Origin of the sequence: Rhodococcus xishaensis, assembly GCF_004011825.1 — a bacterium.
Classification (GTDB): Bacteria; Actinomycetota; Actinomycetes; order Mycobacteriales; family Mycobacteriaceae; genus Prescottella; species Prescottella xishaensis.
The window spans coordinates 346030-401750 of record NZ_RKLO01000003.1 but is presented as its reverse complement, the minus strand read 5'-3'; the positions used below and the strand labels follow the sequence as shown (position 1 = coordinate 401750).

Below are 55721 nucleotides of genomic sequence, written 5' to 3'. Positions count from 1 at the left end.
GATCGACGAAGCTGCCTGCGCCAGTGTCGAGTCCAACTACAAGGTGGTGGCCAAGGCAAGGGAGATCGATCAGTGCCCGTCGGACGTCGACCAGATTTACTCCGAGAGCATGTGGGGCAAGGAGACCGGTGTGCTGTGTCTCGATGTCGATTGGGTCGTCGGCGGGTGCATGAGCCTGCCCGCGAGCAACGATGAGGATCCGCAGCGCGTGGAGTGCGACGACCCGAACGCGACCAGCGTCGAGCGGGTCACGGAGGTCCTCGAGGGTGTCGCCGACGGCGACCAGTGCCCGGAGGGAGGATTCGTCTACGACGAACGACTGTTCACGGTGTGTGCCGAAACGGTTAGCACGTAGCAGCCAACATCCGTAGCAGCGAACGACGAGAAGGCCCGGAGGGGATGGCGCTCGCCCTCCGGGCCTTCAGCTGTCGCGCGGTTCTATGACGACGGGCTGAATCGTCGCAGTCGCAGGCTGTTGCTGACGACGAACACGCTCGAGAACGCCATCGCCGCGCCCGCGAGCATCGGGTTCAGCAGGCCTGCCGCCGCTAGCGGAATCGCCGACACGTTGTAAGCGAACGCCCAGAACAGATTGCCCTTGATCGTGCGAAGGGTTCTGCGGGACAACTCGATCGCGTCGGCGGCCACGCGCAGGTCACCGCGGACCAGGGTGATGTCGGCGGCCTCGATCGCGACGTCGGTGCCGGTACCCATCGCCAGGCCCAGGTCGGCCTGCGCGAGTGCGGCCGCGTCGTTGACGCCGTCACCGACCATCGCGACCGCCTTCCCCTCAGCCTGCAGGCGCTTGACCGCATCGACCTTGTCGCCGGGCAAGACCTCGGCGATGACGGTGTCGATGCCGACCTGGGCTGCGACACTGCGGGCGACGATTTCGTTGTCGCCAGTCAGTAGCACCGGGGTGAGGCCGAGTGCCCTGAAGCGGCGCACCGCTTCGGCACTGGTCTCCTTGATGGCGTCGGCGACCACGAACACCGCTCGTGCTCGGCCGTCCCAGCCGGCCGCGATCGCGGTCCTGCCCAGCATCTCTGCGTCCTGCTTGGCGCGGGCGAGGTCGTCCGGCAGGTGCAGCGACCAGTCGGCCAGTAGCGTCTCCCGCCCGGCGACGACGGCGTGGCCGTCGACCACACCCTGCACACCCTTGCCCTCGACGTTGGCGAAGTTCTCCACCGCGGGCAGAGGTCCGACGTCGGCGGCGGCGCCGGTGGCTACGGCCTGCGCGATCGGGTGTTCGGATGCGTTCTCGAGGGCGCCAACCAGTCGCAGCGCCTCGCCACGGTCGACGCCATCGGTGGTGATCACGTCAACGAGGGTCATCTTGCCGGTGGTCACTGTGCCGGTCTTGTCGAGCACGATGGTGTCGACGCCCCGCGTGGTCTCGAGTACCTCCGGACCCTTGATCAGCACACCCAACTGGGCTCCGCGGCCGGTGCCGACGAGCAGCGCCGTCGGGGTTGCCAGACCCAGTGCGCACGGGCACGCGATGATCAGCACCGCGACCGCCGCGGTGAATGCCGCCTGCACCGGGCTGCCGGTGGCGATCCAGTACCCCAGCGCGGCAACCGAAATCACGATCACGATGGGCACGAACACCCCGGAGATCCGGTCGGCGAGACGCTGGACCTCGGCCTTGCCGTTCTGGGCGTCCTCGACGAGCGCCGCCATCTGCGCCAGTTGCGTGTCGCTGCCGACCCGACGTGCCTCGACGACGAGTCGTCCGCCGGCGTTGACGGTGGCGCCCACGACCGCGTCGCCCACGCCCACCTCGGCAGGCACCGATTCACCGGTCAGCATGCTCATGTCGACCGCGGAGCTACCTTCGACGACGACGCCGTCGGTGGCTACCTTCTCTCCGGGGCGCACGATGAACAGGTCGCCCACCCGCAACTGGTCTGCGGGGATTCGTGATTCGACGCCGCCGCGCAGAACCGAGACCTCCTTGGCTCCGAGTTCGAGCAGCGCGCGCAGTGCCGCGCCGGCGGTTCGCTTCGACTTGGCCTCGAAGTACCGTCCCGCGAGCACGAAGGTGATGACGCCGGCTGCGACCTCGAGGTAGATGTTCGCGGAACCGTCCATCCTGTTGATGGTGAGCTCGAACGCGTGCCTGAGGCCGGGGGTGCCGGCTGTGCCGAAGAACAGGGCGTACACCGACCACGCGAATGCCGCGGTCGTGCCCAGCGAGATGAGGGTGTCCATGGTCGCGGTGCGGTGGCGCAGGTTGGTCCACGCCGCGCGGTGGAACGGCAGACCGCCCCATACGATCACCGGTGCGGCTAGCGTCAGGGAGAGCCACTGCCAGTTCGTGAACTGCAACGGGGGAATCATCGCCATTGCGATCACGGGAACCGAAAGCACGGCGGAGACGATCAGGCGGGTTCGCAGCGCCCCGAGTTCGCGGTCTTGCGAGTCCTCGGCGGCGCCGGGTTCGTCGACGGCCGGGGGCGTCGGCAGAGTGGCGGTGTAGCCGGCACTCTCGACCGCCGCGACCAGGTCATCAGTGCTGACCGTGTCGCCGTACGCGACCTTCGCCTTCTCGGTGGCGTAGTTGACAGTGGCGGTGACACCGTCGAGCTTGTTCAGCTTCTTCTCGACGCGCGCCGCGCACGAGGCGCACGTCATTCCGCCGATCGAGAGCTCGATGGTGTCGCTACGGCTGGCAGCGAGATCGCTGACGGGCATCAGAATCCTCCTTACTGACTATCGTTACTGACTATCGCCGGAGCCCGCGCCGGGGCTCGCGTCGAAGACGATCGCGAGCCCCTTGGCGTCAAAGCTGAGTGCGATGGTCGTTCGCATCGGTTTGCTCAGATCGGCTGGGCCGTGTATCCCGCTTCCCTGACGGCGGCGGTGACGGCGGACTCGGGGAGCGGGGCAGCGGACGCGATGGTCAAGCGGCCCGAGGACAGGTCGACGGCCACGTCCGTGACGCCGGCGATCGCTCCGACCTCTTCCTTCACCGAAGCGACGCAGTGTCCGCAGGTCATGCCAGTGACGGTGTATTCGGCTGTGCTCATTCTGGTCTCCTTATTCGTTGGTACCACTACCCCGTGCAGGTATCAAAGTACCCCCCGGGGGTATCGAATGGCAAGAACTGAGAAGAGATGATCATCACGTCTCGCGGAGCTTAGGTAGGTGCGCCGCGAGGGCCCGAACTGCGCTGTGGTTCACTTGTCCACGGTCGTAGTTTTTGTGTTTGTGTTAGTCCACGCTCGCAAATCCTGAAGTTGCGGGCGGACGGATCTCCACTCCGGGATTCGAGCAAGCCGCCGTGTGACACCGGCCCGGGGCCCCGACCGGGGTTCTCGAGTTCGCACTCGAACAAGGTGAGAAAGAAACATGGCAGAAGGCACCGTCAAGTGGTTCAACGCTGAGAAGGGCTTCGGCTTCATCGCGCCCGACGACGGCAGCGCCGACGTCTTCGTCCACTACTCGGCGATTCAGACCTCCGGCTTCCGCACGCTCGAGGAGAACCAGCGTGTGCGCTTCGAGATCGGCCAGGGGAACAAGGGCCCGCAGGCCACGGACGTCACCACTATCTGACATCCATCCGCATCTTGCGATGTGAACGGGGCGCTGCTCGCAGAGCGGCGCCCCGTTTCCCGTATCCGGGAGTGGTGTCCCGATTCGTCTCCCGGCAGCGCCTCTCGGCGTTAGTGTTCGGCAACACCCGAAGAGAGGGAAGGGGCTGATGTGACGCCCGAAGAACTCAGCGACCGCGCCGAGATCAGCGATGTCCTACTCCGCTACTTCCGGGGCGTTGACCGGCGAGACTGGGCGCTGGTGCGGCGCTGCTTCCACGCCGATGCGCAGACCAACTATGCGCCGTTCTATGAGGGTGGCGTCGACAATTTCATGCAGTTCCTCACGGACCCGGCAGGCTTCGGGGTGTTCGACCGCACTTTCCACTTTGCCGGGAACCAGCTGATCGAGTTGGCCGGGGACACCGCCGAGACCGAGACCTACGCAATGGCGCAGCACACCAATGCGGCCGACGCGGGCAACCCAACTCGCAGCTTCCTCACCGTCTGGCTTCGCTACCTCGACCGGTTCGAGCGTCGTGACGGGCGGTGGGCGATAGCCGACCGGCGGCTCGAGGTCGAGTGGATCCGCCACGACGTCGGCGAAAGCTGGCTGGACGTCCCGGGCCGGAACCCGCCATAGCGAGACGAACGGGGTGGGAGTGGCCGCTGAGGTGCGTACTCATCGCCTCGGCTCGAACGCCTATTGTTGGAACTCGTGCTCTCCGTTGTTCCACGTTCCGTCACCGCGCGGGCGCCGTCCAAGGTCAACCTGCACCTGGCTGTCGGTGACCTCCGGGAGGACGGCTACCACGAACTGACGACGGTCTTCCAGGCGCTTTCGCTCACCGATGACGTGTCCGTCTCTCCCGCCGAGACACTTGCGGTTCGAGTGCGCGGGGAGGGAGCCGCCTCGGTGCCCACGGATCACACCAATCTCGTGTGGAGGGCCGCCGAGATGCTCGCTGCTGAGGCGGGCATCGACCCCGACGTGGAGATCTCGATCGTCAAGGGAATCCCGGTCGCCGGTGGTATGGCCGGCGGCAGCGCCGACGCCGCGGCCGCGCTGGTGGCGCTGAACGAGCTTTGGCGGCTGGGTCTGGACAGGCCCGCCCTCGACCGGTTCGCGGCTCGGCTCGGCAGCGACGTCACCTTCAGCCTCCACGGTGGCACCGCCGTCGGAACCGGGCGCGGGGAGAAACTGTTGCCCGTCCTGTCTCGCAGCACCTTCCACTGGGCACTCGCCCTGGCGAAGGGGGGACTGTCGACGCCTACGGTGTTCCAGGAACTCGACAAGTTGCGGGCCGACGGCCAACCGCCGCGCGTCGGCGATGCCGAGGACCTGATGCACGCCCTCGCGTCCGGCGACGCCACCGCGCTGGCTCCGTTGCTCGGCAACGACCTCCAACCGGCGGCGCTCTCGCTCGCGCCGGAACTGCGGCGCACACTCCGGGCCGGTGTGTCCGCCGGTGCCCTGGCCGGCATCGTGTCGGGCTCCGGCCCGACGTGCGCGTTCCTGTGCGCAGACGCGGAGTCGGCGGTGACGGTGGGGGCAGAACTCTCGGGTGCGGGAGTGTGCCGCACCGTACGCGTCGCGAGTGGGCCCGTGTCAGGAGCGCGTGTGATCGACCCAGAGCGGGAAGGCAGCCACTGATGGCGAATTTGATCAATCTCGAGCAGGTTTCCAAATCCTTCGGCATCAAGCCGCTGCTCGACTCCGTCTCGCTGGGCGTGCAGGAGGGGGAACGCATCGGAGTCGTCGGACTTAACGGCGGCGGCAAGACCACGATGCTCGAGGTGCTCGCAGGGATCGAGGAACCTGATTCCGGCCGGGTCAGCCGTGTCGGTGGGCTGCGCATGGCAGTGGTCACCCAACGCGGCGTGCTGCCGCCGGGTTCGACGGTCGGCGAAGTGGTTCTCGGCCCACTCGACGTCGCGGACCACGAGTGGGCAGGTGACGCCCGCATCCGGGGCATCCTCGGGGGCATCGGCATCGACAACCTCGGCCTCGACGCCAACGTCGACGAGCTCTCCGGTGGGGAGCGTCGCCGGGTGGCTCTGGCCGCCGCACTCGTGCAGGACCTGGACCTGCTGGTGCTCGATGAGCCCACCAACCACCTCGACGTCGAGGGCGTGCAGTGGCTGGCCGAGCACCTCGTGTCGCGGCGATCCGCCCTTGTCGTCGTCACCCACGATCGCTGGTTCCTCGACACGGTCGCTACCCGCACGTGGGAGGTGGTGCACGGCAGTGTCGAGAGCTATGACGGTGGCTACAACGATTGGATCTTCGCTCGTGCCGAGCGGGCCCGTCAGGCCGACGCGGCAGAGGAGCGCCGCCGGAACCTCGCGCGGAAGGAACTCGCATGGCTGCGCCGCGGACCGCAGGCCCGCACCTCCAAGCCGCGGTACCGGGTCGAGGCCGCCGAGGCGCTCATCGCCGACGTCCCGCCGCCACGTGACTCGATAGCGCTCGCGTCGTTCGCCAAACGCCGGCTGGGGCGTGTAGTCGTCGAACTCGAGCACGTGCAGCTGGTCACGCCGGACGGTCGGGAGTTGGTCCACGACCTGACGTGGCGTCTTGCGCCCGGTGAACGCGTCGGTCTGGTCGGGGTGAACGGCTCCGGCAAGACGACGCTGCTGCGGACCCTGGCCGGGGAACTGGTACCGGCAGAGGGCAAGCGTATTCAGGGCCAGACCGTCAAGATCGGATGGCTCCGCCAAGAACTTGATGATCTGCCGACGGAGATGCGGGTGCTCGAGGCAGTCAGGGACGTCGCCGAGCGGATCACTCTCGGCGACAAGGAGATCTCGGCTGGTCAGCTCGCCGAACGGTTGGGATTCTCGCCGGCGCGTCAGCGGACGCCGGTCGCGGATCTGTCCGGTGGCGAGCGTCGTCGGCTGCAGTTGACGCGGATGCTGATGAGCGAACCGAACGTGCTGTTGCTCGACGAGCCCACCAACGATCTTGACATCGATACCCTCCAACAGCTCGAGGACCTGCTCGACGGTTGGGCTGGCACGCTGGTGGTGATTTCCCACGACCGCTACCTCATCGAGCGGATCTGCGACTCCACGTGGGCGCTGTTCGGAGATGGCAAGCTCACTAATCTTCCAGGCGGCATCGAGGAATACCTCCGCAAACGCGCGATCCTCGCGGAAAGGTCACAGGCGACGACTCCTTCGGTGGCGTCGAACGCTGGGACGGCTGCATCGAAGCCCACTCGGAACGGTGCCGCCGACCGGGCGGCCCGCAAGGAACTCGCACGGCTCGAACGGGCGGTGTCCAAGTTGTCCGACCAGGAGGAAAAACTGCACGCCCAGCTGGCAGAGGCTGCGACGGATCCGGCGAAACTGATGGCCCTCGACGCCGAACTCAAACAGATCGTGGCCGACAGGGAGGCTACTGAGGAGCAGTGGATGGAACTCGCCTCCGAACTCGAATGATCACTCGAGTTCCTGCGGCCCCATATGCGTTCTGGTGTCGCTGCACGACAACGATAGTGGCGCTACACACCCCAAGAAGCGACGAGGCCGGTTAGCCTGCACTTGTACCGTACACGCTGGGCGGAGGGCGGGCACTGTGGATCTGGAGGCGATAGCCGAGATCACTCGGCTCAAGTACCGGTATGTGCGTGCCCTCGACACGAAGTCGTGGGCCGAATTCGCCGACACGCTCATGCCGGACGCGACGGCAACCTACGCCGAGCATCTGCGATTCGACTCGCGGGATGGATTCGTGTCGTTTATGCAGGACACGCTCGGTCCGCACGTCATCACCGAACACCACTGTGGACATCCGGAAATAGATGTGCACGGCGACACTGCGACGGGCATTTGGTACCTCTCGGACACGGTTGTGGTGCCCGGTGACCAGTTGATGATGCATGGCGCGGCCTTCTACCAGGATCGCTACGCGAAGGACGCGGCGGGACGGTGGAAGATCGCGCACACGGAGTACGAGCGGACCTACGAGTCGGTGTACTCGCTGGCGGACCTGCCCAGCTTCCGCCTCACCTCCAACCGGTGGGCGCTGATCGGGTCGCCGCAGTCGGGGGCTAGGATCGCGCCGTGACTGATTTTCCGGCATCAGGTGCGCTGCCGTACCTGACAGTCCGCGGGGCGGGGGAAGCTGTCGAATGGTATTGCAAGGCGTTCGGCGCCGAACTGTGCGGGGAGCCATTTGTCCTGGAAGACGGCCAAATCGGCCACGCCGAGCTGCGTCTGCAGACCGGGATGATCTACCTGGCCGAGGAGTTTCCGGGGATGGGGCTGACGGCGCCCGGTTCCGGCGCGACGTCTGTCACGCTGGTGCTGCCCGTCGACGACACCGATGCGGTGCTCGAACGGGCCCACGATGCCGGGGGCATCGTCGAGCGCTGGGTCTCGGAGAACTTCGGCCGGCGAACCGCGACGCTCATCGACCCTTTCGGACACCGCTGGATATTGTCGGGACCGGCGTAGGAGGAACCCGACCGATAAGGTCGCTCGGTGACCGTTCCATCGCGCGCCTCGTTCCCGGACACCCGCAGCTGGATCCGTGCCTTCCCGGGGGCGCGAGCGTCGCCGCCGCGAACCGGCCTGCCGATGCCGGGCGATCGGGAACTGCCCGCCGACCCTGTTGCGCTGTTCCTGTCGTGGCTCGAGGAGGCAGCCGCCGCCGGAGTCGTCGAACCGCACGTTGCAACGCTCTCGACGGTCGACGCTGCCGGGGTTCCCGATGCCCGCACGTTGCTACTCAAGGACGTCACGGCCAGAGGGTGGTGGTTCTCGACGGACCTGCGCTCCCCCAAAGCGCGGCAGCTCCTCGCCAACCCGACCGCGGCACTGACGTTCTACTGGCGCGAACAGGGCCGTCAGGTGCGGGTTCGTGGCAGGGTCGAGCGCGGCGACGCCGAGGTGAGCGGGCGAGACTTCCGGGACCGGTCGGTTACGGCCCGCGCGGTCGCTGCGGCGAGTCGGCAGAGCGAGATCCTCACCGATATTGCCGAGTACGACGATGCGGTCGGGGCGGCGGTGTCCGAAGTGGAGGCCGATCCGTCTTCCGTTCCGGGTACCTGGCAGGCTTGGTGCGTGGTTCCGGACGCAGTCGAGTTCTGGCATGCCGATCCGGACCGGCGGCACCTGCGTGTTCGCTACCGGCGCACCCCACCGCATGAGGCTGTCCGGTGGCGTCCGGACGCGTTGTGGCCGTAAATAGTTCGATCGAAAAGAGAGGCACGATGACCTCGTTCATCCAGACCCACGTGCACGGCTCCGTCGCGGAGATCGTCCTCGACCGCCCCAAGGTTCTCAATGCCTTGGACGCGAGCATGATTCGCGATATGTACACCTCGCTGATGCAGTGGCGGGACGACGACGCGATCGACGCGGTTCTGGTGACCAGTTCGTCCGAACGTGCATTCTCTGCGGGCGGCGACATCAAGTCGGTGCGGCAAGCGTCGCTTGATGGAGATCACGACGCGGTGCACGAGTTCTTCGAGACCGAGTACCGGCTCAACGCGCTCATCGCCGGGTATCCCAAACCGTACGTCGCGCTCATCGACGGGCATGCGATGGGAGGTGGGCTCGGTATTTCGGTCCACGGTTCGGTGCGCGTCGTCACCGAACGCGCCTCTCTCGCGATGCCCGAGCCTGCGATCGGCTTCTTCCCCGACATAGGTGCCAGCTACTTCCTGCCGCGCCTGACCGGGTCGACCGGGATGTACCTGGGTCTCACCGGGGCTCGCGCGACGGGGTCCGACGCCCTCACCGCAGGGCTGGCGACGCACTTCGTCCCGTCGGATCGGATCGAAGGACTCGCCGATGACATCCGCAAGGGTGACGTCTCGGCTGCGCTGGCCGCCCACACGCAGGACGCACCGCCCTCGGAACTCGCGGACCGGTTGGAGGAGATCGATCGAGTCTTCGGATCCGGCACGGTCCCGGAGATGCTCGCGCGCCTGACCGGCGACGACGAGTGGACAGTCCGCACCCGCGAGGCCATGATGTCGCCGTCGCCGAGCAGCCTGTGGGTTACCGCCAAACTGATCCGTCAGGGTGCCGAACAGTCGCTCGAAGAGTGCCTGGCATTCGAACTCGCGCTGGGCGCGGAGGTAACCCGTAACCACGACTTCATCGAGGGTGTGCGGGCGCTGCTGGTGGACAAGGACCGCAGCCCACGCTGGAACCCGCCGACCGTCGACGAGATCGACCCGATCGCGATCGACGCGTTGTTCATTCAGGCCGCCCGCGCCGCCGAGTAGTCATCGCCGGGCGGTCGCGGGCAGGTCGAGGCGCAGGCGCGCACCGCCGAGCGGGCTGTCAGTCAGTTCGGCGGTGCCCCCGTGGACCGACGCCTGCTGCGCAATAAGCGCGAGACCTAGTCCGGATCCGACGGGGTGGGCGGACGATCCTCGCGCGAATCGTTCGAACAGTGTCGCCCGCTCGTGCTCGGGAACGCCGATTCCGTTGTCGTCGATCGTCACCGTGGAGCCGCGGATGTCGTTCCCTGCGACGGTGACCATGATCCGATCGGCGCGTCCGTGCCTTGCCGCGTTGGCGATCGCGTTCTCGAGAACCAATCGAAGCCCGGACGGCAGCCCGCGCATCGTCAGCGATTGGGGCGCCGACAGTTCTATGGCCACGTCGGGCAAGCGCCGCGATGCTTCCTGTATGCAGCGGTCGGCGAGTTCCACCAGGTCGACATCCTCGAGATCGGTGACTTCGGACAGATCCCCGACGGCCAGGCTTTCCAGATCGGTGAGGGTTGACTCGATCTGTCGTTCCGTTGCCCGGAGTTCGTTCAGGATCTCCGTTCGTTGTTCGTCCGTCAGGCGCATCGTCGCGAGGACCTCGAGGTCGGTACGCATCGAGGTGAGCGGTGTGCGCAACTCGTGTGCCGAGACCGCCGCGAAGTCACGGGCCGCGCCGAGAGCGTCCTGGGTCCGGCTCTGGGCCTTTCCTATTCGTTCGAGCATGTGCCGAATGGCATCAGCGAGCTCCTCTGCCTCACGGGCCCCGCGGACGTCCGGTAACGCCGCAGGTAGCTCGTCGCCGACCGTGTGGGTGGCCGCGGCGAGTCGCTCGAGCGGTCTCACTGCTCGGCCGGCCATCAGCCAGCCCAGACCAGCGGCGACCGCGATAGCCGCTAGCGAGGCTCCCGCCACCCGCCACTGCTGCTCGTGAATCGCGCGACTGAGGGCATCTTCAGGAATGGAGACCTCGACGTATGCGTCGTTGACGCCGGCGACGGGAACTTCACGTAGGCGCACTTGCCTGCCGTCGACGACTTCTGTCCGCACCGTGTCGTAGTTGAGTGGGGTACCCGGCGTTTCGGGTGTCACCAAGGTGTACTGCTGCGGGGAAATCCCTGTAGGGGAGCTCAACGACACCGAATCCAGGGTGTTATCGAGCTGCGCGGACCCGCTGACTCTCAGGAAGACTGCGAATGCCACACCGATCACGGCGATGACGATGGTGGCAGCCAGCGCGGAGACCAGTGCGACGCGCGTACGCAGCGACACTGAGCGGCGGCGCGTGCTCATGGCTGCTCCCGCAATACGAACCCGACTCCGCGAACAGTGTGCAGCACCCGCGGCATCCCGGCGACCTCCAGCTTCCTTCGTAGATACGTCACGAACACATCGACGACGTTGGTGTCTGCGTCGAAGTCGTAGCCCCACACCAGTTCCAGCAGTCGAACACGGCTGAGCACGATCCCAGCGTTCTCCGCGAGGACGCTCAACAGATCGAACTCTCGCTTGGTGAGTTCGATGCGTTCGCCGCTGACGTGGACCCGCCGTCCCGGAATGTCCACTTCGAGAGCACCGACAGCAATCGTGCCCGTCGGTGCCGGGGTGCGGGGTGCCCGGCGCAGCAGCGCGCGTAGGCGAGCGACCAGTTCGCCGAGTTCGAATGGCTTGGTGAGGTAGTCGTCCGCACCGGCTTCGAGGCCCGCGATACGGTCGCCGACGGTGCTGCGTGCACTGAGGACGCAGATCGGAACGTCGTTACCCATCGCCCGCAGTGCGGTAACCACGCCGACGCCGTCGAGCACCGGCATGTTCACATCGAGCACGATTGCGTCCGGACGGGAGGCCGCGACTGCCCGGAGCGCGGATGCTCCGTCGCCGGCGGCCTCGAGCTCGAAACCGGACAGTCGCAGCCCCCGTGTGAGGGAGGTAAGGACCTTGGGGTCGTCGTCGACGAGCAGGATGCGGGCACTGTCGGTCATCCGATCCATCATGCCTCCATCAGGAGTTTCAACGTTTTCGCCGGTTTCCACAGCACTCGAGTCAGACCGCCGTCCATTGGAAACACTTTCGAGTACCGAGTGTGCTGTATCCACCAAAGACGGTGCTGCGTACTTCGAGTACGCAGCACCGGTTCGGGGAGTGCTCAGCAAATGGCTGTTGCGATAGGCGTGTCCGTCTCCCCGTCGATGAGCTGGTACCGCTGGACGGCGTCGGTTCCGGGGAGCACTTCCACGTCACCGAACTCGGCAATCTTGCCTTCGAGATCGGACTCCGTGAGGACGTTCTCGGGGATCAGGAGCTGTAAGTCCCCCGCAGCAATCTTTTCTTTGGGGATCTCGACCTCCACCATCGAGCAGCCTTCGGCGGCATTGCCGGAGTCCGTGATTTCCATCCACTGGGAATCGGCAGTGACCACGGAATCGACCACAGAATCGGCAGCGACCACTTCGGGGGAGCTGTCCGCAATAGGATTCTGGGCCCAGGCGATGCCGGGAGCTGCGACCGCGGCAGCACCGAGGCAGGCTGCGGCAATCGTCGCGTTGCGTCGAGTCTTCTTACTGAAGGCGTTGATTCGCATGTGTTCTCCTCGTTCACAGTGGTCCCGGCTGGTTTCGTGGTCCGGGCTGCTTCCACAGCGACGAAGTTATGTGCGCGAACCTCGGTTCTTCTTGACGAGTCCTTAGGGTTTGGTGAGAAACGGTTCGTGAGAAACCCACGCGGGCCTAGATTGTGGCCAGTTCCAACGCTGTCGCCAGTTCCCGTAGGGCGGGAATGGGATCACCGGCCATCGGAAGCACCTGCACTGCGACGTGGTCGGCTCCCGCGTCCAGGTGCGCTATGAGGCGAGACGCGACGGTCTGGGCGTCGCCGTGCGCGACGAGGGCGTCGATGAGGCGGTCGCTTCCGCCGCCCTCGAGCTCCGCTGTCGGGAAGCCGAGGCGCTCGAGGTTGCGGCGGTAGTTCCGCAGGTGCAGGTAGGGGTTCTCGACGGCCTCGCGTCCGACTGCGCGGGCGGCGTCGGTGTCGGTGGACAGGACCACTTTGTGCTCGGGGGCGAGTAGTACGCCGGTGCCGAGGACCTCGCGGGCCTGCCGCGTGTGCTCGGGCGGCGTCAGGTACGGGTGGGCTCCAGCGGATCGTTCGGCGGCGAGCTTCAGCACCTTGGGGCCGAGCGCGGCCAGCACGCGGCGCTGCTTCGGGACGCCCGCGTCGTCGAGGACATCGAGATAGCGGACGAGCGCCTCGTACGGCTTCTCGGCACCCATTCCGGGCACCTCGGGGTGGCCGACGCCGATACCGAGCACGAATCGTCCGGGATGACGGGATTCGATGCGGTGGTAGGACTTCGCGATCTCGTCAGCGGGTGCCGAGAAGATGTTGACGATGCCGGTCGCGACGGTGATCTTCTCGGTTCCGGCGATGAGATCCTCGATGATCTGAAGGTCGGCCGGTGGTGATCCACCCGGCCAGATGGCTCCGTAGCCGAGCCGTTCGATCTCCGCACCCACCTCGGGTTTCAATCCGAGAGCATGCCGCCACACGCCGAACTTTCCGTAGCTGGGCGTTCCTTCTGTGTCGTGTGTCACCTCTGCCATACCGAATCCAACCGGACTGGCCGGAGGATCATTCCGTGGAGGAGGAACACCTGCGCCGCAGGCTCACTGATCGCCGGCGGCGACCAGCGGTTCCAGGGTGAGCTCGGGCATCTCCTTCTGGATGTACTGCAGCCGCCACTTGTCGCTGAACAACGCCAGCAGCACGCCGTCGGCGCGGGTGAAGACCTCGACGCCGCGCTGCCGTCCGAGTTCGGTCGCGGACGCGGCGTCGGTGCGCCTGGCGAGGGCGTAGCCGAGCGGTTCCATCCGCGCCTCGACGTTGAACTCGGCCTTCATTCGTGCGGCCACCACCTCGAACTGCATGGGTCCAACGGCCGCCATGACCGGGGAGGCGTCACCACGGATGTCGTTGCGCAGGATCTGCACTACGCCCTCGGACTCGAGCTGGTCGACGGCCCGGCGGAACTGCTTGTACTTGCTCGCGCTCTCCGCGCGGAGAACCGAGAAGTGCTCGGGCGCGAACGACGGAATCGGCGGGTACTCGACCTTCTTGTCGGTGAACAGCGTGTGCCCGGGGGCGAGCGCATTCGCGTTGACGAGGCCGACGATGTCACCGGGATAAGCATTCTCGACGGTGGAGCGGTCACGGCCGAAGACCGTCAGAGCGTACTTGGTCGCGAACGGCTTACCGGTCTGTGCGTGGGTGACGACCATGCCCCGCTCGAACACGCCCGAGACGACGCGCATGAACGCCAGCCGGTCGCGGTGAGCGGCATCCATGCCGGCCTGCACCTTGAACACGACCGCGCTGAACGGGTCGGTCACCGCGCGGGCACCTTCGGCGACGTCCTTACGGGCGCCCGGTGCGGGGGCGAGCGCGATGAGTGTGTCGAGGATCTGTCGCACGCCGAAGTTGAGCATCGCCGAAGCGAAGATCACCGGCGATGTCTGGCCGGCTAGGAACAGTTCCTGGTCGTGATCCTGCCCGGTGGCCGAGAGCAGTTCGCTCTCCTCGGCCGCGGTCACCCACTCCGATCCCTCCCGCGCGGAAGCATCGTCCGGCGTCAGGCGCTCCTCGGGTGCGATCTTCGCGCCACCTGCGGTGCGGGTGAAGCGGATGTACTCTTCGGCAACTCCGTCCTCACCGCGGCGCAGCAGACCGCGGAAGTCACCCGCGATTCCGACCGGCCAGAACAGCGGTGTCGGGGTCAGGCCGATCCGCTCGTCGATCTCGTCGAGCAGTTCGAGGGGGGCACGGCCGGGCCGGTCCCACTTGTTGATCACCGTGATGACCGGTATGCCGCGGTGGCGGCAAACCTGGAAGAGCTTGAGGGTCTGCGGCTCGAGGCCCTTCGCGGCGTCGATGAGCATGACCGCGGCGTCGACGGCCGTCAGGACGCGGTAGGTGTCCTCCGAGAAGTCGGAGTGGCCGGGGGTGTCGACCAGGTTGACGACGTTGATCTGGTCGTCGGGGGTGCCTTCGGCGTGGTAGTTGAACTGCAGGGCCGTCGACGACACCGAGATGCCGCGGGCCTTCTCCATCTCCATCCAGTCGGACACGGTCGATTTGCGACCGGCCTTGCCGTGCACAGCACCGGCCTCGGAGATGACCTTCGCGTGGAGGGCGAGCGCCTCGGTGAGCGTGGACTTACCGGCGTCCGGGTGCGAGATGACGGCGAACGTGCGGCGACGGGCGGCCTCGGCCGCGAGCGACGTCGGCCCCGTGCCGCTGGGGCCACCCGTGGCCGTGCCGCTGGGGCCACCCGTGGCCGTGCCACTGGGCCCACCGGTGGAGGACGCCTTCTCGGCGGTGGTGATCTCGGCCGAGTCGGGCGCGCTGTTCAACGGTGAACCTCTCGAAAGTCGGGGCCGGTGGACTGTCTGTTGAGAACCGTCACCAGGGTACGCGGGCTGAGAACTGCGGTAACAGGTCGGCACCGCTTGCCGAGATACGTCACGCAGAATGGCGGTGGGTCGTAGTGTCCGCAGAGGACGGTAGGAGCCTTGGATGAGCAAGTTCACCGACGAGATGTATGCCACCGCGGCGACCAGTTCGCAGGCCCTGATCACGGGTGAGCCGGATGCGCCGCTCCGACAGTCCTGGGGTGAGGTGCACGCCCTTGCGCGCCGCATGGCTGGAGCGCTGGCCGACGCCGGCATCGGCCACGGCGACGCGATCGGGGTCCTCGCCGGGATGCCCGCCGACATTGCGCCGGCCTGTCAGGCCACGTGGATGCGGGGTGCGTCGGTGACGATGCTGCACCAGCCGACCCCACGCACCGATCTGCAGGTGTGGGCGCAGGACACCGAAACGATCATCGGGATGATCTCCGCTGCGGCGGTGATCGTCGCAGCGCCGTTCGAGGCGGCTGTGCCGCTGCTCACCGAACGCGGCATCAAGGTCATCACCATCGAGACGATGCGGGCGGGCCACGAGATCGACCCGGTCGAAACGGCCGAGACCGACATCGCGCTGCAGCAGTTGACCTCCGGTTCCACCGGGTCGCCCAAGGCTGTGCAGCTCACCCACGGCAACTTCTACGCGAACGCTTACGCGATGATCGATCGCGTCAAGTTCAACACCGAACGTGACGTGATGATCAGTTGGCTACCGTTGTTCCACGACATGGGGATGATCGGGTTCCTCACCGTCCCGATGCAGATCGGTGCCACTACCGTCCACATCACGCCACTGGACTTCCTCAAGACGCCCCTTCTGTGGGCCGAGCTGATGGGTAAGTACCGCGGAACCATAACCGCTGCACCGAACTTCGCCTACTCGTTGCTGGCACGCCGGCTCGCGCAGTCGGGTCCCGGAGAGTACGACCTGTCGGCGATGCGGTGCATGCTCAACGGAGCCGAACCGGTCGACCCCGAAACGATGATCGCGCTTGCAGATGCCGGCGCCCGCTTCGGCCTCGACCCGCTGGCCCTCGCACCCACGTACGGTATGGCCGAGGTGACCCTGGCGGTGTCGGTGCCCGAACCGGGGCAGGGATTGGTCCTCGACCACGTCGACCCGGACCTGCTCGAAGCCGCCAGTCTGGCGGTGCGCTCCAACCGGGCGAACGCCCGGCCCATGGCCACACTCGGGCCACTCGTTCCCGGTCTCGAGGGTCGGGTCGTCGCGCGAGACGGGCTGGAGTTGCCGCGGCGCGCGGTCGGGGTGATCGAGTTGCGCGGAAAGTCCGTCACCCCTAGGTATCTCACCGTCGACGGGCCCGAGGCGACGCAGGACGAGGACGGCTGGATCAACACCGGCGACATCGGATACTTCACCGAGGACGGTCTCGTCGTCGTGTGCGGACGCGTCAAGGACGTGATCATCATGGGCGGCCGCAACATCTATCCCACCGACATCGAACGTGCGGCCGGGTCGGTCCCCGGCGTGCGCCCCGGCAACGCGGTCGCGATCCGTCTCGACGCCGGGGACAAGCGGGAGAGTTTCGCAGTTGCGGTGGAGACCAACGCAATCGACGACCCGGACGAGGTCAAACGGATCGAGCGCGACGTCGCACACGCCATCGTCACCGAGGTCGGTGCGCGGCCCCGTACCGTTGCAGTCCTCGGGCCGGGGTCTCTGCCGAAGACGTCGTCGGGCAAGTTGCGGAGGTCGAGTTCGAGCGGGTTGTTGTGAGCGTCGGGTTGCGGTGAGCGGAGGGCTTTGCCCCGTATGCCCGATTGTGCCATCCTGGCTGGCACCGATCCACCGGGAGCTGATCGGGCTGGGTAAACGTCATAGGGGGGCACTACCGCATGCTTGTTGATCAAGCAGTTCTGCGTGCATTCGCGCGGGAAACATCGGAAGCGGGATCGGCGATCCGAGAATCCGATTTGGGTGGACCCATCGTAGAGGGTCCGGCCGGAATGCCTGGCTCGACAGCGGAATGGACGTCGCGTTTCGTCGCGGATTTCGTTGCCGAGTCCGTGCGCGAGCTGGCGGACGGATACGCCGGTCTCGCCGCGACGGCCGCCGGTAACGCCGACTCGTACGAAGTGTCCGATTTGGAGTTTGCTGCGTTGGTCGCCGAGGTGCTTCCGGAATCGTGATTCCGTCACGAAGTCGGCTGTCGTCGTGGTCCTTCGAGTCGCTGAGCGTCAACGCGGCGGTGCTGCGCGAACGGGCCCGTCGCGCCGAGGATGCGGCGGTGTCTGTCGCCGCGCGCTGTGACGACTTGCCTGAGATGCGGGCATGGGACGGCGTGGCGCAGGCCGCGGCGGCTGACGCGTTTGGACGTGCCAAGAGGAGAGCGGCCGACCTCGCCGACCTCGGGGAAGGGCTCGCTCGGGCGCTCGAACAAGGCTTCTACACGTTGACGGCGGCGAAGAATTCCCTCTTCGAGCGTGTCACGGAACTCGAGGGTGGGCCGTTCGTGGTCTCGGATCGGTGGGTCGTGACGCTGAAACCGGTTGAGATGTCGGCGGAGGAGGCGGCCGAGCTGATAGAGCAGCGGGACGCGCAGCAGTTGGACCTGAACCCGCTTATGTACGCGGTGGGGCGTGCCGATGACGAATTGTCCGACGCGCTGCATGCTGTCGCCGCTACATACGGCCTGGTCGAGAGACAACCGGGTCCGATCGAGACGTTGTGGGACGTCGGCGCAGAGCCGGTGTCCGACGTTCCGATGACCGCAGGAATGCCCTTGCTCGACTACCAGGTGCAGGAACGTGATCTCGATGCCGCGGTCACCGTGGCCCGCACTGAAGTGTCGGTCAACGATCAGGGCGAGAACACAAAGACCGTGTTCATGCAGGACGGCAGCAGCAAGGTGTTCACCGAGTCGAGTACGTTTGCCGGCTCGTGGAAGGAGCGGCCGATGCTGGTTCAGGAGGACTTCGATCCCGACGGGAACCGGTTGGCCACAACGAATACCTTCGAGACCGACTCAGGGCAGAAGATCACGGAGATCACCTACGAGGACCGAACCCTTGTCGAGACTACCGAGTACCCCGACGGCACCACCCGAACGATGATCTACCCACAAGGGAAGATGCCGCAAGAGATTCCACCGGACAGCGAATTCTTCACCCATCCGGCGCTGACGACGGCCGGTGGTGTTCTTGCCGGGGTTGAGACGCACACAAGTAACGCGATCAAGGGCGCGATGCCTGGTGTGGTGTCGGAGACCGTCGAGAACCTTCACTACGGGGCGAAGTACGGGGGACCCGCCCTCGCGGTCGGGGCGGCGTTATGGGACTTCTACATGGCGGACTCAGACGAGGCAAGGTGTCAGGCGGCGATCACCGGAGCAGCGGGAACCGCGGGTGGTTGGGCGTCGGCCGTGGGTCTGGGCGCCCTAGCCGGGCCGGTGGGTGCGGCAGCTGGGGGTGCCGCTGGCGCTTGGGTGTTCGGATGGATCGGTTCTGAACTAGGGAAGGCTGTGTGCTATTGATGGAGGCTCAGCGGAGCGGTGAGGACGGTAGAATTCCAGCCGACTGGCTGTACTCCCGCAAGATGCGTTGGCTCATCTTCCTCGGCTTGGCCATGGTTGCATCTTTCGCACTGCTATGGGCCTGGCAGACGGTTGCAGCCCTAGTCGAAGGTAGGTTTGAGTATCTTTGGTTCTACCTGCCCGCGTTCCTCAGCATGGCGGCCGTCTCTGTACCGGGTTTGGAGGTTATCCGTTCACGCATGAGAACGCGTGCCCGTGTCGGATCCTGTGAGTTACGTCCGGAAGGTACAGCGATCACTGCGAATCGGTTGCATGCCTTGCTCTTGCGCTCATATCTCCTACTGGGCACCGTGGCATGTCTGGCGTTCTCCGTCGGGATGTTCACTGGTGTGTACACGTTTCCGATGACTGCGAGCCAGGAGTCGCTCTTCCCGTTTCTTGTCGGGGCCTTGGGGGTGTGCTGTGGGGGATATGTGGTCCTTCTGGCGACGGGTCGTCTCAGGAATCCGCTGATCGTCTGTACACCCACAGAACTCAGGGTTCGCCGTGGGATAGAGACCCAGTCGATCGAGTGGGATCGAATTGCGGGTCTCGAGGCGACTAGTCTTCGCGAATACCAGCGAAACTCTGCGATCCGAATCTCTCCGGCGAACCCAGACGCGTTGACAATCGACCGGCACTATCGAGGCCCGTTCTCCGGCGTGTTGAAGTCGCCGCCGGCGATCGTCGCCAAGGCTGACCAGTTCGAGGTCGGTGCGGTTCCGTTGTATTGGTTCCTGCGCTACTACCTCGAGCATCCTGACGACCGGCGAGAATTGGCCGACGGTCGTGCCGTCGGCCGTCTCCTGCGTGGTGAGTTGGTTTCGTGAATTAGTTTGCGCTGCAAACAGAGTCGTCGATATTCATTGTAGATGGTTTGCGCCCTTGCCTGGCCGCGGGACTATCCGACGGCTTCATCAGCGAGGGCGCGTTCGAGGCCGTCGAGGACGAGCTCGAGCCCGAAGTCGAACTCGTCCCGGAAGTCGTAGCCCGGTTGCAGGACGTGCTGCACCGTCAACTCCGCGAGATGCGGCGCTCCAGCGAAGGCCTCGGCCATATCGTCGGCGAGCGCCTTGATGTCGTCGCCCCCGGTGGCGGGCAGCGACGCCTCCTGAATCGCGAAGCCGTAGATGTAGCTGTCAACGACTGCGTAGGCGTGCGCGGTGAGCCGGACCGAGAAACCTCCCCGCCGGAAACACCCCAGCACGGCGGCGCTCCTCGAGCTGAGCAACCATCATCGTTCGTAAACGGGAACCGTTCGCGCGAACCGACGAGCGGCCCGCCTACTCGTGAAGGCAGGGGAACTGCGGCAATAGCGTGACGTCCCCGTTGGCCGTGGCCCAGCCGGTGGGGGCGTCACGTCTTGTCTCACTGCCCATTCTGTGTACCAAGGTTCCGGTACAGCGTCGTGCGGCCGACCCCTAGCATCCTCGGCGATCGCAAGCTGGCTCATCCCCTTGTCACGCATGAGCTTCGCCTGCCTGCCCACGGAGCTGCGCTCACGGATGAGGGTGCGTTCGAACTAGGCGAGAGCACCGAAGCTGGAGAAGATCAGCTTGCCGCCAGCGGCAATGGTGGTGGTGTCCATCGCCCTGATGACCGATTGCAGCTGGACCGACTCGGCCGGGCGACGAGAGTCTCCAACGAGAGAGCCGCACCATCGGCAACGAGGCGCGGCGCCACTGCCGCATCATGCACCAGCTCATACACGGCTGATCCCCGCCTGCTCGGTGATCCCCGCCTGTCCAGCGGGCAGGATCCCGCCTAGACACCTGTCCGAAGAAGCTCTAGTCCCCTCTCCTGGGCTCGGGTATCGGAATGCCGCGGCACCACCACCCGAGAACGCCCCACAACACCCCGACACCGACACAACTCCCGCTGAGCCACCGACAGCGGACCCTGCACAACCTGTGCCTTCGACGGTGAATAGTGTTGTTGTAGTTGGTATTTACACTTGCATCGGGTCTCGATCTAGATATGATCCCGGTGGCCGGAATTGCGCGCGTGGGAAGTGGAGGAGAGCACCAGCATGACTATCGAGTTTGAACCCGACTGCGATTGCGAGGCGTGCGCGGCAATCGGGCGACCAGCGACGGAGGCAGAGGTCTCCGAGTTCGCTACGGAGGTCGAGGTTTGGCTTGCGCGCAATCAGCGCCTGATTGACGAGCAGATCGAGGGCGGAGCTCGGTTCATCATCAGTGCCGCCAATATGGTTCACACCCTGGACTGCAAGTCCGTGCGCGAGCATCTTGATCTGCGCAGTGGGTGGCCCTTCGGCTATGACCTGTCGATCGAGAAGCTCTACAGGGAGATTCGAGTAGCCGGGTGGCCACGTTTACCGCGGCTCGAAACAGCAGAGCACGTCAACGAGGTTCGCCGGTACAAGCGCTGTCGGGTGTGTTCGCCTGACGTGGCGGACAAGGCACCGCGAGTGCCGACGACACGGGCCGGTGCGGTCAACCGCTCGCACATCGGGCGAAGGATCGGTGGCCGTGCTGTGGAGTGGGTGAGGCTCGAGAGCACACAAGTAGTAGTCGGTCTCGACGATGGGTCCACCGTCCCCTACGGCGTTGACGACCGCATTCGGTTCGACAAGAAGGACCCGTCAACTCAGGCAGACGCAGTGTCCTGAGCGCGTCGGGTGGGAGCACGGCCGACGTACTTCCTACCGTTTTACTAGGGATCGGCGGCGCGTGGTGTGATCAGCAGGCAAGCCCGCGTAGCGCGGCAAGCGCGTCGTCCCGCCGGTCCGCGACCCGGCTTCTCCAGTCAACCCCGACCCCGGCGGAGGGGTCGGGGGCGGCAACGACACTGATCTGGCCGTGACCCGAGGCGGTGCGGCCACCGAGCCACCCCCGTCGACCGAGCTCTGCGAGAACGTCCGCCGCGAAGGCGCGGTCGAGTTCACTACCGCGGTCGAGCTGGACCCAGGATTCGAATCGTGTTCCCGGTGCGACTGCCTCGACTTCGAACGACGCAATGTCTGACCCGTTGTCCATCTCTGCCCCGACGCCGGCGCCCACTGTTCCGCTGGGGCGATGGCCGCCACCCCGGGCCTGCCTGACTCGAATCCCCGGTAGTCGTAGACCCTGACGGCTGCCCCACCTCGATGCCGTCGGTATGCGTGCTCATGCTGCGTGTCCCGCGCATGAATCTGAAAGCAGCTCAGGACACTATTCAGGAAGCTGGCATCTTTCCCTCCGCCACAGCCAGTATGCGAGAGGCGACTGGTGCAGGCAGGTGTCCGACCGCAACACACCGGGGCGGGACACGTCCGTCCCGAGTAGCGCGACGATTTGCGATTCCTCCCAATCAGGCGCGCTCACGGGGGAGAATCAGGTGGGCAATGCGCCTCAACCGACCTGAGGAGGAACCGTGAACGTCGCCTTGTGGGTCGTCGCCGTGGTGCTGGCCGTCGTGTATCTGGGGGCCGGCCTGATGAAGGTGGCGGTGCCGTACGACAAACTCATCGAGAACCCGAGAACGGCTTGGGCCCGGGATCTGTCCGCCAGATCGGTCCGCGCGATCGGGACAGCGGAACTGCTGGGCGCGATCGGTCTCATCCTTCCGCAGGCCACTGGTATCGCGGAGGTACTGACGCCGCTGGCGGCGACCGGACTGGCGATCGTCCAGGTTGGGGCGATGGTCTTCCACGTCCGGCGCAAGGAATTCCAGATGCTGCCGGTGAACGTCGTTTTGCTGGCGCTGGCCGTATTCGTTGCGATTGGCCGATTCGCGAGCTGGGGTTGAGTCGACCGTTCGGGATTGTGGGTCTAGAGCGTCTGGACGCAGGAGGAACGATGAAGGTCGATTTCACACCGGATCCGGAGCTGTACCCGTTCACTTCACGCTGGTTCGACAGCCCGCACGGACGGGTGCACTACATCGACGAAGGCACCGGCCCGCCGATCCTGTTCTTCCACGGCAACCCGACGTGGAGCTTCCTGTATCGCGACATCATCACCAGACTGCGGGACCGTTTCCGGTGCGTCGCGGTTGACTATCTCGGGTTCGGATTGTCCGATCATCCTGAGGCTTTCGGGTACTCCATCGAAGAGCAGGCATTCGTCGTCGGCACGCTCGTCGACCACCTCGACCTGGACGGGTACGTGTCATTCGGTCAGGATTGGGGTGGTCCGATCAGCATGGCGGTCGACACCGCGCGCGCCGATCGCGTGCGGGGCGTCGTCTTGGGCAACACATGGTTCTGGCCCGCGGACAGCCCGAGGATGAAGCTCTTCAGCAGGGTGATGTCGAGTGGTCCCATGCAGCGCGCCATTCTGAACAACAACTTCTTCGTCGAACGCATCATCCCGCTGGGAACGTCGCGCTCGCTGAAGCCCGAGGAGATGGCCCACTATCGCGGAGTTCAACCCTCGCGGGATGCGCGACGAGGCGTAGCGGAGATGCCCAAGCAGATCCTGGCAGCCCGTCCGCTGCTCGAGCGCCTTTCCCGTGACGTGCCGATCAAGCTCGGAGCGAAGCCGGCGCTGATCGTATGGGGTATGAAGGATTCCGCCTTCCAGCCCAACCGCATGATTCCCCGCATGCAGGCCACGTTTCCCGATCACGTCCTGTTGGAGTTGCCCGACGCGAGCCACTTCTTCCAAGAAGATGCGCCCGCCCGGGTTGCCGAGGCGATCGTCCTACGCTTCGGCTGAGACGCGGTCGTGGTGGCCAGCCGTTCAGTGCAGCCGGTTCTGCGCTGCCTCGAGCCCGAGTTGCAGCAACAGTTCGACCGCGTCGGCGGCCTGCTCGCACACCAAGTCGAGTTCCTTGCGCTCGACGCTGGAGAACGGCTTGAGGACGAAGTCGGCGGGGTCCTGGCGACCTGGGGGACGTCCGATGCCGATGCGGGTGCGTAGATAGTCCTTGGTGCCGAGAGCGTTCGAGATCGAGCGCAACCCGTTGTGGCCGCCCTCACCGCCGCCCTTCTTGAGTCGGATCGTGCCGAAATCGAGGTCGAGTTCGTCGTGGATGACGACGATGTTCCCCGGCTCCACGGAGAAGAACTGGGCCAGCCCCGATACTCCCTTGCCGGAGAGATTCATGTAGGAGCGTGGCTTCGCGAGGATCACCTGGCGGCCGAGCAGTCGGGTCTGGACGATCTCGGTGCCGCTGCGCTTGTGGGCGCTGAACTTTCCGCCCAGGCGTCCGGCGAGCACGCCCGCCACCATGAACCCGACATTGTGGCGGGTCTTCTCGTACTGCGGTCCCGGGTTCCCGAGGCCGACGACGATTGCCGTCCCCGACTCTTCACTCACTGCTCGAGCATCCTTTCCATACGACAGCGGCGCGCCGAGCCCGACTGGGTCGACGCGCCGCTGGACGGTCAGCGTGCGGCTGATCAGGCCTCGGCGGGCGTCTCCTCGATGACCTCTTCCTCGGTCTCCTCTTCGGTGCCGAGAGCTGCGGCCGACGGGGAGGCGACGACGTTGACGACCAGCACTTCTGCGTCGTCGGCGAGGGTTGCGCCCTCGGGCAGCGTAATGGCGCCGGCCAGGACCTGGGTGCCGACTTCGGCGCCCTCGACGGAGACCTCGACCGATTCGGGGATGTGCAGGGCCTCGACCTCGAGCTTGATCGCGGTGACCTCTTCGGTGACCAGGGCGCCCGGAGCTGCGTTGCCGGTGACGACGACGGGGACCTCCACGGCGACCTTCTCGCCCTTCTGGACGATCAGCAGGTCGGCGTGCTCGATGTGGCGACGGATCGGGTGGACGACGACCGACTTGGTCAGCGCCAGCTGCTGCTTGCCGTCGATATCGAGGTTGATGACGGCGTTGGTGCCGTGGGCACGCAGGATGCCGGCGAGCTCACGGGCCGGGAGGTTCAGGTGCTGCGGATCGGTGCCGTGGCCGTACAGTACGGCGGGAACCTGGCCATCGCGACGAGCACGGCGGGCGGCGCCCTTGCCGAATTCGGTACGTACGGCGGCTACGAGACGATCTTCGTCAGACATGTGAAACGGCTCCTACAACTCACGTGAGATATGCGTTGACACTCGTTCGTCGCGATGAGGGGCGAACGGACACGAACGGCCGGAGCAACTGCTCTATCGGAGCCGTGGCCGCGTCGATCACGGTGACTGCGCGGTGCCGCGCGAATCGCCCTCGCCGAGACAACTCGAAGTACATTACCGGACGCCCGAGGCGATAGCAAAAGGGCCCATAGACGGGTGAGCGGGGGTGACGGAACGATCAGGCGAGTCGCGCGACGGCGTCCAGGAAGGTCTCGATATCACCCTCGGACACGAAGTAGTGCGGGGATGCGCGGACGACGGCGTCGAGTCCGCGAGCATTCATGTCCAGCAAAGTCGAGGATCGCGGGCTCACCGTAACCGTTATCTGTTTGTCCACCAGCTGTTCTCGAACACTCATCGCATCGATATCATCGACGGTGAACGTGACGATGCCGCTGCGGTCGGTTCCGAGGTCCCGAACGGTGACACCTTTCAGGCCGCTGAGCCCCGCCCGCATCGCGTCGGCTCTCTCGGCGATAGCGTGTGCGGCGTAGTCGATTCCGATGTCGAGGAGATAGTCGGCGGCGACGCCGAGTCCGAGTCGCGCGGCCACGTCGTACTCCCACAGTTCGAAGCGGGTCGCGTCAGGCGCCGGCCGGTAGGTGTCGGGTCCGGTCCAGTCGGCGCTCCGCATATCGAGTGCAACCGGGTCCAGCGATTCGACGAGTTCTCCTCGCACATAAAGGAATCCGGTGCCACGGGGTCCCCGCAGCCACTTTCTGCCGGTCGTCGACAGCGCATCGACGCCGAGGGCCGCCACGTCGATGGGAAGCTGGCCCACCGACTGGCAGGCATCCAACAGGACCAGCGCGCCGTGACGGTGCGCGATGTCCACCACCTCCCGAATCGGGTTGATCAACCCGCCGTTGGTCGGAACATGGACCAGCGAGACGAGGCGGACGCGGTCGTCGAGCATCCGTTCGAGAGAATCCAGGTCGATGCGACCGGATGCGTCGCTCGGTACGACTTCCACGGTCGCACCGGCAGCGCGGGCGCGGTGTAGCGCGGTGATCGCGTTGCTGGCGTATTCCACTCGAGAGATCAGGATCCGGTCGCCGGGCACGAAGCGGATCGCGGCGACGAACTCGTTCCACGCCCGGGTGGCGCTGTCGACGAGGGCGATCTCGGTGGGCTCGGCCCCGATGAGGTGCGCGAGTGATCGACGCACGGCCGCGAGGTCGTCGGAGCGCTCCGCAGCCGCGAGGTATCCGCCTACCTCAGCTTCGCGCCGGAGATGTCCGATCACGGTGGTGAGCACGGGCTCCGGCGGCAGGGATGATCCTGCGCTGTCGAGGAACACCCGGTCGAGACATCCCGGTGTATCGCGTCGGAGCTGTTCGAGGTCGAGCATCGGCAATTCCTCTCCAGCGGTAGCCACGACGGAAAGCGGGCTCTACCCTCGAGGAGGACGTCCGGCCGCTCTCGAGGGGAGGATGGCATGGTTGTAGCAGTCGAGTCCACCACTCTTACCTCACGCCCGGCGGCGGAGGCATACCTCGGTGGGGTGTGCTTCAAACTCGGTCCACCGAAGCTGATAGGTGCCGAACTCGAATGGCTCACCGCACACGACAGCCCAGCCTTCACCCGTCCAGAACTTGCGTCGATCGCCGCAGCTCTCGGGCCTCACGCCCCGCGATCCCTCGTTCCTGATTCTCCCGCCCGCGCTCTTCCTGCGGGCAGCCTCGTCACCGTCGAACCCGGCGGTCAGATCGAGCTTTCCAGCGTTCCCCACGACAGTGCCGCCGCGCTCTGCGACGCCCTCGCCTCTGATGAACGGACGCTGTGCGCGCTTCTTGCGAAACACTCGATAACCACGCACGCTGGTGCCGCCGACACCCGTCGAGAAGCTCAGCGACTGCTGCAGTTGCCCCGCTATCGGGCGATGGAGGAGCGGTTCGAGAGCGTCGGGCCGTTCGGCAAGCTCATGATGTGCAATACCGCAGCCGTACAGGTGAGCGTCGACGCCGGAGCGGATCGGGCGGATGTTGCCCGCCGATGGAACCTGCTGCACACCATCGGCCCCGCCCTGATCGCGGCCTTCGCCTGCTCTCCACGGCTGTACGGGATTCCACCGGGGCGGTGGGCGTCGCAGCGGATGCGGACATGGCTCGAACTCGATCCACCCCGTACCGGCGGGCCGTCGGAGACTGGGGAGCTGTCGGCCGACCCGATCGGCGACTATGCCCGCTGGGTACTCGACGTGCCTTTGCTGTGTGTGATCCGCGACGGGCCGTCCTGGACGGCCCCACCAGACGCGACGTTCGCGGACTGGATCGACGGCGCCCTCGACGACGACCTCGGCCGTCGGCCGACCCGAGCGGATCTCGACTATCACCTCACGACCGTGTTCCCGCTCGTGCGTGCGGTCGGCCACCTCGAGGTGCGCTACTTCGACACGCAACCCGGGGACCTGTGGCGGCTGCCGGTGGCTGCGCTCGAGGCGCTTCTCGACGCGCCGGACGCGGCCGATGTCGCGGCACCGACCCGGGGACGGTGGGAGGATGCCGCGCGGGACGGGCTCGCCGACACCGAGCTGCGCGCCGGCGCGGTTGAGCTGCTCGAACTCGCGGCCGAGTACGCCGCGGACCCGGCGCTGGGAGCCGAACTCGGATCGGCCGCTGGGCGATGTCGTAGTGGTAAACAGGCAAGGGGGGCTAAGTCGTGACGGGGTTGCGCGAAACACTGGAATCGGCGCTGTTGCGGGCTCGGCGGCGCAGCGACGCGCTCACCGGGTGTGTCGACGAGGCCGATCTCGTGGCGCAGCACTCGCCGCTGATGAGTCCACTCGTCTGGGATCTCGCACACATCGGGAACCAGGAGGAACTGTGGCTGGTCCGTGACGTCGGCGGGCGTGACCCCGTGCGTCGCGATATCGACGAGTTGTACGACGCGTTCAAACACTCCCGCTCCTCTCGCCCTGCACTTCCGTTGCTGGGGCCCTCCGAGGCTCGGCGGTACGTTGGCGAGGTTCGGGAGAAGACGTGGGATGTGCTGGACGCGAGCAAGTTCCGTGGTCGTCGTCTGGAGTCGAACGGGTTCGCTTTCGCGATGATCGCCCAGCACGAGCAGCAGCACGACGAGACGATGCTTGCGACGCATCAGCTCCGAGCGGGGCCTCCGGTACTGACGGCGCCGCCGGTCCCCGTCGCGGTCGCCCCGGTGACCGAGCGTGAAGTGGTCATTCCCGCGGGCGAATTCGTGATGGGAACGACCGAGGATCCGTGGGCGCTCGACAACGAGCGCCCAGCGCACCGGGTATACGTCGGAGCTTTCGCGATCGACACCGTCCCCGTCAGCAACGCCGACTACATGCGCTTCATCGACGACGGCGGCTACCGACGTCAGGAGCTGTGGAGCGAGCGAGGCTGGCAGCATCGCGTCGAGCGCCGGCTCGAATCCCCGCAGTTCTGGACGACTGACGGCGGCGGGCACTGGTGGCGGCGACGTTTCGGGGTGCTCGAGCCCGTGCCGCCGGACGAGCCGGTGATGCACGTGTGCTGGTTCGAGGCGCAGGCGTACGCGCGGTGGGCCGACAAGCGGCTGCCTACCGAGGCGGAGTGGGAGAAGGCGGCGCGCTGGCATCCCGCGAGCGGCCGGTCCCGCCGGTTCCCGTGGGGCGACGATGAACCCGACCACACTCGGGCGAACCTCGGCCAGCGGCATCTCGGTCCCGCGCCGGTCGGGTCCTACCCGGAAGGAGCGTCGCCGTCGGGAGTGCGTCAGCTGATCGGGGACGTGTGGGAATGGACCTCGTCCCCCTTCGCCGGCTATCCCGGCTTCGAAGCGTTCCCCTACCGGGAGTATTCGGAGGTGTTCTTCGGTGGCGACTACCGCGTTCTGCGCGGCGGTTCGTTCGGCACCGATCAGGTGGCGTGCCGGGGCACGTTCCGGAACTGGGACCACCCGATCCGGCGACAGATCTTCGCCGGCTTCCGCTGCGCAAGGGATGTGTGATGTGTCGTCACCTGGGCTATATCGGACCGACTCGTTCGGTGCGGGAGGTCATCACGGCGGGGGAGTTCTCGCTGCTGCGGCAGTCGTGGGATCCGCGTGATATGCGAGGTGGCGGCACCATCAACGCCGATGGGTTCGGTGCCGCCTGGTGGGGGTCGACACTGTCGCGGTACCGCAGCGCGATGCCGATCTGGTCGGACCCTGCACTGCCCGAGATGCTGTCGAAGGTCCGGTCGCACGCGGTGCTCGCGGCAGTCCGTTCGGCGACCGTGGGAATGCCGGTCGAACGCAGCGCGTGTGCGCCGTTCGTCTCGAAGCACTGGGCGTTCAGCCTCAACGGCCGGATCGCGGGATGGCCCGACTCGATGGTCGAGCCGGCCGGACGGCTGCCGATGGTGGACCTGCTGGGTCTCGAGGCGCCCACCGATGCAGCGCTGCTGTGGATGCTCGTGCGGCAAGCACTGCGGGACAACAGCCCCGAGGTGGCGCTCATGCAGGTCTCGACCCTTGTGACGGAGGCAGCGCCCGGATCGAAGCTGAACATGCTCCTCGGTGACGGGCGGCAGTTGTGGGCCACGACATGGGAGCACGCGTTGTCGACTCTTGTCGACGACGATCGCGCGGTCATCAGTTCCGAGCCCTATGACCGCAACCACGAATGGAAAGAGATCCCGGACGGGCACCTCGTCACCGCGCGACCGGGCCACCTGATCTCGACCCCCCTGTGAGGGTCACCCGAGAAACGAGTTCTTCGGATGGGAGAGGAATGAGTGCACCGACCCTGGAGGTCCACATCGCACCCGAGCAACTGACCGCGGCCCTACGGGCCGATGCGGCGCGGGGGCTGACGTCGTCACCCAAATCGCTGCCGCCCAAGTGGTTCTACGACGCGCGCGGAAGTGAACTCTTCGAACGGATCATGCGGCTTCCGGAGTACTACCCGACTCGCACCGAGCGGGCACTGCTCGAGGCCCACGCCGGCGAGATCGCGAGAATCGCCTCGCCGCAGATCCTCGTCGAACTCGGCTCGGGGTCGTCCGAGAAAACAGCTCTGCTGCTCCGGGAACTGGGGGAACGGGGCGCGCTCGAACGGTACGTTCCACAGGACGTCTCCGAGAGTGCACTGCGGGATGCCGCCCGCCGCATCGCGGCGGAGTTCCCGGAGATCGGCGTGCACGGGGTAGTCGGCGACTTCACCGAGTCACTGCACCATCTACCTGTCGGAGGCCGGCGGATGATTGCCTTGCTGGGCGGCACGCTCGGCAACCTGGTCCCGGACGAGCGGCGCGAGTTCCTCGCCGGCATCGCGGGCGTCCTCGAACCCGGCGATTACCTGCTGCTCGGCGTCGCGCTCGTGACCGACCCTGCGGTGCTGGTCCCGGCCTACGACGACGCGGCCGGCGTCACCGCCCAGTTCAACCTCAACGTGCTATCGGTGCTGAACAAACAACTGGGCGCCGACTTCGACCTGGAAAGGTTCCGGCACGTCGCACTCTGGGATCCGGTCCAGGAATGGATCGAGATGCGGCTCGAGGCGACAACCGAGATGACCGTGCAGGTAACGGATCTCGGGCTCGAGGTGCCGTTCGGCCAGGGGGAGCAGCTTCGCACGGAGATCTCCGCGAAGTTCCGAGAAGACGGCATCCGCGCCGAGCTCGCGGCGGCGGGATTCGTCGACGCCCAGACCTGGACCGACGCGGACGAGCGGTTCGCGCTCGTGTGCGCTCGCCGAGGCTGATTCGCTCGCCGAGGCTGGTCAGAGGATCAGCTGCATGAAGGTCATGTCCATCCAGCGGCCGAACTTCTGACCGACCTCCGGCATCTGCGCGACGGTCCGGAAGCCGAAACGCTCGTGCAGCGCGATCGAGGTGGTGTTCGACGACTCGATACTCGCGACGATGACGTGTAGGCCACCGGCGCGGGCCCGCTCGATCAACGCGGTCATCAGGGCCGTCGCGACGCCCCGGCGGTGGTAGTCGACGTGCACGTACACCGAGTTCTCGACGGTGTAGCGGTAACCGCTCTTGGGGCGCCACACCCCGTACGTTGCGTACCCCGCGACGCGGCCGTCGATATCGGCGACCAGGATCGGGAACCCGTTTGCGTGGCGGTCGTGGAACCACTGCCGCCGTTCGTCGATATCGGTGGGGGTTTCGTCCCAGATCGCCGTCGAGTTGGCGACCGCCTCGTTGTGGATCTCGAGGATCTCGGGCAGATCGCTGATCAGGGCGTCACGGATGAACATCTCAACTCGCGTCCTGCGTGCCTGCGCTCCGACGCGCCTTCTCCAACGCGGCGAGGGTGCGGAGGATCGAGGCCTTCTGGCGGCCCAGGTCGTCGAGGCGGGCGCGCGCGGCCAGACCCTGCGCGGCCTCGGCGAGCTGGATCTGCGCGTCGACCTTGGCGAGCTGGTCGAGGAGGCCGGTCACGCGCTCCTCGAGGGCTGCGAGGTCCGGTAGGTTCGCGGATGCGATGGCGGCGGTCGGCGCGGGAGCAGGTGTAGTCGGCTTCGTGCGGGGACGCGCCGACGGCGCCTTGCTGGCGGGGGCTTTGCTGGCCGGGGCTTTGCTGACCGGAGCCGACTCGGTCTCGATTGCGGACACGATGCGAGCGGCTTTGGGGCGCAGCGACTTGCGGACAATCGCCGGGTCCGGGGGCTCGGCGAGGCGGATCTGGTTGAGGGCTGCGCGCGCGTCACGGGCCGCGACGCGCCACTCGCGCTCCTCCTCGTCGTCGGACTGCAACGTGCCACCGATCGGGCGCAGACCGTACATGCCCATGAATTTGCGTGCCTCGTCGATGACGGTCTCGTGCTCGCGGCACGTGCCACAGCGCGGCTCGTTGCGGAACGAGTCGATCGATTCGTCGCTTCCGCACCACACACAAGACCCGGGAGTCCATCGGCGAACTGATTGGGTGTTCGAGATTTCAGAGCTTGCGTCCCGGGGCTGAGCGTCGATCACGACGAGCCACAATAGGGCACAGGTTCATGCCAGGCCACATCGAGGTCCGAATTTCCTCTTCGGGCGTGATCAAATTCATGTCAGCTACTGGCCAGTAGCGGCAAAGTCTTGTGCCGCATGAGTTCTGCGCTCGGCGCGGTTCTCACCCGCGAGCGGAGAAGACGTCGGTCAGCCAGTCGATGAGGGGGCTCATATCGCGCCAGGCGAGCCGCACGTGGTCGGCCGCGTCAGCTGTGGCGAGCCAGTCGGGGCAACCCAGATTCGATCCCGCGGTCAACGAACGATGCCGAAGCAGATCGATGCGCGGATGGTCCGGTGCCACACCTCGCGGGCGCGTGGCGAGGCGGTCGCCACCGATGTCGTAGTCCGAGGATTCGAGCTTGCGGACGATCCGCTGCAGAGCGCGACCGCGGCGCTCGTCGTCGACGGCCTCCCGGTATTGCGCGAGCTGCTCCGGGGTGTGTGCGTAGTAGCCGCCGGCCACGAACATGCCGGAGGCGTCGACCTGGACGTAGAACCCGACACCCGGGCACGTCTCGACAAATCCTCCCTGATGGGTCTTATAGGGCGACTTGTCCTTTGAGAACCGTACGTCGCGATAGGGACGAAAGACCTTGCCGGAACCGAACTCCGGTTCGAGTTCGGCAAGCAACTCGACCATCGGTGCGCGCACGTCGGAGTCGTAGGTCGACTTGTGGGAGGTCCAGAAGGCCTTGCTGTTATCGGCCTCGAGATCCTCGTAGAAGTCCAGGGCGGTGGTCGGGAACCCGGAGAACACGTTGCAAACACTACGCCCGTACCCGGCCCGCCATTCGGCGAACGGGGCACGGGCGCAGTAACGATCTAGGCGATGCCGTTGAAGAGGGACGTCACCGAGCCGTTCTCGAAGACTTCCTGGATGGTGCGGGCCAGTAGCGGCGCGATGGACAGCACCGTCAGCGTCGGGAACCGCTTCTCCTCGGGGATCGGCAGCGTGTTGGTCGTGATGACCTCCTTGGCGCCGCAGTTCGCGAGGCGCTCGGAGGCCGGGTGGGAGAACACGCCGTGCGTGGTGGCGATGACGACGTCACCGGCGCCCGCGCTCTTGAGGATGTCGACGGCGCCCGCGATGGTGCCACCGGTGTCGATCATGTCGTCGATGAGCACGCAGGTGCGACCGCTGACGTCACCGACGACGCGGTTCGACTTGACTTGGTTCGGAACGAGCGGATCACGAGTCTTGTGCACGAACGCCAGCGGTGCACCGTCGAGGGCGTCTGCCCACTTCTCAGCGACCTTCACTCGGCCGGCGTCGGGAGAGACGACACAGATGTTCTCGGTGCCGTAGTTCTCGCGGACGTACTGCGCGAGCTGGCCCAAGGCGTGCATGTGGTCGACCGGGCCGTCGAAGAAGCCCTGGATCTGATCGGTGTGCAGGTCGACGGTGATGATGCGATCGGCGCCGGCGGTCTTGAGTAGGTCGGCGATGAGACGGGCCGAGATCGGCTCGCGACCGCGGTGCTTCTTGTCCTGGCGGGCGTACGGGTAGAACGGCAGGATCGCGGTGATGCGCTTGGCGGATCCACGCTTGAGTGCGTCGATCATGATCAGCTGCTCCATCACCCATTGGTTCAGGGGTGCCGGATGGCTCTGGAGCACGAATGCGTCCGAGCCTCGCACCGACTCCTCGAACCGGACGAAGATCTCGCCGTTGGCGAAGTCACGAGCCGATTGCGGCGTGACCTGGATGTCCAGTTCCTTGGCCACCTGTTCGGCCAGTTCGGGGTGTGCGCGGCCGGAGAAGAGCATCAAGTTCTTCTGCACGTCGCTGGATATCGCGCTCACTGGTCTTCGCCATCCTTTGGTTCTCGCCGGTCGGTTTCTTGCTGGAGTGCTCGCTGCGCTGCCTCGGCAGCAGGAGTGCCGGGCCTGTTGCGCTGGACCCAACCCTCGATGTTGCTCTGCTTGCCGCTCGAGACGGCGAGCGCCCCCGGTGGCACGTCGGTGCGCAGGACGGTACCTGCGCCCGTGTAGGCGCCGTCACCGACATGGACCGGGGCGACGAACATGGTGTCGGATCCGGTTCGCACATGCGAACCGACGACGGTGCGACTCTTGTTCACACCGTCATAGTTGACGAAAACGCTGGATGCTCCGATGTTGCTGTGCTCGCCTATGGTCGCGTCACCGACGTAGGTGAGATGCGGGACTTTCGAATGTGCACCGATGTCGGTGTTCTTGGTCTCGACGAAGGAACCGAGCTTGCCGGACGCGCCCAAGACGGTGCCCGGCCGCAGGTAGGCGTACGGCCCGACGGTCGCCGCGGGACCGATGACCGCGCCGTCGCCGTGAGTGCGAACCACCGAAGCGCCCTCGCCGACGGTGACATCGGTGAGCGTGGTGTCGGGACCGATCACGGCGTCCTCGCCGATGCGCGTGGCGCCGAGCAACTGCACGCCCGGGCGGAGCGTGACGTCTCGGTCGATCCTGACGTCGACGTCGATCCACGTGCTCGACGGGTCGTCGACGGTGACGCCTGCGCGCATGTGCTGTTCGAGGATCCGACGGTTCAGCTCGCCCGCGAGCACCGACAGCTGGACGCGGTCGTTCGCGCCCGCGACCTGGAGGGCGTCGGCGATGTGCTGCGCCCGAACGGTTTTCCCGGCCTGCCGGGCGATCGCGATGACGTCGGTGAGGTACAGCTCGCCCTGCGCGTTGTCGGCGCTCAGGGACGACAACGCAGCGCGGAGCGTGGCGGCGTCGAAGGCGTAGACCCCGGAGTTGACTTCGGTGATTGCGAGCTGCGATTCGGTGGCGTCGGCCTGCTCGACGATCGCGGCCACCTCGCCATCGGTGGTACGCAGGATCCGTCCGTATCCCGTGGGGTCGGACGCAGTGGTGGTGAGAACGGTCACCGTGGCAGCCGGAGCTGCGGTGTGGGTTTCGATCAGGGCGCGCAGGGTATCCGCGTCGAGCAGCGGAACGTCGGCCGAGGTCACCAGTACCGTGCCGTCGAAATCGTCGGGCAGTGAGCTCAACCCGCAGCCGACGGCGTGGCCCGTGCCGTTTTGTTCTTCCTGGACGGCGGAGGAGATCGCGTACCCGAGGTCCTTTGCGACCTCGTCGACCGCTGCGCCGACGGCATCCCGGTCGTGACCGATGACCGTCACGAGTTCGGAGGGCTCGATCGCGACTGCGGCATGCAGCGAGTGTGCGAGCATCGTTCGGCCGGCCAGAGTGTGCAAAACCTTGGGGATCTTAGACCGCATTCGCGTCCCTGCACCGGCAGCGAGGACGATGACGGCGGTCTGCGGTGGCATGAAGCTCCCTCGAGGTCGATTTGGGGTTGGCTGCTCGGGTGGCCGGACTCGTCGCGCGCGTTCTTGGGAAAGATTATCGCGAGGTGATCCCACCACGACAATATGCCCGAGACCAGCGGTGCTGATTCGCAAGTTAACGGGGAGTTAACGGGTTCGGACCAGTGGGTCTGGTATGCGTGGCGGGAATCACAGCCGTTCGATCGGGGAGCTCCGCCGCCAGGACTCGAACCTGAACTATCTGAACCAAAATCAGAGGTGCTGCCATTACACTACGGCGGAACGCTGCGCCGACGAGCTGGCGCTCGGGGGACGCGGGAACGATACTCGCATGCTGGCGCCCCGTGCGTCGAACTGCTCGGGAAAATGAAGCTGCGGAGTGTCGGAAGGGACGGTCACCTCGAGTGTCGCGACCAAGGGAGTCCACCAATCCCGAACGATCTCCTCGCATCCGGATGACCGGGACGCAACGGCGTGAACAACTGATCGAGATCGGACGGGCCCTGTTCGCCGAACGCGGTTACGAGGCTACCTCGATCGAGGAGATCGCGGCACGTGCTCAGGTCTCCAAGCCGGTGGTCTACGAGCACTTCGGCGGCAAGGAGGGGCTCTACGCGGTCGTCGTCGACCGAGAGATGTCGAAGCTGCTCGAGATGGTCACGTCGTCGCTGACGCAGAACCGGTCACGGATCAGGATCGAACGAGTGGCGCTGGCCCTGTTGACCTACGTGGATGAGCGCACCGACGGTTTCCGGATCCTGGTGCGCGATTCGCCGGTCACTGCCGATGAGGGCACGTACTCGAGTCTGCTCAACGAGGCAGTCCGGCAGGTGGGGCACATCCTCGCTGGTGACTTCGAGCGCCGCGGTTTCGATCCCGAACTTGCGCCGCTGTATGCGCAGGCGCTCGTCGGGATGGTCGCCACCACGGCGACGTGGTGGCTCGACGAGCGAGCCCCGTCGAAGGAGGTCGTGGCCGCCCACCTCGTGAACCTGTGCTGGAACGGTCTGACGAACCTCGAGGCGGATCCGCAACTCGGCGGATAGGACGTTCGGTGACCGTGCGGTCGGCCCCGGTACGCGGTCGGCCCCGGTACGCGGTCGGCCCCGGACGTCGACGGCGAGGGCGAGGCATCCGTCCCGATCGACCCGAAACTGTCTGTTCAGTGGGGCTTTGGGCCGACGTCCCCGAACCGAGGTGGGAATAGAATCGACTAGGCTGGCGCGCGCCCGCTACCGCTGCTCGTCCGCGCCCCGAGCCGTTCGCCAGCAGTTCGTCGTCACCGCTCAGGAGTGCGTTCTTGACTTCCCAGCCGTCCGCTGCAGATGCCACCCTCGCAGGACTGGCGAAGACGGCGCTGGACCACAGCGCCTTCGCCGGGATCGCCGACGCGGTCGGACGCACCGACATCGAGATCGTCGCACCGCAACCCGTACGCGCCCTCGTCGCCGCGGCCCTGGCCGATCACACCCAGCTGCTCGTGGTGACGGCCACCGGACGAGAAGCGGACGATCTGACGACCGAGCTGCGGGAGATGCTCGGCGCCGGCGTCGCGCAGTTCCCGTCCTGGGAGACACTGCCCCATGAGCGCCTGTCTCCCAGCGCCGACACCGTCGGACGTCGGCTCGAGGTGCTCAGGAAACTGGCACGACCCGACGACCGGCTGTACGGCCCGCCGTTGCGGGTGATCGTGACGACGGTGCGCTCTCTGGTCCAACCGATGGCCCCTGCTCTCGGTGAGATCGACCCGGTGGTGCTGAGCGTCGGAAGCGAACTCGACTTCCAAGGGCTGATCGAACGGCTCACGGAACTGGCATACACGCGCGTCGACATGGTCGGGAAGCGGGGAGAATTCGCCGTTCGGGGCGGCATCCTCGATCTCTTCCCGCCCACCGCCGATCACCCGGTTCGCGCCGAGTTCTGGGGCGACGAGGTCAGCGAACTGCGCGCGTTCTCTGTCGCCGATCAGCGGTCGTTGCCCGAGGTCGAGGTGGGTACTGTCATCGCACCCCCCTGTCGGGAGTTGCTGCTCACCGGCGACGTGCGGGACCGGGCGGCACGGCTTGCGGCAGACAACCCGGCGGACGCCTCCCTCGTCGAGATGCTCGACAAGATGTCCGCCGGCATCCCCGTCGAGGGCATGGAGGCGCTGCTGCCGGTGGTTCGACCCGGAGAGCTACAGCTGCTCACCGATGTCCTTCCGTCGTCGACGCACGTCCTGTTGTGCGATCCCGAGAAGATCCGGACCCGCGCGACCGATCTCGTCCGAACCGGGCAGGAGTTTCTCGAGGCGTCGTGGACGGCCGCGTCGATCGGCGCAGCCGCGCCCGTGGATACCTCCACACTCGGCGCCGGAATCGATCTCGGGGCCTCGGCCTACCGGTCGCTGCGCCAGGTCCACGAGTCGGCCCAGGCACAGGCGCAGCCGTGGTGGACGATGACACCGCTGGCGTCCGGCAGCGGCGACCAGATGGAACTGGCCGTTACTGCGGCACCGCAGGTCCGAGGCTCGGACGAACTGCTGGCCGAACTGTTCGCGACGCTGCGAGCACACGTGACCACCGGCGGTCACGCGGTTGTCGTCGTGGCGGGTGCGGGAACCGCGCAGCGGGTGATCGAGCGAATACACGAGGCCGACGTGCCGGCGGCGCAGCTCGAACCGGGTGCGCAGCCGCCGCGTGGCCAGGTGGGCGTGATGCGCGGCGCCCTGCAGGACGGCTTCGTCCTGGCGGGTTCGGACACGGAGCCTGGACTGGTGGTCGTCACCGAAACCGATCTCACCGGCAACCGTGTCGCCGCGGCGGGCGATGGTAAGCGGCTCCCGGCCAAGCGTCGGAATCAGGTCGATCCGCTCGCACTCACCGCGGGCGACATGGTGGTGCACGATCAGCACGGCATCGGTCGGTTCGTCGAGATGGTCGAGCGGACCGTCGGAGGAGCCCGACGCGAGTACCTGGTGATCGAGTACTCGGCGAGTAAGCGCGGCCATCCCGGCGATCGACTGTTCGTGCCGATGGAGTCGCTGGATCAGCTGTCCCGCTACGTCGGCGGCGAGATGCCGGCCCTGTCCAAGCTCGGAGGATCGGACTGGCAGAACACGAAACGTAAGGCGCGCAAGGCTGTTCGGGAGATCGCTGGCGAGCTTGTGCAGCTCTATGCTGCCCGGCAAGCGGCGCCGGGTCACGCGTTCGGGTCCGACTCGCCATGGCAGAAGGAGATGGAGGATGCGTTCGCGTTCACCGAGACACACGACCAGTTGACCGTGATCGACGAGGTCAAGTCGGACATGGAGAAGCCGGTGCCGATGGACCGCGTCGTCATCGGTGACGTCGGATACGGCAAGACCGAGGTTGCGGTCCGCGCGGCGTTCAAGGCCGTCCAGGACGGAAAGCAGGTCGCGATGCTGGTCCCGACCACTTTGCTTGCACAGCAGCATTTGCAGACGTTCACCGAGCGCATGGCGTCGTTCCCGGTGAAGGTGCGCGGCCTGTCCCGCTTCACCCACGCGGCCGAGTCCAAGGAGATCATCGCCCAGATGGCTGACGGTGAAGTCGACATCGTCATCGGCACCCACCGCCTGCTACAGACCGGTGTCAGTTGGAAAGACCTCGGGCTGGTGATCGTCGACGAGGAGCAACGTTTCGGCGTCGAGCACAAGGAACACATCAAGGCGCTGCGGACCCACGTGGACATGCTGACGATGTCGGCGACGCCGATTCCGCGCACCCTGGAGATGAGCATGGCCGGCATCCGGGAGATGTCGACCATCCTGACCCCGCCGGAGGAGCGGCATCCGATCCTCACCTACGTCGGCGGATACTCCGACAAGCAGGTGGCGGCCGCGATCCGGCGAGAACTGCTCCGGGACGGCCAGGTCTTCTACGTACACAACCGGGTCAGCTCGATCGACAAGGCGGCAAAGCGGATTCGTGACCTGGTGCCCGAGGCGCGGGTGGTCGTTGCGCACGGACAGATGAACGAGGACATGCTCGAGAAGACCGTGCAGGGTTTCTGGGAGCGCGAGTTCGATGTGCTCGTGTGTACGACGATCGTCGAGACCGGCCTCGACATCTCCAACGCCAACACGCTCATCGTCGAGCGGGCCGACTCGCTGGGGTTGTCCCAGCTGCACCAGTTGCGAGGTCGTGTCGGACGGAGCCGGGACCGCGGCTACGCGTACTTCCTCTATCCGCCGGAGACGCCGCTCACCGAGACCGCCTACGACCGGCTCGCGACCATCTCGCAGAACTCCGATCTCGGTGCGGGGATGGCGGTCGCGATGAAGGACCTCGAGATACGTGGCGCCGGTAACGTCCTGGGCGCCGAACAGTCCGGTCACATCGCGGGTGTCGGCTTCGACCTGTACGTGCGTCTGGTGGGGGAGGCCGTGGAGGCGTACCGGGCCGTCGCGGACGGTCGTCCGATCACCGCTGACGAGGCGCCCAAGGAAGTGCGCATCGACCTTCCGGTGGACGCGCACATTCCGCCGGACTACGTCGCGAGTGATCGGCTGCGCCTCGAGGCTTACCGTAAGCTGGCCGCCGCGACCGACGCGGACGCGGTCGTGAGGGTGGTCGACGAGTTGGTCGACCGGTACGGCCCGCTGCCGCAGGAGGTGGGCCGGCTGGTGTCCGTCGCCAAACTCCGGCTGCTCTGCCGTGAATACGGGGTCGAGGAGGTCGCTGTGACGGGCACCCAACTGAAGATTTCTCCGATGACCTTGCCGGATTCGAAACAGTTGCGGCTCAAGCGGATCTATCCCAGCGCGCAGTATCGTGCGACGGCAGGAGTGATCCAGCTTCCGGTGCCGCGGACCGGCTCGGGTGGCGTCGGTGCCAACCGGATGCGCGACGTCGAGTTGCTGCAGTACGTCGCGGACCTGCTGCTTGCACTCGACGGCAAGGCTGCTGGAGCGGTGGATGTGACCGCGGCCGGTGCGCAGGCCGGGGTCTGACGCGGATGGGTGCCGGAGACGAGCGCCCGGAGGGCTGGCGCATGGGTGACGCGCTGGTCGAGGCCGTCGAGGTGATGGACCGTCTGTGGGGCTTCGGTGGCTGGGAGGTGACACAGACTCACGACTCGCTGCGGTCCTACCTGCTCGAGGAGACGTACGAGCTACTCGACGCGATCCAGGATGGTGATCCGGAGCTGGTCCGCGAGGAACTTGGAGATCTGTTGCTACAGGTCCTCTTTCATTCCAGGATCGCGGAGGCAGCTGGGGAGTTCACGGTCGACGACGTCGCCGCCACGCTCATCGCGAAGCTCGCCCACCGCAGTCCGCACCTGGCGGACGACATCGCAGGACCGGTGGACATCGCCGAGCAGGAGAGGGCGTGGGAGGTCCGCAAGGCCGCCGAGAAGGAGCGGGAATCCTGCGTCGACGGCATCGCGCTCGAGCAGCCCGCGCTGGCACTGGCCGAGAAGGTGATGTCGCGGGCCCGCAAGGCCGGGCTGCCGGACGAGCTTGTACCCGACGATTTGCGGGTGGTGCGACTGGGCGAACCGACCAGCGCGGAGGACGAACTGCGTAAGGCGACACTGCGGTTCGTCGCAGACATCCGGGCCGCAGAGTCCGCTGCGCACGCTGACGGTGTCCCGTGGGGTGGACTCGACGCCGCGGCGTGGCGGACCTACTGGTCGGGCTGAGGGCTGGGGCCCTACCCGGCGTAGACCGCGACGCGCCGCGCCCTTGTGGTCTGGATGATGGACGTCGTGACGAGACAAGCCGCGACCACGTACCAGATTCCCAGGGCGTACGGAGCGGGACGGCAACCGCACCGGATGCCACCCAGGCCGCGGCGCCGGTTCCGATCCTTCTTGGTTCTGATGTCTTCGGTACTCGTCGGGGTCGTTGTCCTCGCACTTGCCTCGAGGCTCGATGAGCTCGATCGGCGTTCGCCGCGTATCGAGATACCCGACGGCATCCCGCCGGGACCGGGCGCACCGCTGCCCTCGATCGACGTCAATGCACCCGGAAGGACTGCGAACCTGCTGCACGATTGGTCAGCTCCGCTGTCGGAGAGCCTGGCGATCTCGTCGACCGCGCTCGAGGCCTACGGTTACGCGGCCGCGGTGATGGCCGCGACCAGGCCCGCCTGCGGCCTCGGCTGGACAACACTCGCCGGCATCGGCGCGGTCGAGAGCAAGCACGGCACCTATGGTGGTGCACACGTCGATAGCGACGGCCAGGTGAACCCGCCTATCCGGGGAGTCCCCCTCGACGGTTCGGCGGGCGTCGCAGACATCCCGGACACCGACGGCGGCGCGATGGACGGTGACGCCACCCACGACCGTGCGATGGGCCCCCTCCAGTTCATTCCCGAGACGTGGGCACGCTGGGGTGTCGACGCGAACGGAGACGGTGTCGTCGACCCGGACAACATCGACGACGCGGCCCTCACCGCCGCGCGATACCTGTGCGCCCGTGGCGGCGACCTGACTACCGAGGACGGGTGGACCGCGGCCCTCATGGCCTACAACCTGTCCGGCGAGTACCTTCTCGACGTTCGCGAGCGTGCGGCGGCCTATTCGGTCGGCGTGCGAAGGTGACCTGCGTGGCGGGCGTGCCTCGGGGCAGGAGTCGGTTACTCCGGTTAGGCTCGGACCTGGCACTATGCATTCGGCGGCCTACGACCGCCGCAACAGGCGGCCAGCCGGCCGCTCGCCCATAGAAAACCAGACGCTGCCTGTCCGGACGGCACTCGTCCCGCCGCCGGCAGCAGCCGATCGAAGCCGCCGAAGGAGAACCATCCGTGGCCACCATTGAGCAGGTAGGAGCTCGCGAGATCCTCGATTCCCGTGGCAACCCCACGGTGGAGGTCGAGATCCTCCTCGAAGACGGCACCTTCTCGCGCGCCGCCGTTCCGTCCGGCGCGTCCACCGGCGAGCACGAGGCCGTCGAACTGCGCGACGGCGGCGACCGCTATCTGGGCAAAGGCGTCCAGAAGGCCGTCGAGTCCGTCCTGGACGAGATCGCGCCCGCCATCATCGGCCTCGACGCCACCGAGCAGCGCACCGTTGACCAGGCCCTGCTCGACGCCGACGGCACGCCGGACAAGTCCCGTCTCGGCGCGAACGCACTCCTGGGCGCGTCGCTAGCCGTGGCCCGAGCCGCTGCCGAGGCCTCGAATCTCGACCTGTTCCGCTACGTCGGCGGTCCCAACGCGCACGTGCTGCCTGTGCCGATGATGAACATTCTCAACGGCGGCGCACACGCAGATACCGGCGTCGACGTCCAGGAATTCATGGTCGCGCCTATCGGTGCGCCCACCTTCAGGGAGTCGCTGCGCTGGGGTGCCGAGGTGTACCACTCGCTCAAGTCCGTCCTGAAGCTGAAGGGCCTGTCAACCGGCCTCGGCGACGAGGGTGGCTTCGCTCCCGACGTCGCCGGTACCAGCGAGGCTCTGGACCTGATCAGCGAGGCCATTGCCAAGACCGGCCTCGAGCTGGGCACCGACATCGCACTGGCGCTCGACGTCGCGGCCACGGAGTTCTACACCGAGGGCAGCGGCTACCAGTTCGAGGGCAAGATCCGCACCGCGGAGGAGATGGGTGCGTTCTACGCGCAGCTGCTCGGCCAGTACCCACTGGTCTCCATCGAGGACCCGCTGAGCGAGGACGACTGGACCGGCTGGGTCGCGCTCACCGAGCAGATCGGCAACAAGATCCAGCTCGTCGGGGACGACCTGTTCGTCACCAACCCGGAACGCCTCGAGGACGGCATCGTCAAGGGGGCTGCGAACGCTCTGCTCGTCAAGGTCAACCAGATCGGCACCCTGACCGAGACCCTCGATGCCGTCGACCTCGCGCACCGCAGCGGCTACAAGACCATGATGAGCCACCGTTCGGGCGAGACCGAGGACACGACGATCGCCGACCTGGCCGTCGCGGTCGGCAGCGGCCAGATCAAGACAGGTGCGCCCGCTCGGAGTGAGCGTGTCGCTAAGTACAACCAGCTGCTGCGCATCGAGGAACTCCTCGGCGACGCGGCCCGGTATGCAGGTGAGCTGGCCTTCCCACGCTTCGCGTTCGAGGGTGCCGCCGGCTGATGAGTCAGCGCGGTCGGTCGCGGTCGGGTCGCCCCTCTCCGGGTGGGCGGCCCGCTCGCCGCGGTTCCGGATCGGATCGGGTGTCGCGTCGGCCCCGGCGGATCCGTTCCGGTACTCCTGCCGCAGCCACCGACCGCGCCCAACCGGCCGACGCTGACGCGGGCACGGCCGGTGGGCGTGAAGCCGTCGCTACCTCGTCCCGTGCTCGCACGATGCCAAGGAGCGGACAGGCAGCGGCCCCGGCAAAGCCGGAGCGCACATTCTTCGGGCTCTCGACCGGGCGGGCCGTCGTTCTCGGAGTGGTGATCTGCGCACTAGCCCTCACCCTTGCGGTGCCGATGCGCACGTACCTCAGCCAGCGCGCCGAGGCTGATCGACTGGCCTCCGAGCAACAGGACCTCGAGCAAGAGCTCCTCGAGTTGGAGCGTCAACAGGAACAGATTGACGATCCCGCGTGGATCGCGGCGCAGGCGCGCGAGCGGTTGGGCCTCGTACGGCCGGGTGAGACGCCGTACAAGGTGCAGTTGCCGGGTGACTACAAGCCGCCGGAGGAGGAGGCGCCGCCGCCACCGCCGTCGACCGGGGCCTGGCACAGTGACCTGTGGCAGCGGCTCGCCGGACCGCTTCCCACCACCGAGCCCGAACGAGGAACTCTGCCGGAGGCCCCCGTAGTGCCGGCTCCCGTACCAGAAGAACCAGGAGTACCCACCGGGTGAGCGAATCGTCCGTCCCCCAGGAAGATCTCGATGCAGTGGCGACCCAGTTGGGTCGTGTTCCGCGTGGCGTACTCGCGATCGCATACCGGTGCCCGGACGGGCAGCCCGGAGTGGTCAAGACGGCACCGCGGCTGCCTGACGGGACCCCGTTCCCGACGCTCTACTACCTCACCGACCCTCGGCTTACCGCGGAGGCCAGCCGACTCGAGTCCGCGGGCGTTATGCGTGAGATGACAGAGCGGCTCGGCACCGATTCCGACCTCGCGGCCGCATACCGCCAGGCACACGAGTCCTACCTGGCTGAGCGTAATGAAATCGACTCGCTGGGAACGGATTTCAGTGGCGGCGGTATGCCGGACCGGGTCAAGTGCCTGCACGTTCTGATCGCGCACTCACTTGCGAAGGGGCCGGGACTCAACCCGCTCGGCGACGAGGCCGTCGCGCTCGCTGCGCGAAGCGGACTGCGGGGCACCGCGATTCCGGCAGACTGGCCCGAGTACGTCGGCTCCGCGGCACCCGGGGACCGCGAGTGACCAGGGTCGCCGCGATCGATTGCGGAACCAACTCGATCCGCCTGCTCGTCGCAGAAGCCGACGAGAACGGTCGATTGACCGACGTGACACGGTTGATGCGGATCGTGCGGCTTGGGCAGGGTGTCGACGCGACCGGTGCGTTCGCTCCTGAGGCGATCGAGCGCACACGCGTCGCCCTGAGTGAGTACGCCGACATCATTCGTGAGACCGGCGCGACGGCGGTGCGGATGGTCGCGACCTCGGCCGCTCGGGACGTCACAAACCGTGAAGAGTTCTTCGCGATGACCCGAGAGGTGCTGGGCGCGGTAATCGTCGGTGCTGAGGCCGAAGTCATCACTGGCGATGAGGAAGCGCGACTGTCATTCGCCGGCGCGGTCGGTGAACTCGACCCCGCCGATGGGCCCTTCGTCGTGGTCGACCTCGGCGGCGGATCGACCGAGGTCGTGTTGGGCGACGACACGGGTGTTCACGCTGCCTGCTCTACCGATGTGGGCTGTGTTCGGGTGACCGAGCGTTGCCTGCACGACGACCCCCCGACTTCCGAGCAGGTCTCCGCTGCAAACGAATTCGCATTGGAACGCCTCACCGAGGCGTTCGAGAAGGTTCCCGTCGAGCAGGCTCACACGTGGGTCGGGGTTGCCGGCACCATGACGACGCTCTTGGCTGTCGCCCAGGATCTGGAGGAGTACGACGCCGACCGCGTCCACCTCTCACGGCTGAGTCTCGAGCAGCTGCACGACGTCGCGCATCGCCTGGTGACGATGACGCACGACGAGCGCGCCGAGCTGGGCCCGATGCACCCTGGCCGGGTCGATGTGATCGGTGGTGGCGCGCTCATTACGGTCGTTCTGGCAGAAGAACTCTCACGACGCGCTGGTATCGGCGAACTCGTGGTGAGTGAGCACGACATCCTCGACGGGATTGCAATGTCGGTGTCGAAGGGTAGGGCGTGAACTAGCTCATCACCATTCCGCCTAGACTGTTTCCGAGCTTCCATAGTCGTGGCCACCGGAGGCGGCTGGTTGTTGGTGGGCCCCCATAGCCCAATTGGCAGAGGCAGCGGACTTAAAATCCGCAAAGTGTGGGTTCGAGTCCCACTGGGGGCACTGGCCAGGGACAATTCTTCATGGTCACCGCTCGCTACGAGCCAGAATTGTCACGGATTGTCACAACTGGCGCGGAACTTGCGGCCAGCAGGAGTGCGGGATCCCGTGATTGCGCGTACGTCGAGAGCGTGAAGGAGGCTACTAGGAGTTCACGAGCTGGCTTGCACGCTGAAACGTGACACCGAGGATCTCACCGATATCGCGGACCGGAATGTTCTTGGCCGCGAGTTCCTTTGCAAGCTGCTTGGACTCGGCGACCGCGCGGGCCTCGATCGCGGTTGCTTCGGCGCGTTCACGGCGGATCTCGTCGGCGCGGTCGCCGGCGTCCTCTACACCGGGGACGTCGATGGTGACGTCGACGGCCACGCCTTCGATGGGTGTCCCGGTGGTGACGGCGATGAATTCGCGTGCCATCTGCTCAGTTTCGCCGATGCGGCGTGCTTGTGTGAGCCCGTCGAGTCCGGGGATGGAGACCCTCCACCATTTGCCTTCGCGGGTGACTTTGACGCGGTAGTTGGTCATGGTCCTGTTCCTTTGGTGGAGCGGGCGTTGTCCGTCGGGCGACGTGATCGATGCACCGTTGGGGTCGGTCGAGAAGGTCTGGCACCCGGACGTTCGTCCTGGCGCGAACCCGCTTCGTCGAGTCGCTTCTGAATCTCCTCGGGTGACTGTTCCGCGACCCATGAGTTGTCTAACCGACTAGACGCATTTTAGTCAAGGCGAATAGACACTTTTCGAAGGCCTCGATCGGACGTGGCACAGACGCCGACAATTCGGTTACACAATAGTTGTGTTTGATCAATGGTTGCGCTATTGCAAATAGTTGCGCGAGCGCTAGCATTTCAGTGTGTCCGACACCACTGCTGATCTTCTCTTCGAACTCTTCAACGACATCTTCGCTCAGGTGATGAACGAGGGAGAGTTGGTGGACAACCTCCTCGACTTGGACCTCACTTTTTCGCAGGTGCGGATCCTCTTCGCGTTGGCTCATCGCGGCGAACCGCTTCCGATCAACGAGGTTGCGGAGAAGCTGGGGCTGTCGATGGCTGCAGCGGGTCGAAACATCGATCAACTCGTGAAGCTCGGCATGGTCGTTCGCCGGGAAGACGAGCGTGACCGGCGCATCAAGCGGGTGTCGTTGTCCGCTGCAGGTCGCGCGGCAGCGACCCGGCACATCGAACACCGGCGTGAGCAGCTGCGTCGTTTCGCGTCGCTGATTCCGGAGAGCGACCGGTCTCGACTGATCGAGGCACTGAAACCTGTCCTCGCTGCGAATGCCCTGCGAGAACTCAACCAGGAGAAGGGCTATGACATCTCCGAAGGAGGCGCCCGCGGCGCCTGACAAACTGGACAGCAGGGTCCTCAAGATCGCGGCCGTCGTGGTACTCGGTGCGACCATGTCGATCCTCGACGTGACTGTGGTCAGCGTCGCGCTCACGACGTTCACGCGAGAATTCGACACTTCATACGCCACCGTCGCGTGGACGATGACCGCGTATACCCTCGCGCTGGCGGCCGTCATTCCCCTGACCGGGTGGGCGGCGGACCGCTTCGGGACCAAGCGCCTCTACATAACGGCGTTGGCGCTGTTCGTACTCGGGTCCGTGGCGTGCAGCATGGCGTGGGACATCACCTCGCTGATCGGGTTCCGTGTTCTTCAGGGGCTCGGCGGCGGCATGCTGATGCCCCTCAGCATGACGATCCTTACCAGGGCTGCGGGGCCAGACCGGGTGGGAAGGGTCATGGCGGTGCTCGGCATCCCGGTGCTGCTCGGCCCGGTCTGTGGCCCTATCCTCGGCGGCTGGTTGATAGAGGTCGCGAGCTGGCACTGGATCTTCCTGATCAACCCGCCCATCGGCGTCGCTGCCATGGTCGCCGCCTACTTCATTCTGCAGTCCGACGAGCCATCGCCTTCGGAGCCGTTCGACTTCCTCGGAATGCTGTTGCTCTCACCAGGTTTGGCGACGTTCCTGTTCGGTGTGTCGTCGATCCCGGATGTCGGAACGGTGGCCTCGGCTCGGGTGTTGGTGTCCGGTGCAATCGGACTTACGCTGATCGTCGCGTTCGTGCTACACGCGCTCAGCAAGGACCATCCCCTGATCGACCTGCATCTGTTCAAGGATCGGCAGCTGACCGTCGCGGTGATCACCATGTTGATGTTCGTCGTCGCGTTCATGGGCGCCGGACTGTTGTTCCCGAGTTACTTCATCCAGGTGGGTGGGCACAACACGCTGGGCGCCGGTCTATTGATGGCGCCGCAGGGTATCGGCGCAATGCTGACCATGCCGGTCGCCGGGTGGCTCGTCGACAAGATCGGTGCGGGCAAGATCGTGCTCACCGGGTTGCCGTTGACCCTCGTCGGACTGGTTGTGTTCACTCAGGTGGCAGCAGATACCTCGACGTGGTTGCTGATGGGTGCCCTGTTCGTGATGGGTTTGGGAATGGGCTGCACGATGATGCCGCTGATGACCGCGGCGCTCGTGACGCTTTCCCATGAACAGGTGGCGCGTGGTTCGACGCTGGTCAACATCGTGCAGCAGACAGCGACCTCGATCGGCGCCGCCGTGATGTCGGTTGTCCTGACGAATCAGATCTTGAGTCACGGAACCGCTGGACTGGCGGTCGCGTCGCGTGGCGATACGCCGGAGGCAGCTCAGATCGCCGCGCAGACGCCGCCACCGGTACTGGCCAACGCGTTCTCACAGCTCGCCGACGCCTTCGGCAACACATTCGTTGTCGCGGCGGTTCTGATCCTGCTGACTTTCATCCCTGCGTTCATGCTGCCACGCAAGAAATCTGAGACCCCGGACCTCGAGGCCGAAGGCGCCCGGACGGTCATGATGCACTGATTCTCGCCGTGCTCTCCAACGTCACATCTGGGCTACGCGTATCAGCAGTTGACCCGCAAGGCCGGCGGTTCGGTGGACGCCGATCTCAGCCACCTCAGGCAACATGGCGATCCGGACGAAGTCTGCAGCTGAGGGGTATTCGACCAGGCCGCAAAAGTCCCACATATCTTCGACATCGCCGATCACCAACGAATCGATCTGTCCGCCAAACACAAACCTTCCGCCGTTCTCCTCGACGACCTTCTGCATCGCGGTGGCGTATATCTGGTACGCCTCACGCCCGGTCAGCGTTGTCGAGCGGCCATCGCTATAGACCGCCTTGTCACGGAACCTGAGTAGGTTGAGCATCACGATCGGCTCCCCGGACTCGACCGCACTCAGCGCCCCGATGCGTTCAACGCTGGGGTAGACAGCATTTTCGACCTGCATTTCCCGAGCTCCTCACCATGTCATGCCGTGTTCCGCGGCAATAGCCGTTGTTCCCGCCTCACCATTGTGAGATCTTCCCGAGGAATGTCGATGGCATGGCGAGTGCAGCCAGGCTGTGGTTGCACTCCTCGGCGGGGTAGTAGACGTTGCTACACAGGGTAGGAGATGCCGGTCAGCTCTTCGGAGGCGCCCCAGAGCCGGCGTTGGATGGCAGCATCGTGTGATTGTGCGCTGGAGTCAACGAGTTTCGGGTGGCCGCGCATCTCGCGAAAGCCATCCGGGCCGTAGTACTGGCCGTTCCGCACGCCGGGATCGGTTGCCGCGCGCAACGCCGGCAGCGCACCCATGGCTGCGCTCTGCGCCACTAGTCCTGACAGCATTTCGAGAGGTGGCCTGACGATGCCCGGAATGTTGCGGGTGAGCTCGGTGTTGGAGCCGCCGGGGTGAGCAGCCACCGCAATCGTTTCGGCGTCCTTGTCCTCGAGCCGGCGCGCCAGCTCGTAGGTGAACATCAGGTTGGCCAGTTTGGCTTGCCCGTAGGCAACCACCCGGTTGTAGTTCCGCTCCAACTGCAGGTCGTCGAAGTGAATCTTGGCGCGAATCCGATGACCCAGGCTGCTGATCGTCACGACCCGCGAACCCTCGACCGCCAGCATGTTCTCGAGCAGTTGGCCGGTGAGTGCGAAGTGACCAAGGTGGTTCGTGCCGAACTGCAACTCGAAGCCGTCTTTTGTCGTGTCCTTGGGCGTCCACATGACGCCCGCGTTGTTGATCAGCAGATCGATGCGTGGATGGTTGGTGCGCAGCTCCTCGGAAGCCTCGTGGATGTTCTCCAGTGAGGTCAGGTCGAGTTGCTGCAGCGTGACGGTGGCGTCAGGACTGGCCGTTTTGATGCGATCCGCCGCTTGCTTGCCCTTCTCGAGGTTGCGCACCGCCAAGACGACGTTGGCTCCCCTACCTGCGAGAACGGCGGCGGTCTCGTAGCCGAGGCCGGTGTTGGAGCCGGTGATGATGGCGACCCTGCCGGATTGATCGGGCACATCGGCGGCGGTCCACTTCATGGCGATCCCCCTTGCTTCACTGCCATCCTGTATCTGACGGGCTGTCATGTATATATTAGTGATGGCGCGCCAGCTGGCCAGGTGCAGCATGTCGGCAGTCAAGGGGAGACTCCAACGCCACACTTGTCACCGGAAGCTTCTGCGGGATCGGGATTCTCACAAGCTGGCAGTCGACAAGGCTGCGCGTACAAGCTGCCGTTCGACACCGACCGGACCGGACAATGTGGGGGCCGCCTTTGACCCTGCCTGGCACCAACATTGCCGTCGCGTGGCGAAACGAAGTCGACTGCTGGGCATCAGCAGACCGCTGATGATTCACTCGCCATCCACTGACTGCGTGTACGACAAGACGTGTCAATGCTCATGCCGTACTGGGGAGAACCGCAATGACCGACACCGCAGCACCCACAGGAGCCCAGATCGCTGAGATGGTCGCACGTGGCCTGGCGTTCCCCGAACGAACCCCGATCCTCAAACGTCCCGACAGCGTTGGTCTCGACTACGAGGACATCTTCTTTCCTGCGCTCGACGGCACCGTGCTGGAGGGATGGCTGATTCCCGCGGACTCCGAGCGCGTCGTGATCTGCAACCACTTCGGCCCGGCCAACCGGCAGGGTTACCCCGGCCACCTGGAGGGCTGGAACAGTTCCAACGGCGTCGAGGTCGACTTCCTGCCCAAGTACAAGGCCCTCCACGAGGCCGGCTACAACGTGTTGGCCTATGACCTGCGCAACCACGGCCTCAGCTCAGCCGGGGCCGGTGGCATCTGCGCCACCGGACTGATCGAATGGCGCGACGTCATCGGCTCCCTGCGCTACATCCGATCGCGCCCTGACACCAAAGACATGGCGATCTCGCTGCAGAGCATGTGCATCGGCGCCGACTCCACCTTCGTCGCCATGGCCCATAGACCCGCAGAGTTCGACGGCGTGCGCTCCATGATCGCCATCCAGCCACTGACCGGCCGCAGCTTTGCCGAGCGCGCCCTGGAAGCGATGGGAGCACCCGAGGCCATCGGACACTTCGAAACCGCCATCCAACTTCTGACCAGTTTCACGGTCGACGACTACGACATGACCCGCTATGCGACCGCCGTGACGATCCCTACCCTCGTCGTGCAAGTCCGCGACGACCTCATGACCCGTGAGGCCGACGTCCAAGCGATCTACGACGCCATCCCCGCCGTGGACAAGGAAATGTTCTGGATAGGCGACACGTCAATCCGCCATCACGGCTACACCTACTTCGCCGAACACCCCGAAAAGATGATCGACTGGTACAACACCCACCCATAGCCCGAATCCCCTCACGCCGCACCAGAGAGCACGCTCAAGACAAGATGCTGGGCGGGCGCCGATGGGGCAAACGAGCACCTACACCGACCTCGACAACTACGAAACAGATCGAACACGCAGCCCTGCAAAGGGTTTCGTAGTGAAACACGACCAACTTCTGCAAACGCCACTTCCGCTACCGTCGAATCCGCACAGTTTGGATTCCAGCAGCCCCGCTGGGGTCGTCCGGTTTGCCCGGGAATTGTCCGATTTGCGGTATACATTGAAGGTCAACGACGTGGGGCGGTCGGTATCCGTGGGGGGATTCTCGTTCGCACAGATGATGTAGTGGCATGTTGCCTTGATTCTTCCCTGTGTCGGTTGAGTGTGAATCATTGTGCAAACGAGAGGTTTCTGATGACCGACGAGTTCTCGCAGTACCCAGGTGCGCAGATGGTGCAGGGCCGACAGTCGCCGACGCAGCAGGCCAATGAGAAGGATGGTATGTCTGGTGTCCTTCTGGGTGTTCTAGCCATGATCGGCGGGCTCGTTGGCATTGTGATTGTGTTTGCCACCATCGAGCAGTTCGGGGATGAGCAGACACAGATATCCAATGACTGGAACGCCTACACGGAGTGCATCAGGAACGCTGACACACCCGAAGAGAAGAGTGCCTGCAGCTGACCGTGGGGAGGTGGCGGGTGGGAACCGAATGTTCGTGTAGAGCACCAGTGTTCATGTTTGGTCAGCTCCGTCGTTCGGGAGTTCCAGACCGCTGCCGAGCAGGGAACTGAGCGGTTGTGCGTCAGGTCCGGAACTGCAAGACGGTTCGATGTGCGGCCGGAGTCACCGCGTCGACATACTCGACGAACTCCAGGTGCTTGTCGAGGAAGCCTGCGACGAACGGACAGATCGGCACGATGCGCCTGCCGCGGGAGGTGGCGTCGTCGAGAGCGGTGCGGATCAACGTGCTTGCGAGTCCCCGTCCAGCGAAGCGTTCGTCAACCTCGGTGTGGAAGAAGATCCGCTGTTCGCCGCTGTCGACGAACTCAGTGAACCCCGCCAGTTCATCGCCCACGCGTATCTCGTAGCGGAGTGACGCAGACAACGGATGAACCTCGAGTTCGGCGTCGCGTTCGTCGGTCATGATCCCTCCTCGGGAGTCGCAGCCGTGACCTGGGTCCATCTAGCCGCACCCCGTTATCTTCGCAGCCCGCACCGGGGCAGCGGGTCGATTCGGGGTCGGGCTGGGGATGCAGTGCAGTCCCAGTTCCGCCGATGGGCCGAATGCCGAGCGGATCGGAGTATCGAGGACACTTGTCGTCATGCTCTCCGTCGAAGACCTGTTCAGCCGGATGCGGCGCTTCCCCGACGTCGAGGCGCCCAATCTGTTCGCCGTCGACGCGGCCGACCGACTGATACTCGACGAGGCATCCGGCGCACTGGGCAGCGCGCCAACCGGCACCGTCGTCGTGATAGGCGACCACTACGGTGCGCTGACCCTCGGAAGCGCGATCCGGTTCGGTGCGAAAGATATTCGTGTGTATCAGGATCGGCTCACCGGAGAACGGGCGTTGGAGAACAATGCCGAAGTTGTCGGACTGTCCGGCTGCTACCGGCCGGGGCCGCTGGGGGAGGATCTACTCGCCGGGGCGCGAGTTGTGCTGATGCAGTTGCCCCGAGGGCTCGACGATCTCGACGAGATCGCCGACGCCGTCGCCCGGTACGCCGCCCCGGATGTCGTCGTCTACGCCGGCGGACGAAACAAGCACATCACCCACGCCATGAACGACGTGCTGCGGCGGTCGTTCGAGAACGTGAGAGCGACGCTGGGTCGGCAGAAGTCGCGGGTGCTCATCGCCGACTCACCGCTACAACTTGCCGAGTCGCCGCGGTTTCCGGTCGTGGAGCGCCTAGATGATCTCGAACTGCACGTCGTCGCGCACGGAGCGGTGTTCGCCGGCTCCAAGCTCGACATCGGCACTCGGTTCCTGCTCGAGTTCCTGCCGCGGATGCGGGAGGCCGAGACCGCGGTAGACCTTGGGTGCGGTACGGGCATCCTCGCGGTGAGCCTGGCGAAGGCGCAGCCGTCGGCGTCCGTCATCGCGAGCGACCAGTCCGCCGCCGCCGTTGCGTCGGCAGCGGCGACCGCCCGAGCGAACGGTGTCGGCGACCGGGTCCGCACGCTCCGTGATGACGCGTTGGACTCGCTGCCTGATGCGAGCGTCGACCTGATCGTCTGCAACCCGCCGTTTCATGTCGGTGCGGCTGTGCACACAGGAAGCGCGAGCAAGATGTTCGCAGCCGCCGGGCGGGTCCTGCGCTCTGGCGGGGAACTATGGACCGTCTTCAACTCGCATCTCGGTTACAAGGGAGCGTTGGGGCGCGCCGTCGGGCCCACTGAGGAGATGGGGCGCAGCGCGAAATTCACCGTCACCCGGTCGACCCGAGTGCGGTAGACAGCTACGCCACAGGTCCACCTGCCGCCGCATCGCCGTCGACCTGGCCCCGGTGCAGACCGAGGTCCTCCACGATGACGCCGTCGACGATCTCGGCGCCCTGTAGCTCGTCGTCGTCCTCGGGTTCCTCATCGGACATCAGGACGTCCGGCTCCTCCTCGGCGAGGCGCTGTTCGAGACTCTCGCCCTGCTCGGCCTCACGCAGGGTGGTGCCGAAGCGGTCGGCCTCGCTCCATGAGTCGGGTGCGTCGACCACATCGTCGCCATCGGCGTTGCACACTTCGTCAGAATCGAGGCTCTCGCTGACGTTCAAGGTCCCGCCGGCCCCATCTTCGATTCCCATGTCTCCATTGTCTGCCGTTGTGCGATTTCTCGCTTGATCGAGGGCACAAGCGATACCGTTTGTTCCGGTCCTCGTATAGTGACCGCAGCGGAACGCCCGGTACAGTCCGAAATGTCCAACTCGGTCGCGTGGTGCGGGAACTTTCCGTTCCGCGTAGGACGTTCTACGGACAGCGATGCCGGATGCCCGGCCGATACGGGCCTCCAGGGCTTGATCGACGACCACGAGAAGGGATGTGCACGGTGCGCACCACCAGCAACCCGGTGTTCCGCAACCTGCCCAAGCAGGAAGGCGGATACGCCACATTCGGATCTGCGCAGCCAGGTGCCGCGCAGATACCCCAGGAATACGGTTACGGTCAGCAGCCTCAGACATCGCAGCGGGCGATGACGATCGATGACGTCGTCACCAAGACGGGGATCACGCTCGGCGTGCTTACGCTGACGGCGATCGTCTCGTACCTGCTCGTCGGCAATGACCCGACCCTCGCGATGCCGTTCGTCATCGGTGGTGGCCTCATCGGCTTTGTCCTCGTGATGGTCGCGACGTTCGGCCGCAAGATGGACAACCCGGCCATCGTGCTCGCCTACGCGGCGTGCGAGGGTGTGTTCCTCGGCGCGCTCTCGTTCGTCTTCGGCGCACAGGCCGAGGCTGCTGGAGTGGCGGCATCCACGCTGATCGGACAGGCCGTTCTCGGCACGTTCGGCGTCTTCTTCGGCATGCTCGTCGTCTACAAGACCGGTGCCATCCGCGTGACCCCCCGCCTGACCCGCATGATCATCGGTGGGCTCATCGGTGTCGTGGTCTTGATGATCGGCAACCTGATCGCGAGCTTCTTCACCGACGGCGGATTCGGCCTGCGCGACGGCGGCATGGTTGCGATCATCTTCAGCCTCGTGTGCATCGCTCTCGCAGCGTTCAGCTTCCTGCTCGACTTCGACGCTGCCGACCAGCTGATCCGCGCCCAGGCGCCGGAGAAGGCGGCGTGGGGCATCGCCCTCGGTCTGACCGTCACCCTGGTGTGGCTGTACGTCGAGATTCTGCGCTTGCTCAGCTACTTCAACAGCGACTAGTCGCACAGCGCCTCACGACGGGCGGTTCTCCGACGGGCCACACGGCCGACGGTCGGAGAACCGCCCGTTCGCCGTTGGAGCCTGCGGGACAACCCCATTCGGCAGGCTCGCACGGAGCGCAGGGAAGCGACCAGCTCCGGCGGCCGGCGTCCCCACCTGACGACGAACGGGCGGCCTTCTGAGCATCGGCCAAGTGGCCTGCCAGAAGACCGCCCGTTCGCGGACGCTCGAGGACTAGAGCTCGAGGACTAGCGGACTAGCTGAGGCGCTCGAGCACCATCGCCATACCCTGGCCGCCGCCGACACACATGGTCTCGACGCCGAACTGCTTGTCGTGGGTCTGCAGGTTGTTGAGCAGCGTCGCGGTGATGCGAGCGCCGGTCATGCCGAACGGGTGGCCGACGGCGATCGCGCCTCCGGAGACGTTCAGCTTGTCCTCCTCGATGCCGAGTTCGCGGGCCGAGCCCAGGACCTGCACGGCGAAGGCCTCGTTGATCTCGAACAGGTCGATGTCGCTGATCGTCTTGCCGGCCAGCGCCAGGGCCTTCCTCGTGGCCTCGATCGGGCCCAGACCCATGATCTCGGGCGACAGGCCCGAGACGCCGGTCGACACGACGCGGGCGAGCGGGGTCAGGCCCAGTTCCTTGGCCTTGGTGTCGCTCATGATGACCAGCGCGGCCGCGCCGTCGTTCAGCGGGCAGCAGTTGCCTGCGTTGACGGTGCCGTCGGGGCGGAAGACCGGCTTGAGCTGGCTGACGGCCTCGTAGGTGACGCCGGCGCGCGGGCCGTCGTCCTTGCTGACGACCGTTCCGTCCTCGAGGGTGACCGGGGTGATTT

General features: G+C 65.8%; 57 protein-coding genes and 2 tRNA genes (2 of these 59 only partly in view). 35 read left to right on the top strand and 24 right to left on the bottom strand.

The window, feature by feature from the left end; translation table 11 throughout:
- Window positions 1-355 carry the 3' portion of an LppU family putative lipoprotein gene (gene lppU / locus EGT50_RS09280; protein ID WP_127953345.1) on the top strand. It extends 242 nt beyond the left edge of the window, so 355 of the gene's 597 nt are visible here — the last part of the coding sequence; its start codon lies off the left edge, out of view; its stop codon occupies window positions 353-355.
- A gap of 83 nt (window positions 356-438) precedes the next feature.
- Here the strand turns inward: lppU and EGT50_RS09275 are convergent, their stop codons facing one another.
- Entirely contained in the window at window positions 439-2697 is a 2259-nt protein-coding gene (locus tag EGT50_RS09275) for a heavy metal translocating P-type ATPase (RefSeq protein WP_127953340.1), read from the bottom strand.
- A 125-nt stretch (window positions 2698-2822) separates the two neighbouring features.
- Window positions 2823-3032, bottom strand: coding sequence for a heavy-metal-associated domain-containing protein (locus EGT50_RS09270; protein ID WP_127953337.1), 210 nt, complete (start codon window positions 3030-3032; stop codon window positions 2823-2825).
- A 322-nt stretch (window positions 3033-3354) separates the two neighbouring features.
- Between EGT50_RS09270 and cspE the strand changes: the two genes are divergently transcribed.
- The 8 genes from cspE to EGT50_RS09230 all read left to right on the top strand — a co-directional run bounded on the left by cspE (window position 3355) and on the right by EGT50_RS09230 (window position 9778).
- Window positions 3355-3558, top strand: a complete 204-nt coding sequence (cspE, locus tag EGT50_RS09265) for a transcription antiterminator/RNA stability regulator CspE (protein ID WP_127945375.1) — start codon at window positions 3355-3357, stop codon at window positions 3556-3558.
- 150 nt (window positions 3559-3708) lie between these two features.
- Window positions 3709-4179 (top strand): nuclear transport factor 2 family protein, encoded by a 471-nt coding sequence (locus EGT50_RS09260; RefSeq protein ID WP_127953334.1) that lies wholly within the window; start codon window positions 3709-3711, stop codon window positions 4177-4179.
- 75 nt (window positions 4180-4254) lie between these two features.
- Entirely contained in the window at window positions 4255-5190 is a 936-nt protein-coding gene (locus EGT50_RS09255) for a 4-(cytidine 5'-diphospho)-2-C-methyl-D-erythritol kinase (RefSeq protein ID WP_127953331.1), read from the top strand.
- Complete coding sequence (locus EGT50_RS09250) at window positions 5190-6980, top strand: ABC-F family ATP-binding cassette domain-containing protein (RefSeq protein WP_127953328.1); 1791 nt, start codon at window positions 5190-5192, stop codon at window positions 6978-6980. Before EGT50_RS09255 ends, EGT50_RS09250 begins: the two co-directional genes overlap by 1 nt.
- Window positions 6981-7116: 136 nt before the next feature.
- Window positions 7117-7608: a nuclear transport factor 2 family protein gene (locus EGT50_RS09245; RefSeq protein ID WP_127953325.1), complete on the top strand. Its 492-nt coding sequence runs from the start codon at window positions 7117-7119 to the stop codon at window positions 7606-7608.
- Window positions 7605-7997, top strand: a complete 393-nt coding sequence (locus EGT50_RS09240; RefSeq protein ID WP_127953322.1) for a VOC family protein — start codon at window positions 7605-7607, stop codon at window positions 7995-7997. Before EGT50_RS09245 ends, EGT50_RS09240 begins: the two co-directional genes overlap by 4 nt.
- Window positions 7998-8024: 27 nt before the next feature.
- Window positions 8025-8729: a pyridoxine/pyridoxamine 5'-phosphate oxidase gene (locus tag EGT50_RS09235; RefSeq protein ID WP_127953318.1), complete on the top strand. Its 705-nt coding sequence runs from the start codon at window positions 8025-8027 to the stop codon at window positions 8727-8729.
- Window positions 8730-8755: 26 nt separating this feature from the next.
- Window positions 8756-9778 carry an enoyl-CoA hydratase/isomerase family protein gene (locus EGT50_RS09230; RefSeq protein ID WP_127953315.1) on the top strand — a complete coding sequence of 341 codons (1023 nt, stop codon included), beginning with the start codon at window positions 8756-8758 and terminating at the stop codon, window positions 9776-9778.
- Here the strand turns inward: EGT50_RS09230 and EGT50_RS09225 are convergent, their stop codons facing one another.
- From EGT50_RS09225 to EGT50_RS09205, 5 genes are all read right to left on the bottom strand, one after another.
- A complete protein-coding gene (locus tag EGT50_RS09225; RefSeq protein ID WP_127953312.1) occupies window positions 9779-11059 on the bottom strand; it encodes a HAMP domain-containing sensor histidine kinase in 1281 nt (426 codons plus the stop codon). It lies immediately after the preceding gene.
- On the bottom strand, window positions 11056-11757 hold the full coding sequence (locus tag EGT50_RS09220; RefSeq protein ID WP_127953309.1) for a response regulator transcription factor: 702 nt from the start codon (window positions 11755-11757) through the stop codon (window positions 11056-11058). The genes EGT50_RS09225 and EGT50_RS09220 overlap by 4 nt, the downstream gene beginning before the upstream one ends.
- A gap of 155 nt (window positions 11758-11912) precedes the next feature.
- On the bottom strand, window positions 11913-12347 hold the full coding sequence (locus tag EGT50_RS09215; protein ID WP_127953306.1) for a hypothetical protein: 435 nt from the start codon (window positions 12345-12347) through the stop codon (window positions 11913-11915).
- A 145-nt stretch (window positions 12348-12492) separates the two neighbouring features.
- Window positions 12493-13365 carry an LLM class F420-dependent oxidoreductase gene (locus EGT50_RS09210; RefSeq protein ID WP_127953303.1) on the bottom strand — a complete coding sequence of 291 codons (873 nt, stop codon included), beginning with the start codon at window positions 13363-13365 and terminating at the stop codon, window positions 12493-12495.
- Between the two features lie 63 nt (window positions 13366-13428).
- Window positions 13429-15144, bottom strand: a complete 1716-nt coding sequence (locus tag EGT50_RS09205) for a peptide chain release factor 3 (RefSeq protein WP_408014631.1) — start codon at window positions 15142-15144, stop codon at window positions 13429-13431.
- A gap of 190 nt (window positions 15145-15334) precedes the next feature.
- Here EGT50_RS09205 and EGT50_RS09200 point away from each other — a divergent pair, with 190 nt between their 5' ends.
- The 4 genes from EGT50_RS09200 to EGT50_RS09185 all read left to right on the top strand — a co-directional run bounded on the left by EGT50_RS09200 (window position 15335) and on the right by EGT50_RS09185 (window position 19588).
- A complete protein-coding gene (locus tag EGT50_RS09200; RefSeq protein WP_127953297.1) occupies window positions 15335-16963 on the top strand; it encodes a fatty acyl-AMP ligase in 1629 nt (542 codons plus the stop codon).
- A 230-nt stretch (window positions 16964-17193) separates the two neighbouring features.
- A complete protein-coding gene (locus EGT50_RS09195) occupies window positions 17194-17376 on the top strand; it encodes a hypothetical protein (protein WP_127953294.1) in 183 nt (60 codons plus the stop codon).
- A complete protein-coding gene (locus EGT50_RS17150; protein WP_206615788.1) occupies window positions 17373-18719 on the top strand; it encodes a hypothetical protein in 1347 nt (448 codons plus the stop codon). Before EGT50_RS09195 ends, EGT50_RS17150 begins: the two co-directional genes overlap by 4 nt.
- A gap of 662 nt (window positions 18720-19381) precedes the next feature.
- Window positions 19382-19588 (top strand): hypothetical protein, encoded by a 207-nt coding sequence (locus EGT50_RS09185; RefSeq protein WP_127953291.1) that lies wholly within the window; start codon window positions 19382-19384, stop codon window positions 19586-19588.
- A gap of 71 nt (window positions 19589-19659) precedes the next feature.
- Here the strand turns inward: EGT50_RS09185 and EGT50_RS09180 are convergent, their stop codons facing one another.
- Window positions 19660-19965, bottom strand: coding sequence for a TetR/AcrR family transcriptional regulator C-terminal domain-containing protein (locus tag EGT50_RS09180; RefSeq protein WP_206615787.1), 306 nt, complete (start codon window positions 19963-19965; stop codon window positions 19660-19662).
- 822 nt (window positions 19966-20787) lie between these two features.
- On the opposite strand from EGT50_RS09180, the gene EGT50_RS09175 reads away from it, so the two are divergent.
- Complete coding sequence (locus tag EGT50_RS09175; RefSeq protein WP_127953285.1) at window positions 20788-21390, top strand: hypothetical protein; 603 nt, start codon at window positions 20788-20790, stop codon at window positions 21388-21390.
- Window positions 21391-21460: 70 nt separating this feature from the next.
- Here EGT50_RS09175 and EGT50_RS09170 read toward each other — a convergent pair whose 3' ends face one another.
- Window positions 21461-21829 carry an RAMP superfamily CRISPR-associated protein gene (locus EGT50_RS09170; RefSeq protein ID WP_268960675.1) on the bottom strand — a complete coding sequence of 123 codons (369 nt, stop codon included), beginning with the start codon at window positions 21827-21829 and terminating at the stop codon, window positions 21461-21463.
- Window positions 21830-22133: 304 nt separating this feature from the next.
- Between EGT50_RS09170 and EGT50_RS09160 the strand changes: the two genes are divergently transcribed.
- Both EGT50_RS09160 and EGT50_RS09155 read left to right on the top strand, forming a co-directional pair.
- Window positions 22134-22508: a DoxX family protein gene (locus EGT50_RS09160; protein ID WP_127953275.1), complete on the top strand. Its 375-nt coding sequence runs from the start codon at window positions 22134-22136 to the stop codon at window positions 22506-22508.
- 50 nt (window positions 22509-22558) lie between these two features.
- Window positions 22559-23419: a haloalkane dehalogenase gene (locus EGT50_RS09155; protein WP_127953272.1), complete on the top strand. Its 861-nt coding sequence runs from the start codon at window positions 22559-22561 to the stop codon at window positions 23417-23419.
- Window positions 23420-23443: 24 nt separating this feature from the next.
- Here EGT50_RS09155 and pth read toward each other — a convergent pair whose 3' ends face one another.
- The 3 genes from pth to EGT50_RS09140 form a co-directional block, all read right to left on the bottom strand.
- The gene (gene pth / locus EGT50_RS09150; RefSeq protein WP_127953269.1) at window positions 23444-24022 is read right to left on the bottom strand and encodes an aminoacyl-tRNA hydrolase; all 579 of its coding nucleotides are present in this window, start codon (window positions 24020-24022) and stop codon (window positions 23444-23446) included.
- A gap of 83 nt (window positions 24023-24105) precedes the next feature.
- On the bottom strand, window positions 24106-24720 hold the full coding sequence (locus EGT50_RS09145) for a 50S ribosomal protein L25/general stress protein Ctc (protein ID WP_127953266.1): 615 nt from the start codon (window positions 24718-24720) through the stop codon (window positions 24106-24108).
- A 238-nt stretch (window positions 24721-24958) separates the two neighbouring features.
- Window positions 24959-26131, bottom strand: coding sequence for an aminotransferase class V-fold PLP-dependent enzyme (locus EGT50_RS09140; protein ID WP_127953929.1), 1173 nt, complete (start codon window positions 26129-26131; stop codon window positions 24959-24961).
- A gap of 87 nt (window positions 26132-26218) precedes the next feature.
- On the opposite strand from EGT50_RS09140, the gene egtA reads away from it, so the two are divergent.
- Genes egtA through egtD form a run of 4 tightly spaced genes read left to right on the top strand, consistent with a single transcriptional unit; the run spans window position 26219 to window position 30472 of the window.
- Window positions 26219-27445 (top strand): ergothioneine biosynthesis glutamate--cysteine ligase EgtA, encoded by a 1227-nt coding sequence (gene egtA / locus EGT50_RS09135; RefSeq protein WP_127953263.1) that lies wholly within the window; start codon window positions 26219-26221, stop codon window positions 27443-27445.
- Window positions 27442-28734, top strand: coding sequence for an ergothioneine biosynthesis protein EgtB (gene egtB, locus EGT50_RS09130; protein WP_127953260.1), 1293 nt, complete (start codon window positions 27442-27444; stop codon window positions 28732-28734). The genes egtA and egtB overlap by 4 nt, the downstream gene beginning before the upstream one ends.
- Complete coding sequence (gene egtC, locus EGT50_RS09125; protein WP_127953257.1) at window positions 28734-29462, top strand: ergothioneine biosynthesis protein EgtC; 729 nt, start codon at window positions 28734-28736, stop codon at window positions 29460-29462. Before egtB ends, egtC begins: the two co-directional genes overlap by 1 nt.
- 38 nt (window positions 29463-29500) lie before the next feature.
- Complete coding sequence (egtD, locus tag EGT50_RS09120) at window positions 29501-30472, top strand: L-histidine N(alpha)-methyltransferase (protein WP_127953254.1); 972 nt, start codon at window positions 29501-29503, stop codon at window positions 30470-30472.
- 18 nt (window positions 30473-30490) lie between these two features.
- On the opposite strand, the gene EGT50_RS09115 is transcribed toward egtD, so the two are convergent.
- From EGT50_RS09115 to EGT50_RS09090, 6 genes are all read right to left on the bottom strand, one after another.
- Window positions 30491-30979, bottom strand: coding sequence for a GNAT family N-acetyltransferase (locus EGT50_RS09115; protein WP_127953250.1), 489 nt, complete (start codon window positions 30977-30979; stop codon window positions 30491-30493).
- A gap of 1 nt (window position 30980) precedes the next feature.
- The gene (locus EGT50_RS09110; RefSeq protein ID WP_164873371.1) at window positions 30981-31697 is read right to left on the bottom strand and encodes a hypothetical protein; all 717 of its coding nucleotides are present in this window, start codon (window positions 31695-31697) and stop codon (window positions 30981-30983) included.
- Window positions 31698-31839: 142 nt separating this feature from the next.
- The gene (locus tag EGT50_RS09105; protein ID WP_127953244.1) at window positions 31840-32475 is read right to left on the bottom strand and encodes a DUF2461 domain-containing protein; all 636 of its coding nucleotides are present in this window, start codon (window positions 32473-32475) and stop codon (window positions 31840-31842) included.
- 65 nt (window positions 32476-32540) lie between these two features.
- On the bottom strand, window positions 32541-33521 hold the full coding sequence (locus EGT50_RS09100) for a ribose-phosphate diphosphokinase (protein WP_127953241.1): 981 nt from the start codon (window positions 33519-33521) through the stop codon (window positions 32541-32543).
- Window positions 33518-34996 carry a bifunctional UDP-N-acetylglucosamine diphosphorylase/glucosamine-1-phosphate N-acetyltransferase GlmU gene (gene glmU, locus EGT50_RS09095; protein ID WP_127953237.1) on the bottom strand — a complete coding sequence of 493 codons (1479 nt, stop codon included), beginning with the start codon at window positions 34994-34996 and terminating at the stop codon, window positions 33518-33520. Before glmU ends, EGT50_RS09100 begins: the two co-directional genes overlap by 4 nt.
- Before the next feature lie 208 nt (window positions 34997-35204).
- Window positions 35205-35275 (bottom strand) — tRNA-Gln (locus EGT50_RS09090).
- A gap of 173 nt (window positions 35276-35448) precedes the next feature.
- Here EGT50_RS09090 and EGT50_RS09085 point away from each other — a divergent pair.
- The 9 genes from EGT50_RS09085 (at window position 35449) to EGT50_RS09045 (ending at window position 45396) form a co-directional block, all read left to right on the top strand.
- Entirely contained in the window at window positions 35449-36039 is a 591-nt protein-coding gene (locus EGT50_RS09085; RefSeq protein WP_127945281.1) for a TetR/AcrR family transcriptional regulator, read from the top strand.
- A gap of 254 nt (window positions 36040-36293) precedes the next feature.
- Window positions 36294-39947: a transcription-repair coupling factor gene (mfd, locus tag EGT50_RS09080; protein ID WP_127953234.1), complete on the top strand. Its 3654-nt coding sequence runs from the start codon at window positions 36294-36296 to the stop codon at window positions 39945-39947.
- Between the two features lie 5 nt (window positions 39948-39952).
- Window positions 39953-40639 (top strand): MazG family protein, encoded by a 687-nt coding sequence (locus EGT50_RS09075; protein ID WP_127953231.1) that lies wholly within the window; start codon window positions 39953-39955, stop codon window positions 40637-40639.
- Between the two features lie 180 nt (window positions 40640-40819).
- On the top strand, window positions 40820-41542 hold the full coding sequence (locus EGT50_RS09070; RefSeq protein WP_408014621.1) for a lytic transglycosylase domain-containing protein: 723 nt from the start codon (window positions 40820-40822) through the stop codon (window positions 41540-41542).
- Window positions 41543-41745: 203 nt separating this feature from the next.
- Window positions 41746-43041: a phosphopyruvate hydratase gene (gene eno / locus EGT50_RS09065; protein WP_127953226.1), complete on the top strand. Its 1296-nt coding sequence runs from the start codon at window positions 41746-41748 to the stop codon at window positions 43039-43041.
- 212 nt (window positions 43042-43253) lie between these two features.
- Window positions 43254-43757 carry an FtsB family cell division protein gene (locus tag EGT50_RS09060; RefSeq protein WP_127953223.1) on the top strand — a complete coding sequence of 168 codons (504 nt, stop codon included), beginning with the start codon at window positions 43254-43256 and terminating at the stop codon, window positions 43755-43757.
- Window positions 43754-44290 (top strand): DUF501 domain-containing protein, encoded by a 537-nt coding sequence (locus EGT50_RS09055; RefSeq protein WP_127953220.1) that lies wholly within the window; start codon window positions 43754-43756, stop codon window positions 44288-44290. Before EGT50_RS09060 ends, EGT50_RS09055 begins: the two co-directional genes overlap by 4 nt.
- Window positions 44287-45243 (top strand): Ppx/GppA phosphatase family protein, encoded by a 957-nt coding sequence (locus tag EGT50_RS09050; protein ID WP_127953217.1) that lies wholly within the window; start codon window positions 44287-44289, stop codon window positions 45241-45243. Before EGT50_RS09055 ends, EGT50_RS09050 begins: the two co-directional genes overlap by 4 nt.
- A gap of 79 nt (window positions 45244-45322) precedes the next feature.
- A tRNA-Leu gene (locus EGT50_RS09045) sits at window positions 45323-45396 on the top strand.
- Window positions 45397-45537: 141 nt separating this feature from the next.
- On the opposite strand, the gene EGT50_RS09040 is transcribed toward EGT50_RS09045, so the two are convergent.
- Window positions 45538-45918 carry a HicB family toxin-antitoxin system gene (locus EGT50_RS09040; RefSeq protein ID WP_127953214.1) on the bottom strand — a complete coding sequence of 127 codons (381 nt, stop codon included), beginning with the start codon at window positions 45916-45918 and terminating at the stop codon, window positions 45538-45540.
- Window positions 45919-46303: 385 nt separating this feature from the next.
- On the opposite strand from EGT50_RS09040, the gene EGT50_RS09035 reads away from it, so the two are divergent.
- Together EGT50_RS09035 and EGT50_RS09030 are read left to right on the top strand one after the other, a co-directional pair.
- A complete protein-coding gene (locus EGT50_RS09035; protein ID WP_408014630.1) occupies window positions 46304-46738 on the top strand; it encodes a MarR family winged helix-turn-helix transcriptional regulator in 435 nt (144 codons plus the stop codon).
- Window positions 46704-48245: a DHA2 family efflux MFS transporter permease subunit gene (locus tag EGT50_RS09030; protein ID WP_127953208.1), complete on the top strand. Its 1542-nt coding sequence runs from the start codon at window positions 46704-46706 to the stop codon at window positions 48243-48245. Before EGT50_RS09035 ends, EGT50_RS09030 begins: the two co-directional genes overlap by 35 nt.
- A 21-nt stretch (window positions 48246-48266) precedes the next feature.
- Here the strand turns inward: EGT50_RS09030 and EGT50_RS09025 are convergent, their stop codons facing one another.
- Both EGT50_RS09025 and EGT50_RS09020 read right to left on the bottom strand, forming a co-directional pair.
- Complete coding sequence (locus EGT50_RS09025; RefSeq protein ID WP_127953205.1) at window positions 48267-48674, bottom strand: DUF1330 domain-containing protein; 408 nt, start codon at window positions 48672-48674, stop codon at window positions 48267-48269.
- A 149-nt stretch (window positions 48675-48823) separates the two neighbouring features.
- Window positions 48824-49735 carry an SDR family NAD(P)-dependent oxidoreductase gene (locus EGT50_RS09020; protein ID WP_127953927.1) on the bottom strand — a complete coding sequence of 304 codons (912 nt, stop codon included), beginning with the start codon at window positions 49733-49735 and terminating at the stop codon, window positions 48824-48826.
- A gap of 386 nt (window positions 49736-50121) precedes the next feature.
- Between EGT50_RS09020 and EGT50_RS09015 the strand changes: the two genes are divergently transcribed.
- Both EGT50_RS09015 and EGT50_RS09010 read left to right on the top strand, forming a co-directional pair.
- Window positions 50122-51030, top strand: coding sequence for an alpha/beta hydrolase family protein (locus tag EGT50_RS09015; RefSeq protein ID WP_235870657.1), 909 nt, complete (start codon window positions 50122-50124; stop codon window positions 51028-51030).
- Window positions 51031-51426: 396 nt separating this feature from the next.
- Window positions 51427-51693 (top strand): CagY family CD-EC repeat-containing protein, encoded by a 267-nt coding sequence (locus EGT50_RS09010; protein ID WP_127953202.1) that lies wholly within the window; start codon window positions 51427-51429, stop codon window positions 51691-51693.
- A 121-nt stretch (window positions 51694-51814) separates the two neighbouring features.
- On the opposite strand, the gene EGT50_RS09005 is transcribed toward EGT50_RS09010, so the two are convergent.
- The gene (locus EGT50_RS09005) at window positions 51815-52156 is read right to left on the bottom strand and encodes a GNAT family N-acetyltransferase (RefSeq protein ID WP_127953199.1); all 342 of its coding nucleotides are present in this window, start codon (window positions 52154-52156) and stop codon (window positions 51815-51817) included.
- Window positions 52157-52334: 178 nt separating this feature from the next.
- On the opposite strand from EGT50_RS09005, the gene EGT50_RS09000 reads away from it, so the two are divergent.
- Window positions 52335-53468, top strand: a complete 1134-nt coding sequence (locus EGT50_RS09000; RefSeq protein ID WP_127953196.1) for a class I SAM-dependent methyltransferase — start codon at window positions 52335-52337, stop codon at window positions 53466-53468.
- Window positions 53469-53472: 4 nt separating this feature from the next.
- Here the strand turns inward: EGT50_RS09000 and EGT50_RS08995 are convergent, their stop codons facing one another.
- The gene (locus tag EGT50_RS08995; protein WP_127953194.1) at window positions 53473-53811 is read right to left on the bottom strand and encodes a hypothetical protein; all 339 of its coding nucleotides are present in this window, start codon (window positions 53809-53811) and stop codon (window positions 53473-53475) included.
- Between the two features lie 242 nt (window positions 53812-54053).
- Here EGT50_RS08995 and EGT50_RS08990 point away from each other — a divergent pair, with 242 nt between their 5' ends.
- Entirely contained in the window at window positions 54054-54884 is an 831-nt protein-coding gene (locus EGT50_RS08990) for a Bax inhibitor-1/YccA family protein (RefSeq protein WP_206615786.1), read from the top strand.
- 256 nt (window positions 54885-55140) lie between these two features.
- Here EGT50_RS08990 and EGT50_RS08985 read toward each other — a convergent pair whose 3' ends face one another.
- Window positions 55141-55721: the 3' portion of an acetyl-CoA C-acetyltransferase gene (locus tag EGT50_RS08985; RefSeq protein WP_127953189.1), read on the bottom strand. The gene runs 637 nt beyond the window's last position; the window shows 581 of its 1218 coding nt (coding positions 638-1218); its start codon lies beyond the right edge, outside the window; the stop codon is at window positions 55141-55143.

What these genes read in the sequence shown, in the direction of transcription:
- EGT50_RS09275 (WP_127953340.1), bottom strand. Translation starts at nt 2,697, where the DNA reads ATGCCCGTCAGCGATCTCGCTGCCAGCCGTAGCGACACCATCGAGCTC.
- EGT50_RS09270 (WP_127953337.1), bottom strand. Translation starts at nt 3,032, where the DNA reads ATGAGCACAGCCGAATACACCGTCACTGGCATGACCTGCGGACACTGC.
- cspE (WP_127945375.1), top strand. Translation starts at nt 3,355, where the DNA reads ATGGCAGAAGGCACCGTCAAGTGGTTCAACGCTGAGAAGGGCTTCGGC.
- EGT50_RS09250 (WP_127953328.1), top strand. Translation starts at nt 5,190, where the DNA reads ATGGCGAATTTGATCAATCTCGAGCAGGTTTCCAAATCCTTCGGCATC.
- EGT50_RS09230 (WP_127953315.1), top strand. Translation starts at nt 8,756, where the DNA reads ATGACCTCGTTCATCCAGACCCACGTGCACGGCTCCGTCGCGGAGATC.
- EGT50_RS09225 (WP_127953312.1), bottom strand. Translation starts at nt 11,059, where the DNA reads ATGAGCACGCGCCGCCGCTCAGTGTCGCTGCGTACGCGCGTCGCACTG.
- EGT50_RS09220 (WP_127953309.1), bottom strand. Translation starts at nt 11,757, where the DNA reads ATGGATCGGATGACCGACAGTGCCCGCATCCTGCTCGTCGACGACGAC.
- EGT50_RS09215 (WP_127953306.1), bottom strand. Translation starts at nt 12,347, where the DNA reads ATGCGAATCAACGCCTTCAGTAAGAAGACTCGACGCAACGCGACGATT.
- EGT50_RS09210 (WP_127953303.1), bottom strand. Translation starts at nt 13,365, where the DNA reads ATGGCAGAGGTGACACACGACACAGAAGGAACGCCCAGCTACGGAAAG.
- EGT50_RS09200 (WP_127953297.1), top strand. Translation starts at nt 15,335, where the DNA reads ATGAGCAAGTTCACCGACGAGATGTATGCCACCGCGGCGACCAGTTCG.
- EGT50_RS09195 (WP_127953294.1), top strand. Translation starts at nt 17,194, where the DNA reads ATGCCTGGCTCGACAGCGGAATGGACGTCGCGTTTCGTCGCGGATTTC.
- EGT50_RS09175 (WP_127953285.1), top strand. Translation starts at nt 20,788, where the DNA reads ATGACTATCGAGTTTGAACCCGACTGCGATTGCGAGGCGTGCGCGGCA.
- EGT50_RS09155 (WP_127953272.1), top strand. Translation starts at nt 22,559, where the DNA reads ATGAAGGTCGATTTCACACCGGATCCGGAGCTGTACCCGTTCACTTCA.
- EGT50_RS09145 (WP_127953266.1), bottom strand. Translation starts at nt 24,720, where the DNA reads ATGTCTGACGAAGATCGTCTCGTAGCCGCCGTACGTACCGAATTCGGC.
- EGT50_RS09140 (WP_127953929.1), bottom strand. Translation starts at nt 26,131, where the DNA reads ATGCTCGACCTCGAACAGCTCCGACGCGATACACCGGGATGTCTCGAC.
- egtA (WP_127953263.1), top strand. Translation starts at nt 26,219, where the DNA reads ATGGTTGTAGCAGTCGAGTCCACCACTCTTACCTCACGCCCGGCGGCG.
- egtC (WP_127953257.1), top strand. Translation starts at nt 28,734, where the DNA reads ATGTGTCGTCACCTGGGCTATATCGGACCGACTCGTTCGGTGCGGGAG.
- egtD (WP_127953254.1), top strand. Translation starts at nt 29,501, where the DNA reads ATGAGTGCACCGACCCTGGAGGTCCACATCGCACCCGAGCAACTGACC.
- EGT50_RS09115 (WP_127953250.1), bottom strand. Translation starts at nt 30,979, where the DNA reads ATGTTCATCCGTGACGCCCTGATCAGCGATCTGCCCGAGATCCTCGAG.
- glmU (WP_127953237.1), bottom strand. Translation starts at nt 34,996, where the DNA reads ATGCCACCGCAGACCGCCGTCATCGTCCTCGCTGCCGGTGCAGGGACG.
- EGT50_RS09085 (WP_127945281.1), top strand. Translation starts at nt 35,449, where the DNA reads ATGACCGGGACGCAACGGCGTGAACAACTGATCGAGATCGGACGGGCC.
- EGT50_RS09075 (WP_127953231.1), top strand. Translation starts at nt 39,953, where the DNA reads ATGGGTGCCGGAGACGAGCGCCCGGAGGGCTGGCGCATGGGTGACGCG.
- EGT50_RS09070 (WP_408014621.1), top strand. Translation starts at nt 40,820, where the DNA reads ATGTCTTCGGTACTCGTCGGGGTCGTTGTCCTCGCACTTGCCTCGAGG.
- EGT50_RS09060 (WP_127953223.1), top strand. Translation starts at nt 43,254, where the DNA reads ATGCCAAGGAGCGGACAGGCAGCGGCCCCGGCAAAGCCGGAGCGCACA.
- EGT50_RS09040 (WP_127953214.1), bottom strand. Translation starts at nt 45,918, where the DNA reads ATGACCAACTACCGCGTCAAAGTCACCCGCGAAGGCAAATGGTGGAGG.
- EGT50_RS09035 (WP_408014630.1), top strand. Translation starts at nt 46,304, where the DNA reads ATGAACGAGGGAGAGTTGGTGGACAACCTCCTCGACTTGGACCTCACT.
- EGT50_RS09030 (WP_127953208.1), top strand. Translation starts at nt 46,704, where the DNA reads ATGACATCTCCGAAGGAGGCGCCCGCGGCGCCTGACAAACTGGACAGC.
- EGT50_RS09025 (WP_127953205.1), bottom strand. Translation starts at nt 48,674, where the DNA reads ATGCAGGTCGAAAATGCTGTCTACCCCAGCGTTGAACGCATCGGGGCG.
- EGT50_RS09020 (WP_127953927.1), bottom strand. Translation starts at nt 49,735, where the DNA reads ATGAAGTGGACCGCCGCCGATGTGCCCGATCAATCCGGCAGGGTCGCC.
- EGT50_RS09015 (WP_235870657.1), top strand. Translation starts at nt 50,122, where the DNA reads ATGACCGACACCGCAGCACCCACAGGAGCCCAGATCGCTGAGATGGTC.
- EGT50_RS09010 (WP_127953202.1), top strand. Translation starts at nt 51,427, where the DNA reads ATGACCGACGAGTTCTCGCAGTACCCAGGTGCGCAGATGGTGCAGGGC.
- EGT50_RS09005 (WP_127953199.1), bottom strand. Translation starts at nt 52,156, where the DNA reads ATGACCGACGAACGCGACGCCGAACTCGAGGTTCATCCGTTGTCTGCG.
- EGT50_RS09000 (WP_127953196.1), top strand. Translation starts at nt 52,335, where the DNA reads ATGCTCTCCGTCGAAGACCTGTTCAGCCGGATGCGGCGCTTCCCCGAC.
- EGT50_RS08995 (WP_127953194.1), bottom strand. Translation starts at nt 53,811, where the DNA reads ATGGGAATCGAAGATGGGGCCGGCGGGACCTTGAACGTCAGCGAGAGC.